General features: G+C 65.2%; 49 protein-coding genes. 24 read left to right on the top strand and 25 right to left on the bottom strand.

Features of this window, described 5'->3' with window-relative positions; translation table 11 throughout:
* The coding region (locus tag MHY23_RS09360; RefSeq protein WP_239307315.1) for a collagen binding domain-containing protein at window positions 1–1,912 on the bottom strand (1,912 nt) is incomplete at its 3' end.
* 181 nt (window positions 1,913–2,093) lie between these two features.
* On the opposite strand from MHY23_RS09360, the gene MHY23_RS09355 reads away from it, so the two are divergent.
* Together MHY23_RS09355 and MHY23_RS09350 are read left to right on the top strand one after the other, a co-directional pair.
* Window positions 2,094–3,290 carry an NAD-dependent epimerase/dehydratase family protein gene (locus MHY23_RS09355; protein WP_239307314.1) on the top strand — a complete coding sequence of 399 codons (1,197 nt, stop codon included), beginning with the start codon at window positions 2,094–2,096 and terminating at the stop codon, window positions 3,288–3,290.
* On the top strand, window positions 3,291–4,421 hold the full coding sequence (locus MHY23_RS09350) for a glycosyltransferase family 1 protein (RefSeq protein ID WP_239307313.1): 1,131 nt from the start codon (window positions 3,291–3,293) through the stop codon (window positions 4,419–4,421).
* Here the strand turns inward: MHY23_RS09350 and MHY23_RS09345 are convergent.
* From MHY23_RS09345 to MHY23_RS09335, 3 genes are all read right to left on the bottom strand, one after another.
* On the bottom strand, window positions 4,399–4,839 hold the full coding sequence (locus MHY23_RS09345) for a hypothetical protein (RefSeq protein ID WP_239307312.1): 441 nt from the start codon (window positions 4,837–4,839) through the stop codon (window positions 4,399–4,401). The genes MHY23_RS09350 and MHY23_RS09345 overlap by 23 nt on opposite strands.
* Before the next feature lie 8 nt (window positions 4,840–4,847).
* Window positions 4,848–6,239, bottom strand: a complete 1,392-nt coding sequence (locus MHY23_RS09340) for a glyceraldehyde-3-phosphate dehydrogenase (protein WP_239307321.1) — start codon at window positions 6,237–6,239, stop codon at window positions 4,848–4,850.
* A gap of 174 nt (window positions 6,240–6,413) precedes the next feature.
* Window positions 6,414–7,394: a 3-hydroxyisobutyryl-CoA hydrolase gene (locus MHY23_RS09335; RefSeq protein ID WP_239307311.1), complete on the bottom strand. Its 981-nt coding sequence runs from the start codon at window positions 7,392–7,394 to the stop codon at window positions 6,414–6,416.
* 41 nt (window positions 7,395–7,435) lie between these two features.
* On the opposite strand from MHY23_RS09335, the gene MHY23_RS09330 reads away from it, so the two are divergent.
* The 3 genes from MHY23_RS09330 to MHY23_RS09320 all read left to right on the top strand — a co-directional run bounded on the left by MHY23_RS09330 (window position 7,436) and on the right by MHY23_RS09320 (window position 9,527).
* Window positions 7,436–8,218: an HAD family hydrolase gene (locus MHY23_RS09330; protein WP_239307310.1), complete on the top strand. Its 783-nt coding sequence runs from the start codon at window positions 7,436–7,438 to the stop codon at window positions 8,216–8,218.
* Window positions 8,215–8,796, top strand: a complete 582-nt coding sequence (locus tag MHY23_RS09325) for a DNA-3-methyladenine glycosylase (protein WP_239307320.1) — start codon at window positions 8,215–8,217, stop codon at window positions 8,794–8,796. The genes MHY23_RS09330 and MHY23_RS09325 overlap by 4 nt, the downstream gene beginning before the upstream one ends.
* A gap of 83 nt (window positions 8,797–8,879) precedes the next feature.
* Window positions 8,880–9,527: a heme oxygenase (biliverdin-producing) gene (locus MHY23_RS09320; protein WP_239307309.1), complete on the top strand. Its 648-nt coding sequence runs from the start codon at window positions 8,880–8,882 to the stop codon at window positions 9,525–9,527.
* A 10-nt stretch (window positions 9,528–9,537) separates the two neighbouring features.
* On the opposite strand, the gene MHY23_RS09315 is transcribed toward MHY23_RS09320, so the two are convergent.
* Window positions 9,538–9,885, bottom strand: coding sequence for a hypothetical protein (locus MHY23_RS09315; protein ID WP_141741270.1), 348 nt, complete (start codon window positions 9,883–9,885; stop codon window positions 9,538–9,540).
* Between the two features lie 173 nt (window positions 9,886–10,058).
* Here MHY23_RS09315 and MHY23_RS09310 point away from each other — a divergent pair, with 173 nt between their 5' ends.
* From MHY23_RS09310 to MHY23_RS09280, 7 genes are all read left to right on the top strand, one after another.
* A complete protein-coding gene (locus MHY23_RS09310) occupies window positions 10,059–11,993 on the top strand; it encodes an HtaA domain-containing protein (protein WP_239307308.1) in 1,935 nt (644 codons plus the stop codon).
* 25 nt (window positions 11,994–12,018) lie between these two features.
* The gene (locus MHY23_RS09305; RefSeq protein WP_070472756.1) at window positions 12,019–13,086 is read left to right on the top strand and encodes a hemin ABC transporter substrate-binding protein; all 1,068 of its coding nucleotides are present in this window, start codon (window positions 12,019–12,021) and stop codon (window positions 13,084–13,086) included.
* Window positions 13,083–14,126, top strand: a complete 1,044-nt coding sequence (locus MHY23_RS09300) for an iron ABC transporter permease (RefSeq protein WP_070421265.1) — start codon at window positions 13,083–13,085, stop codon at window positions 14,124–14,126. Before MHY23_RS09305 ends, MHY23_RS09300 begins: the two co-directional genes overlap by 4 nt.
* Window positions 14,123–14,926, top strand: a complete 804-nt coding sequence (locus tag MHY23_RS09295; protein ID WP_070472758.1) for a heme ABC transporter ATP-binding protein — start codon at window positions 14,123–14,125, stop codon at window positions 14,924–14,926. The genes MHY23_RS09300 and MHY23_RS09295 overlap by 4 nt, the downstream gene beginning before the upstream one ends.
* A gap of 92 nt (window positions 14,927–15,018) precedes the next feature.
* The gene (locus MHY23_RS09290) at window positions 15,019–15,894 is read left to right on the top strand and encodes an HtaA domain-containing protein (protein WP_239307307.1); all 876 of its coding nucleotides are present in this window, start codon (window positions 15,019–15,021) and stop codon (window positions 15,892–15,894) included.
* 5 nt (window positions 15,895–15,899) lie between these two features.
* On the top strand, window positions 15,900–16,163 hold the full coding sequence (locus MHY23_RS09285) for a hypothetical protein (protein ID WP_239307306.1): 264 nt from the start codon (window positions 15,900–15,902) through the stop codon (window positions 16,161–16,163).
* 64 nt (window positions 16,164–16,227) lie between these two features.
* Complete coding sequence (locus tag MHY23_RS09280; RefSeq protein WP_070472765.1) at window positions 16,228–16,989, top strand: HtaA domain-containing protein; 762 nt, start codon at window positions 16,228–16,230, stop codon at window positions 16,987–16,989.
* Here MHY23_RS09280 and ppk2 read toward each other — a convergent pair whose 3' ends face one another.
* Window positions 16,990–17,841, bottom strand: coding sequence for a polyphosphate kinase 2 (gene ppk2, locus MHY23_RS09275; RefSeq protein WP_239307305.1), 852 nt, complete (start codon window positions 17,839–17,841; stop codon window positions 16,990–16,992).
* Window positions 17,842–18,027: 186 nt separating this feature from the next.
* On the opposite strand from ppk2, the gene MHY23_RS09270 reads away from it, so the two are divergent.
* The 5 genes from MHY23_RS09270 (at window position 18,028) to MHY23_RS09250 (ending at window position 23,908) form a co-directional block, all read left to right on the top strand.
* Complete coding sequence (locus MHY23_RS09270; RefSeq protein ID WP_239307304.1) at window positions 18,028–18,666, top strand: GntR family transcriptional regulator; 639 nt, start codon at window positions 18,028–18,030, stop codon at window positions 18,664–18,666.
* A gap of 59 nt (window positions 18,667–18,725) precedes the next feature.
* Window positions 18,726–19,481 carry a LamB/YcsF family protein gene (locus MHY23_RS09265; RefSeq protein WP_239307303.1) on the top strand — a complete coding sequence of 252 codons (756 nt, stop codon included), beginning with the start codon at window positions 18,726–18,728 and terminating at the stop codon, window positions 19,479–19,481.
* Complete coding sequence (locus MHY23_RS09260; RefSeq protein ID WP_370645839.1) at window positions 19,478–21,028, top strand: carboxyltransferase domain-containing protein; 1,551 nt, start codon at window positions 19,478–19,480, stop codon at window positions 21,026–21,028. The genes MHY23_RS09265 and MHY23_RS09260 overlap by 4 nt, the downstream gene beginning before the upstream one ends.
* A 3-nt stretch (window positions 21,029–21,031) precedes the next feature.
* A complete protein-coding gene (locus MHY23_RS09255) occupies window positions 21,032–22,756 on the top strand; it encodes a biotin carboxylase N-terminal domain-containing protein (RefSeq protein ID WP_239307302.1) in 1,725 nt (574 codons plus the stop codon).
* 66 nt (window positions 22,757–22,822) lie between these two features.
* Complete coding sequence (locus MHY23_RS09250) at window positions 22,823–23,908, top strand: zinc-dependent alcohol dehydrogenase family protein (RefSeq protein WP_070472783.1); 1,086 nt, start codon at window positions 22,823–22,825, stop codon at window positions 23,906–23,908.
* Here MHY23_RS09250 and MHY23_RS09245 read toward each other — a convergent pair.
* The 13 genes from MHY23_RS09245 to MHY23_RS09185 form a co-directional block, all read right to left on the bottom strand.
* The gene (locus MHY23_RS09245; protein WP_239307301.1) at window positions 23,905–24,966 is read right to left on the bottom strand and encodes an HNH endonuclease signature motif containing protein; all 1,062 of its coding nucleotides are present in this window, start codon (window positions 24,964–24,966) and stop codon (window positions 23,905–23,907) included. The genes MHY23_RS09250 and MHY23_RS09245 overlap by 4 nt on opposite strands.
* Window positions 24,967–25,067: 101 nt before the next feature.
* A complete protein-coding gene (locus MHY23_RS09240) occupies window positions 25,068–25,847 on the bottom strand; it encodes a putative hydro-lyase (RefSeq protein ID WP_070472785.1) in 780 nt (259 codons plus the stop codon).
* Between the two features lie 9 nt (window positions 25,848–25,856).
* Window positions 25,857–27,026, bottom strand: a complete 1,170-nt coding sequence (locus tag MHY23_RS09235; RefSeq protein ID WP_070473064.1) for an NRAMP family divalent metal transporter — start codon at window positions 27,024–27,026, stop codon at window positions 25,857–25,859.
* A 198-nt stretch (window positions 27,027–27,224) separates the two neighbouring features.
* Window positions 27,225–27,548: a putative quinol monooxygenase gene (locus MHY23_RS09230; protein ID WP_239307300.1), complete on the bottom strand. Its 324-nt coding sequence runs from the start codon at window positions 27,546–27,548 to the stop codon at window positions 27,225–27,227.
* A gap of 10 nt (window positions 27,549–27,558) precedes the next feature.
* Window positions 27,559–29,349 carry an ABC-F family ATP-binding cassette domain-containing protein gene (locus MHY23_RS09225; RefSeq protein WP_239307299.1) on the bottom strand — a complete coding sequence of 597 codons (1,791 nt, stop codon included), beginning with the start codon at window positions 29,347–29,349 and terminating at the stop codon, window positions 27,559–27,561.
* A 14-nt stretch (window positions 29,350–29,363) separates the two neighbouring features.
* A complete protein-coding gene (locus MHY23_RS09220) occupies window positions 29,364–29,900 on the bottom strand; it encodes an exonuclease domain-containing protein (protein ID WP_255714009.1) in 537 nt (178 codons plus the stop codon).
* Between the two features lie 387 nt (window positions 29,901–30,287).
* Window positions 30,288–30,821, bottom strand: a complete 534-nt coding sequence (locus MHY23_RS09215; protein WP_239307298.1) for a hypothetical protein — start codon at window positions 30,819–30,821, stop codon at window positions 30,288–30,290.
* 43 nt (window positions 30,822–30,864) lie between these two features.
* Window positions 30,865–31,095, bottom strand: a complete 231-nt coding sequence (locus MHY23_RS09210) for a hypothetical protein (protein WP_239307297.1) — start codon at window positions 31,093–31,095, stop codon at window positions 30,865–30,867.
* 128 nt (window positions 31,096–31,223) lie between these two features.
* On the bottom strand, window positions 31,224–31,385 hold the full coding sequence (locus MHY23_RS09205) for a hypothetical protein (protein ID WP_239307296.1): 162 nt from the start codon (window positions 31,383–31,385) through the stop codon (window positions 31,224–31,226).
* A gap of 41 nt (window positions 31,386–31,426) precedes the next feature.
* On the bottom strand, window positions 31,427–32,374 hold the full coding sequence (locus MHY23_RS09200; RefSeq protein ID WP_239307295.1) for a 4-(cytidine 5'-diphospho)-2-C-methyl-D-erythritol kinase: 948 nt from the start codon (window positions 32,372–32,374) through the stop codon (window positions 31,427–31,429).
* Window positions 32,364–33,218 carry a 16S rRNA (adenine(1518)-N(6)/adenine(1519)-N(6))-dimethyltransferase RsmA gene (gene rsmA, locus MHY23_RS09195; protein WP_239307294.1) on the bottom strand — a complete coding sequence of 285 codons (855 nt, stop codon included), beginning with the start codon at window positions 33,216–33,218 and terminating at the stop codon, window positions 32,364–32,366. The genes MHY23_RS09200 and rsmA overlap by 11 nt, the downstream gene beginning before the upstream one ends.
* A complete protein-coding gene (locus tag MHY23_RS09190) occupies window positions 33,219–34,367 on the bottom strand; it encodes a resuscitation-promoting factor (protein WP_239307293.1) in 1,149 nt (382 codons plus the stop codon). It abuts the gene before it with no gap.
* Between the two features lie 98 nt (window positions 34,368–34,465).
* Complete coding sequence (locus MHY23_RS09185; RefSeq protein ID WP_239307292.1) at window positions 34,466–35,302, bottom strand: TatD family hydrolase; 837 nt, start codon at window positions 35,300–35,302, stop codon at window positions 34,466–34,468.
* A 12-nt stretch (window positions 35,303–35,314) separates the two neighbouring features.
* On the opposite strand from MHY23_RS09185, the gene MHY23_RS09180 reads away from it, so the two are divergent.
* Both MHY23_RS09180 and MHY23_RS09175 read left to right on the top strand, forming a co-directional pair.
* The gene (locus MHY23_RS09180; protein WP_239307291.1) at window positions 35,315–35,707 is read left to right on the top strand and encodes a DUF3806 domain-containing protein; all 393 of its coding nucleotides are present in this window, start codon (window positions 35,315–35,317) and stop codon (window positions 35,705–35,707) included.
* Entirely contained in the window at window positions 35,704–36,615 is a 912-nt protein-coding gene (locus tag MHY23_RS09175) for an alpha/beta hydrolase fold domain-containing protein (protein ID WP_202032073.1), read from the top strand. Before MHY23_RS09180 ends, MHY23_RS09175 begins: the two co-directional genes overlap by 4 nt.
* 7 nt (window positions 36,616–36,622) lie before the next feature.
* On the opposite strand, the gene metG is transcribed toward MHY23_RS09175, so the two are convergent.
* The 3 genes from metG to rsmI form a co-directional block, all read right to left on the bottom strand.
* The gene (metG, locus tag MHY23_RS09170; protein WP_239307290.1) at window positions 36,623–38,467 is read right to left on the bottom strand and encodes a methionine--tRNA ligase; all 1,845 of its coding nucleotides are present in this window, start codon (window positions 38,465–38,467) and stop codon (window positions 36,623–36,625) included.
* An 85-nt stretch (window positions 38,468–38,552) separates the two neighbouring features.
* Window positions 38,553–40,358, bottom strand: a complete 1,806-nt coding sequence (locus tag MHY23_RS09165; protein WP_239307289.1) for a BCCT family transporter — start codon at window positions 40,356–40,358, stop codon at window positions 38,553–38,555.
* Between the two features lie 107 nt (window positions 40,359–40,465).
* Complete coding sequence (gene rsmI / locus MHY23_RS09160) at window positions 40,466–41,326, bottom strand: 16S rRNA (cytidine(1402)-2'-O)-methyltransferase (protein WP_239307288.1); 861 nt, start codon at window positions 41,324–41,326, stop codon at window positions 40,466–40,468.
* A 49-nt stretch (window positions 41,327–41,375) separates the two neighbouring features.
* Between rsmI and MHY23_RS09155 the strand changes: the two genes are divergently transcribed.
* A complete protein-coding gene (locus MHY23_RS09155) occupies window positions 41,376–43,013 on the top strand; it encodes a dolichyl-phosphate-mannose--protein mannosyltransferase (protein WP_370645840.1) in 1,638 nt (545 codons plus the stop codon).
* Between the two features lie 179 nt (window positions 43,014–43,192).
* Here MHY23_RS09155 and MHY23_RS09150 read toward each other — a convergent pair whose 3' ends face one another.
* Entirely contained in the window at window positions 43,193–43,840 is a 648-nt protein-coding gene (locus MHY23_RS09150; protein WP_239307287.1) for a zf-HC2 domain-containing protein, read from the bottom strand.
* Window positions 43,833–44,240 carry a DoxX family protein gene (locus MHY23_RS09145; RefSeq protein WP_239307286.1) on the bottom strand — a complete coding sequence of 136 codons (408 nt, stop codon included), beginning with the start codon at window positions 44,238–44,240 and terminating at the stop codon, window positions 43,833–43,835. The genes MHY23_RS09150 and MHY23_RS09145 overlap by 8 nt, the downstream gene beginning before the upstream one ends.
* A 52-nt stretch (window positions 44,241–44,292) precedes the next feature.
* Between MHY23_RS09145 and MHY23_RS09140 the strand changes: the two genes are divergently transcribed.
* Window positions 44,293–44,916 carry a DNA-3-methyladenine glycosylase I gene (locus tag MHY23_RS09140; protein ID WP_239307285.1) on the top strand — a complete coding sequence of 208 codons (624 nt, stop codon included), beginning with the start codon at window positions 44,293–44,295 and terminating at the stop codon, window positions 44,914–44,916.
* A 29-nt stretch (window positions 44,917–44,945) separates the two neighbouring features.
* Here MHY23_RS09140 and MHY23_RS09135 read toward each other — a convergent pair whose 3' ends face one another.
* Window positions 44,946–45,089: a hypothetical protein gene (locus tag MHY23_RS09135; protein WP_210384760.1), complete on the bottom strand. Its 144-nt coding sequence runs from the start codon at window positions 45,087–45,089 to the stop codon at window positions 44,946–44,948.
* 74 nt (window positions 45,090–45,163) lie between these two features.
* Here MHY23_RS09135 and MHY23_RS09130 point away from each other — a divergent pair.
* The 3 genes from MHY23_RS09130 to MHY23_RS09120 all read left to right on the top strand — a co-directional run.
* Window positions 45,164–46,386, top strand: a protein-coding gene (locus MHY23_RS09130) for an IS3 family transposase (protein WP_157034491.1) whose coding sequence is annotated in 2 segments (ribosomal slippage) — window positions 45,164–45,440 and window positions 45,440–46,386 — 1,224 coding nt in all. Because the reading frame shifts where the segments join, the coding sequence is not laid out codon by codon here.
* Window positions 46,387–46,464: 78 nt separating this feature from the next.
* Window positions 46,465–48,078, top strand: a complete 1,614-nt coding sequence (locus tag MHY23_RS09125) for a cation:proton antiporter family protein (protein WP_042407927.1) — start codon at window positions 46,465–46,467, stop codon at window positions 48,076–48,078.
* Window positions 48,079–48,717: 639 nt separating this feature from the next.
* On the top strand, window positions 48,718–49,072 hold a 355-nt coding region (locus MHY23_RS09120), incomplete at its 3' end, for a helix-turn-helix domain-containing protein (protein ID WP_239307316.1).

Genomic DNA, 49,072 nt, shown 5'->3' with positions numbered 1-49,072 from the left:
CGGTCACAGCAGTCTTACCACCGGCGGTCACCGTCACATTCGCAACACCCTTGCTGTCCGGACCAAGCACCCGGCCAGACACCGTGCCGGTCTCACGCGTGGTGGAGAAATCCACACCAGACACACCCGCCGTCGTCACATTGCGATCAAGCGGGCCATCAACCGAGTACCCATCCGGCACCGTCTGCGCATCAACAGCAACCGACACCGAACCAGTCGGCACACCAGCAATCGAATAGTTGCCGTCGGCGTTGGTAACAGCAGTCTTACCACCGGCGGTCACCGTCACATTCGCAACACCCTTGCTGTCCGGACCAAGCACCCGGCCAGACACCGTGCCGGTCTCACGCGTGGTGGAGAAATCCACACCAGACACACCCGCCGTCGTCACATTGCGCGTCAACGGGCCAGACACCGAATACCCCGCCGGCACACTGCTTCGCACCACCGAAATAGACGTCGAACCAGTCGGCACACCAGCAATCGAATAACGACCCTGCGCATCCGTCGTCGCAGGCTTACCCGCAGCCCGCACCACCACACCCGCAACACCGTTGCCCAACGGATCTGTCACCCGGCCCGACACCGTGCCGGTCTCACGCGTCGTGGAGAAATTCACACCAGACACACCCGCCGTGGTCACATTGCGCGCCAGCGGACCAGACACCGAATACCCCGCCGGCACACTGCTTTCATCGACCCGAATCTCGGTGTCGCCGACCGGCACCTGGGCTATGGCGTACCGGCCGTCCGCGTCCGTAGTCGCAGGCTTACCCGCAGCCCGCACCACTACACCGGCAACCCCGTTACCAGACGGATCCGTCACCCGGCCAGAGACCGTGCCGAACTGAGGCTTGGTCTCCACTGTGATGTCTTCGATCCGGTTGTCGCGCTGATCGCTCACCGAAACACCGGGCACGGTTCTGCCGCGAGTGCGTTCGGTGTCCCCGATGACCACATCGTGGGTTCCGGCAGGCACCTTGGTCACGGTGAAGTTTCCGTTAGCATCCGAGACGGCGGAGCGGCCCCCGACCCTCACGGTGGCGCCTTGGACGGGGGTCCTGTTGGTGTCGAGAAGCGAACCGCTCACGGTGATCGGGTAGACATCGAAGTTGGGGGCGGCGAGGCCTTCAGCAGCCTCCCACGTCTTTGGCTCCGGGGTGACAAAACCGGCCGGTGGAATCACGTTGATTTCCATCGTGCCGGAGGGCGACGGCATCGCAATCTCGTAGGAACCGTCGGGTTGCACTGGAGAGGTGAAGGTCTCCGTACCCTGGCGGATCTCCACCATCGTCTGCTTGTACTCAGCCTCGGTAGCCTCGTGCATGGTTACAGCACCGCGGATGTCGGCATTGACGGTGGGGCGAGTAAACCGCGCACCGCCGCCACGCAAAGGCGTGGGGTACTGACTGCCTTTACCCGGCGCGAAGAGGGCGAGTCGCTCGCCCTGGCCAACCTGCACTCCTGGGAGCTCATACGTGATGTGGATGGTCGGATGCCCCGACGTGGAGGTCCCTTGGCTGCGGCGCGCCGTAACGTCGTAGGAGGCGAGGACCTGTGTGCCCTTCATGTGGTCCACGCGGTATTCGGCGACCTCGGGGATGCGTGTGAAGACCGGGTCGTCGGCTGGTGCCTCTTCGCGGGAGTTGGTGCTGCTTGGCGGAACGAAGTCGATGCTCACCGTCCGCACCGTCATGCCCGTGAGGAAAAACACGGACGCTTCCCAATCGCGTCCGGCGGTCCGCACGGTGCCGTTGTCGATGCCCGGCTGCTGCGTCGGCGCGATCTGGGCGTGTGCGACCGACCCCGCGGGGCCAAGCGGGATTTCCGCCACACCACCCGCGAGCGCCAACACAGTGGCCACCGCGGTGATGCGCTTTGCGCGCACGCGACCATTACCGGGCAGAGACATGCGGGCTCCCAACTTTTTCAACGCTCAGACACTGCCAGAACACAGGGAAACGCTACCACTCAGTTGTATTGCCTATCGATAATTACATGCACCGGGGGTGCGTCCCAGGAGGCTTGCCCAGCAGAGGTTCGGGGTCACCGGTAGCGTATGCGGAAATGTGCGTAAAGAAAGGCGAGAATTAGTGAAAATTGCAGTTCTGGGCGGCGACGGTTTCTGTGGATGGCCCGCGTCCCTGCACCTTTCGGATCTCGGGCACGAGGTCACGATCGTGGACAACCTGTCGCGGCGCCGCATCGACGGCGAGCTCGGTGCGGAGTCGCTGACGCCGATCGCGACTATCGACGAGCGCCTGGCAGCCTGGCACGAGGTCTCCGGCAAAGAGATCGGCTTCGAAAACATCGACGTCGCCCAGGACTACGACGCACTGCTTGCATTCCTCAAGGACTTCCAGCCCGACACCGTGATCCACTTCGCCGAGCAGCGCGCCGCGCCGTACTCGATGAAGAGCCCGCGCAACAAGCGCTACACCGTTGACAACAACGTCAATGCCACCCACAACCTGCTCGCCGCGATCGTGGAGACCGGCCAGGACACCCACGTCGTGCACCTGGGCACCATGGGTGTCTACGGCTACGGCACCGCCGGCATGAAAATCCCGGAGGGCTACCTGGACGTGCAGGTGGACGCGGGCGAGAACGGCATCGTGGAGCAGCAGATCCTCTACCCCACCCACCCGGGCTCGATCTACCACATGACCAAGGTGCTGGACCAGCACCTGTTCGCCTACTACGCCAAGAACGACGAGCTGCGGATCACGGACCTGCACCAGGGCATCATCTGGGGCACCCACACACCGCAGACGCTTCGCGACGAGCGCCTGATCAACCGCTTCGACTACGACGGCGACTACGGCACCGTGCTCAACCGCTTCCTCATGCAGGCGGCAATCGGCTACCCGCTGACCGTGCACGGCACCGGCGGGCAGACCCGCGCGTTCATCCACATCCGCGACATGGCGCGTTGCATCCAGCTGGCGGTGGAGAACCCGCCGGCGCGCGGTGAGCGCGTGAAGATCTTCAACCAGATGACGGAGACGCACAGGGTGCGGGATTTGGCGGAGCTCGTCGCAAAGATTGCGGACGCGGAGGTGCAGATGGTGCCGAACCCGCGCAAGGAATCCGCAGAAAACGAACTCCACGTGGTCAACGACGCCTTTTTGGACCTGGGCCTGGAGCCGACGAAGCTGGAAGAAGGCCTGCTCGTGGAGGTCGAGGAGGTGGCGAAGAAGTACGCCGACCGCGCGGACCGTTCGAAGATCCCGGCGCGCTCGCTGTGGACCGCCGCGCAGTCCGCCGGTGTGCCGCAGGGCGAGAAGTAGATGCGCATCGCGCTGCTCACCGAGGTTTTCCTGCCCAAAATCGACGGCGTGGTCACCCGCACCATCCGCCACCTGGACCAGCTCGCGGCTATGGGCCACGAGGTGCTCATCTTCGCGCCCGGCAACCCGCCCGCCGAGTACGCCGGCTTCGAGGTGGTGCCGATCCGCTCGCACAGCTTGAAGGTGTATCCGGAGGTCAAGCACGGCATGCTGGGCCCGAAAACCTACCGGCGGCTTCGCGAGTTCAACCCGGACATCGTGCACGCGGTGAACCCGATTTGGACGGCGGGCTGGTCCACGCTGGTGGTGGCGCGCCGCTTCCCCGTCATCGCCTCCTTCCACACGGACGTGCCGGAGTACTGCCTCAAGCTGGGGATTCCGTGGGTGAAGCCGATCGCCGAGTGGGGGCTGCGCACCTTCCACGGCCGCGCGGGGCTCAACCTGGTCACCTCGGGCCCGATGATGGACAAGGCGGCGGACTACGGCATCGACAACGTGCGGCTGTGGCCGAAGGCGGTGGATACGGAAAGCTTCACCCCCGCCGCCCGCACCCGCGAGATGCGCAGTGTGCTTTCCGACGGCCATCCGGACGACCCCCTGGTCATCTTCGTCGGCCGCATCTCGGCGGAGAAATCCGTGGACCGCTGTATCCCCATCGTCGAAGAGGTGCGCCGACGTGTGCCCAACGCGCGGCTGGCGTTTGTGGGCGAGGGCCCGCTTTACGACGAGCTCCGCGTCTCCCCGCCCGACTGGGCCACCTTCACCGGGTACCTGTCCGGAGCGGACCTGCACGCGGCCTACGCCTCGGGCGATGTGCTGCTGTTTCCCTCCACCACGGAGACGTTGGGGTTTGCCGCGTTGGAGGCGTTCGCGTCCGGCGTGCCGGTGGTGGCGGCGAAGGCCGGCGGGCTGCCGTTTGTGGTGGCGGACGGCGACACCGGCGTGCTGGTCGACCCGGATGGGCCCGACACGGCGTGGGCCGACCCGATCGAGCGTCTGCTCACGCAGCCGGAGCTGCGCGAGCGCATGTCCGCCGCCGGCCGCGCCGAGGCCGAGCGCTGGACGTGGCGCGCCTCCACCGAGACGGTGCTGGGCTACTACGACGAGGTTATTCGAACCGCAGGACGGTGACCTCGGCGGTCTCGCCGTCCGCGAACTCGCGGGATTCCGTCGCCGTCTGGACTGGCGCCGCCGGGTCGATCTCCTGGTACGGCTCCACGCCCGGCCCGCAGGCGTCGACCGCGTGCGGGTCAAACCACTCGATCTCCGCTCGGTCGCCGGCGATCACGCCGATGCCGGACGCGGTCTCCCAGGCCTGGGAGTTGTCGCCGATGCCGGGCACGCTGTCCGGGTCGAAGCCGAGGCGCTGCGCTTCGGCCTTGTCCGTGTACGGGCAGAACACGTAGGCACGCTCCACGTCCGGCCCCGCCACGTCCGCGACGGTGAAGTCGCCGGCCAGCGCGGCGTCCTCTAGCCCCAGCTCTGTGCCATGCGCGCCGCAGCCGGCCAGCACGAACAAGCTGGCTAGGGCTGCGATTTTGCGGTACATGATGCTAGTTACTGGATCTCAGCCGGATCTTTGCGCTCCGGGAACACGCGCGGGCGCACACCTGCGATGTCCTCGACGACGCGGACCACCTGGTGGGAGTAGCCGTACTCGTTGTCGTACCAGACGTAGAGCACGAGGTGGTTGCCGGAGGCGATGGTGGCCAGGCCGTCCACCACGGAGGCGTGGGTGGTGCCGAGCAGGTCGGTGGAGACCACCTCCGGGGAGTTGATGTAGTCGATCTGCTGACGCAGGTTGGAGTGGGTGGACACGCGGCGCAGGAAGTTGTTCACTTCGTCCTTCTCCACGTCCTTTTCCAGGTCCAGGTTCAGCACGGCCATGGACACGTCCGGGGTGGGCACGCGGATGGCGTTGCCGGTGAGCTTGCCCTCGAACTCCGGAAGCGCCTTGGACACGGCCTTGGCAGCACCGGTCTCGGTGAGCACCATGTTCAAACCGGCGGCGCGGCCGCGGCGGTTGCCCTTGTGGAAGTTGTCCGCGAGGTTCTGGTCGTTGGTGTAGGAGTGGACGGTCTCGACGTGGCCGTGCTTGACGCCGTAGCGGTCGTTGATCACCTTCAGCACCGGGGTGATGCCGTTGGTGGTGCAGGACGCGGCGGACAGGACGCGCTCGTCGCCAATCATGTCCTCGTTGATGCCGTAGACGATGTTCGGGATGTCGCCCTTGCCCGGCGCGGTGAGCAGGACGCGGTCCACGCCCTTGGACTCGAGGTGCTTGGACAGGCCGTCGCGGTCGCGCCACGCGCCGGTGTTGTCCACCACGATGGCGTTGTCGATGCCGTAGGCGGTGTAGTCGATCTCTGCCGGGTCGTTAGCGTAGATCATCTGGATGGGGGTGCCGTTGGCCCAGATGATTTCCTTCTCCTCGTCGACGGTGATGGTGCCGTTGAACGGGCCGTGCACCGAGTCGCGGCGCAGAAGCGAGGCGCGCTTAATGATGTCGATGTCGCCCTTCTTGCGCACCACCACCGCGCGCAGGCGCACGCCGCCGTACATCGCCTCGCGGGCAATGAGGATGCGGGCGAGCAGGCGGCCGATGCGGCCGAAGCCGTAGAGCACGACGTCGCGGGCCTCGAGCTCGGAGGAGGTGCCGATGACGTCGGCGAGCTCACGGTCGAGGAAGGCACGCAGGTCCTTCTCGTCGGAGTGCTTGTACTCCTTGGCCAGGCGGCCCAGGTCGATGGAGGCGGTGCCCAGGTCCATCTCCACGAGTTCACGCAGGATCGGCAGGGTCTCGTCGAGCGCGAGCTCCTTCTCGTCGATGCGGCGGGCGTAGCGGTGCGCCTTAATGATGTCGATGTCGGTGACACCCACCAGCAGGCGGCCGTAGACCGAGGTCGCCGCGTTGTGCTCGCGGTGCAGGCGGCTGATCAGCGGCAGCATCTCCTGCGCGAGGGTGAGCTTGTGGTTCCAGTCGTCGCGGGGGTTGGTCGTTTCGGTCAACGTCGCTCCTTTTGCATGTGGGAATCGGGGGCAATTTCTTCGCCCGTAATCGCCCCCTTACTGTAGCGTCCGGGGGCGGTGCGCGGGTGCTGTACCCCCGCGATTGCGCAGCGCTTAGCGCAAAATGTCCCGGTACTTGCCCGGTTCCGGCTGCGGGGCGAAGTTCGGGGACTGGTCCTTGTCCACGAGCACCGCGCGTACCCCCTCTGCGAAGTCGGGTTCGCGGGTCATCATGGCACCCAAGCGACGCTCGTTGTCCAGCGCCCCGGCGAGGTCCTGCGAGGCGTTCGCGGCGAACAGCTCGGCGGCTGCGACCAGGGACGACGGCGAGGCTTTAGCAGTCAGCTTTGCGACGAGCTCCGCCAACTCCCCGTCCAACTTGCCCTGAATCTCAGCCCAGGAACCCTGGAACGTGGGCTCGATGGCGTCGTAAAGCGATGAAAGCTCCGACTCCCCCGGTGCGATGGCGACCGAGTCCAAGAAGCCGGGGCCTTCGGCGACGATGCCGTCGAGCACCCCGTCCAGCGAGGCGACCTTGTGCGTGGCCAGGCCGGTGGCCAGCATGTCGTCGGGGGTAAGCCGGTAGCCGGTCAACCCCAAAAAGGTGCCCAAGCTTTGCGACGGCACCTTCGGCAGATGCTGCAGCAGCCACGACATCCCGACGTCGGTGACGTAGCCGATGTTCATCTCCGGCATGGAGGCAAAGGCGTCTTCCGTGACCACCATGTGCGAGCCGTGGGCGGAGATGCCCATGCCGCCGCCCATGATCACGCCGCCACACAGCGCGATGTAGGGCTTGGGGTAGTTCGCGATGTCCAAGTTCATGGCGTACTCGTCGGCGAAAAACGCGTCGACCTCGTCGTCGCGGCCCTCGAGGATGCCGTCGCGGGCCGCGCGCACATCGCCGCCGGAGCAGAAGTGCTTGCCGGAGGATTGGACGACCACCTGCTCGATAGCGTCGTCGTCGCGCCACTGTTTCAACGCGGCGTCCATGGCGCGGGCCATCTCGGGGCTCAGCGAGTTCAACGCCTTCGGGCGGTCCAGGGTGATCACACCGGTGGTTTCGCGTACTTCAGTCTTGATCAGATCGGTCATGCTTCCCCAGTGTTCCACATCACACCGGTAGTGTGGGGGCAATGCGGACACCTCGGTTGATTGCGTTGGACATGGACGGCACACTCCTCGACGGCGACGGGCAGGTGCCGGACGCGTTTTGGCCACTTCTCGACGCCGCACGCTCGCACGGGGTGACCCTCGCGCCGGCGTCCGGGCGCCAGCTGGCCACCCTGCAGCAGATGTTCCCGGAGTGCGACACCTTCATCGCCGAAAACGGCGCGGTGGTTTGGCACAGCGGCGAAGTTGTCTCCACCACCGCCCTACCCCTGGATGCTGCCCGCAACCTCATCGCAGCGCTTCCCGACGCACCTTTTCCCGCCCACACCGTCATCTGTGCACCAGAAGTGGCCGCCACCCTCCCGCTGCCGCCGGCCATCGACGCCGAGGTAGACAAGTACTACGCCTCCCGCACAACACTGGCAGCACTCGGCGACCACCCCACCCCCGTGATCAAAATCGCCCTCTACGTCGAAACCGACGCCGAACGCGACGCCCTGCCCTGGGTCCGCGAACACGCCCCCGAGCTGCGCGCTGTAGTCAGCGGCAAACATTGGCTAGACATCATGCACCCAGACGCCGACAAAGGACACGCACTCGAAGCGCTCGCCGACACGCTGGGCATCCCCCTTGCACAGACCGCAGCATTCGGCGACTTCCTCAACGACTACGGCATGCTTCGCGCCGCCGGCTACGCCGTCGCCATGAAAAACGCACACCCCGACCTCAAAGCGATCGCGGACGAGGTGATTGGGTCAAACGGGGACGAGGCGGTCGTCGATAAGCTTGTGCAATGGCTGAAATGATCGACTTCACCCAACCCGCCGACGTCGTCGCACCGCAGTTGCTGGGGTGCCTCATCACCCACAACGGGGTAACCGTGCGCCTGACCGAAGTCGAGGCATACCTCGGCGACGACGACCCCGCCGCCCACACCCACAACGGCAAAACCGCCCGCAACGCCGCCATGTTCGGCCCACCCGGCAGGCTCTACGTCTACCTCTCCTACGGCATCCACCACAACAGCAACATCGTCTGCGCACCCGAAGGCATCGGCCAAGGCTGCCTCATGCGCGGCGGCGAAATCATCGCCGGCGAAGCACTCGCCCGCAAGCGACGACAACGCCCCGACCGCGCCATAATCCCGTTTGAAAACCTCGCACGCGGACCAGGCAACCTCGGCCAAGCGCTCGGACTGGGGTTAGACGACAACGGCACCCCCGTTCACCTCACCCCACGCGACACCGAACCCGAATGGGTCGCAGGACCCCGCATCGGGATCTCCAAAAACAAAGACGCCCCGTGGCGGTTCTGGATCCCCGGCGACAAGACGGTCTCTACCCCGCGCGGGTACCCGAAGCGGATCAACCTTTTGGGTGATTGATTGAAGGTTAGGCTTACCTATATTCTCAATCTGCAACTAAGGGTAACCTACCCTTCATTCCTAGATTGGAGAAGCAGATGACCATGGCCACCCCCACTGACCAGCGACTGTCGGCCGCACTCAAAGACCAGACCGCCACTGCGCACTCCAGCGCCGAGAATTCCCCCTTCATGTCGAGCCTTGGAAAAGGCGAGCTGGACCGGGCAGCCGTAGCAGAGCTGACAGTGCAGTGCTTCCACATCTATTCGGCACTCGAAGATGCGGTACGCCGCGCCGCTTCCCACCCCGCGGTGGCGCAGATCGCCGACGAGCGCCTCGAGCGCGTGCCCGCCCTCGAAGCCGATCTCACCGCCATGCTCGGTGCCGGCTGGAAGGAAACCACCGCCCCACTCGATGCCACGAGGCGCTACGTTGCCGAACTCGAGGCGCTCACCCCGGACTCCGGCCCGGAAGTCATCGCCCACCACTACGTGCGCTACCTCGGCGACATTGCCGGCGGACAGGTGCTCGCACGCGTGTTCCAGAACGCGTACGCACTGCCCGACGAGGCATTGCACTTCTACAACTTCTCCGCGGTAGGCAAGATCCCACACTACCGCGCGCACTACAAGGAAGCGCTCGACGCGATGCAGCTTAACGACGAAGAGCGCGCACGAATCATCTCCACCGCCCAGCACGTTTTCGCCCTGAACCAGGCAGTGTTCCAGGACCTTTCGACCCACGCCGGCTAGGCCGGGCTCACTAACGCCTGTCAACGTAAGCGATCGCACCCCAGATCGCCCCAGCCGCCACGAACGCGGTGAGCACTCCGCCGGTGAGCGTGAACTGCGCAGGCACCAGAAACAGCACTAGCACTGCCAAGCAAACAATCAACCCCCAAGCCACCGCGAGGACGATCCCCGCGCGTTTGCCCAGTCGAGCACTGGCATCGCGGCCCTTATGCGAGGGCAGTGACGAAAGCCCGAGAACCGCAGCCACCAACGCCACGCTCGCAGGGAACGCCACCCAGATGTTTCCGGTACCCGCCCCAAACGCGATCACACCTGTGATCAAGGCGATCAGGGCGCGCTCCCAGGTGACGAAGTGCACAGCGCCGCCTTCATATGTGCGCGGCAATCGCACACCGACAGGTCGAATGAGTTTGGTAGCAGGTCCCGTCTGTTGCGCCATCACGACAACCCCTTTCAACATTATGCAAACCTAACCTTACTTAGGTAAGGTTAGCCTACCTACTTTTCGCTATTTCGCACCTCGAGGCAACCATGAATGTTCGCACCCACCTCGGCGCAGTCGTTTGCGCGAGCCTGATCGGCTTTACCGCCACCATGTTCGGCGCCGCGCCTGCGCTTCTTCCTCTCGCGGCGGCCGAAGAGTCTGCCAGCACACACCGCAGTGTCTCAGCGGGAACCATGCAATGGGGGGTGCGCGAATCGTTCAGAAAATACATCGAAGGTCCCATAGCCCACGGCAGCATTTCGGTCGGTGGCGGCGCACAGCGCTCAGGCGACGGTTTCACGTTCGACGCCAAATCCTCGGCACTGACTTCAGCCTCGGACGGCGAAATCAGCTTCCAGGGTGAGGTCCATTTCACCGGACACAACGACGCGCTTGATATGACGCTGCGCAACCCCACAGTGGTGGTCAATGGCACTCAAGCCGAACTGCGGGTGGATTACGCTTCGCGGAAGTACGAGGGCATGAACTCGACCGGCCCGGTGCGCGAAGGCACCCAAGAGCTGCTCGCCACCATCGCGCTCAACGCCGCCCCGGATTTCTCCGCACAAACAACGACCATCGCAGGCCCCACCTCCCTCACCACAACCGGTGCGGAGATCTTCGGTGGCTTCTACGAGGTGGGCGCTCCACTCGACCCGGTCACAATTGAGCTATCGCTTAACGACGCCTCCGGCCCCGCCCCACAGCCCAAAGAGGGCGGCGGCACCTCCGGCGCAAAGAGATCGGGCGCCACCTCCGGCCCGGCCCGCCTCCTCGGCGAGATCAACGACACCCTGGAAGAACTCAACGCGATGTTCGCCAACACTGAGACACTGCTGCACAGCGGTGAGTCACTGCATCGCCGGGTACTTCCGACGCAGGAAGGCACGAGCCCTGCACCAGCGGCCAACAGCGGCGCCCCCACGTCCAATGCCTCCCGAACGGGAGGAACCTCCAACGCAACGAACAGTCCAGCGAACGTCAACCCTGGCTCCGTCCCCGCGACACCAGCCGGCGCGCCGAAGGTGAGTGGCGGCACGAACACCGGTAATGCAGCAAAACCCACTGGTGCGGCACCTGCGGGTGGCGCCAGCGACAGCGGGATCTGTGACTCGAGCGCGTCTCGTGGGATTGTCAGTTCCGAGGCCCAGTGGGGCATTCGCCAATCTTTCCGCACGTACATCCGCGGCAACATCGCGAAAGGACGCTGGGAACTCAAAGGCGTCGGCGATGACGGCAACGCGTTCACGTTCTCCGGCAATTCCGGCGCGGTGGACACTGCCGCACGCTCCGGTTCCATCCTCTACCCCGGCACCATCCACTTCACCGGCCACGAAGGGGTGTTAGACACCCGCTTTTCCAATATGGAGATCCAGTTCAGTGGCGATTCGGGCCAAATCGTCATCAATGTTTCGTCGAATAGCACTGATGGCAAGGGGAATGATTTCGGCCGCATCGCGATCGCCAACTTATCCTTCAGCGAGCTGAGCGTTTCCGATTCCGCGGTGTCCGGCTCCGCGCAGGCGACGCTCACCCAAGTCGGCGCGGAGGCGTTCGGCCAGTTCTACCCCGCTGGGGCCCCACTCGACCCAGTGAGTTTCAGCGCTCGCCTCGGCAACACGGCGAACTGCCGCGAGGGGCAGGGTGGAGCCTCCTCGGAGTCGTCGACAGGCAAAGGCGGAACCGCAGGTGACGCTGCGGCGCTGAAGCGCGGCGGCACGGCAGGAGCCCAAGCGAAGCTGAACTCAGGGACGACCCCCGAAAACGCAAAAGGCAGCGTGTTCGACGAGGTAGAAGGTACAGATGCCGTGGAATCCGCCAAACAGCCCGAAGGCGGAAAGTTCCAGATCAAAAACTCCGCGGCAGGCGACGGCGCCGGCAGCGGAGGCTGGGACGACTCAACGGTGGCCAAACTCCTGCTTCTGGTGGCCTCGCTGCTCGGCGCCGGTGGCGCGCTGACCAGGTTTATTGCGACCGGATAAAACCGGATAGAAAAGGAAACTCTCAATGAAGCTTTGGAAAACACCCCTCGTCTGCGCGGTCGCGGCGGCCGTGGGTCTGTCGCTTGGAGGTTGCGCCAGCTGGGACAACCCCGTGCAAACCGAACAAAAGGCGCTTTCGCAGTCGCTCGCAACCGGAGCCGACCCGCACCAGGCTGAGGGCGTCGCGATGGTATCGGAGATTTCCGAGGTAGAACCCGTCGAAGCGGAGCGCGAAACTGCGCTGCCCGTCGAACTCACTGACGCCGACGGCCACGACGTCACGGTCACCGACACCTCCCGCATCCTCGCGCTCGACCTCTACGGCACCTACACAAAGACGCTCCGCGGTATCGGGTTGGCGGACAACATTGTCGGTCGCACGGTCAGCTCCGCGGAACCCTCGCTTTCTGACCTTCCCGTGGTCACCGAAAACGGTCACTCACTAAACGTGGAGGCAATACTGAACTTGCGCCCGACGTTGGTCATCGTGGATCACTCCGTCGGCCCGAGCGAGGCCATCGACCAAATCCGCGCGGCGGGCGTGACCACCGTCGTCATGGAGCCGAAACGGACCATGGCATCAATGGGAGAGGACATCATGAACGTGGCCTCCGTCGTCGGGGAGCCAGAAGCGGGCAAACTCCTCGCGGAACGAAGTGAAAAAGAGGTGCAGCAAGCTCTCAAAGCGATCAAACAGGTCGTCCCGAAACAGCCGCTGCGCATGTCATTCCTGTACGCGCGCGGGACCGGCGGCGTGTTCTACCTGCTCGGCGGCGAAGACGGCACCAAGGACCTCATCGAGGCGCTCGGCGGCGTCGACGTGAACACTGAAAACGGCATCGGCAACGCTTCCCCCGCCAGCCCCGAAGCGCTCGCCCAGGTCAATCCGGAGGTGTTCGTCATGATGAACGGCGGGCTGCAATCCACCGGCGATATCGAGGGCCTGCTTCAACGACCCGGTGTCGCACAGACGACCGCCGGCCAGCACAAGCGCGTGCTTTCACTTCCCGACGGCGACTCGCTTGCGTTCGGCCCCCAAACCGGGGAACTTCTGCTGCGCGCAGCCCACGCCCTGTACGGGGAGGGGCAGTGACATCTTCCGCCGAGGTGTTTCACGCCCGCCGCCGCGGCCGTGTGGCGCTGTTCACGACCGTCAGTGTGTTGCTGGTGGCGACAGCCATCGGCTCGATCATGGTTGGACAGTTCGAGCTTTCGGTCCGTGAGCTGTGGCCGATTCTCCAGGCCGGTCCGCTGTCCGCAACCTCTCTGGAAGCGTCCGTGATCTGGCAGATCCGACTCCCCCGCCTGGTGCTCGGTCTGTTCGTCGGTGCCGCGCTGGGCGTCAGCGGGGCGCTCATGCAGGCAGTCTTCGCCAACCCGCTCGCGGAGCCGAGCGTGATCGGCGTGAGCACCGGCGCGGGCGTCGGGGCCGCCGTCGCGCTCGTCTTCGGGCTCACCACTTTCGGCACGATGACGGTGCCCGTCCTTGCCTTTATATCTGGGACCCTTGCAACCGCGGTGGTGTACTTCCTCTCGCGAGTCGGCGGCAAGGTTCGCGTGCTCAACCTGATCTTGGTGGGTATCGCGGCCAACGCTATCTGCGGTGCCATTATTTCAGTGCTCACTTTTATGGCCCCCACGACCGCGCGAGAGCAAATCATCTTTTGGCAGATGGGCACTCTCTCGGGCGCGAACTGGGCGCAAACGGGCGCAGTGACAGGCGTGGTCATCGTGTCGCTGACGCTGGCGATGCTGTTAGGCAGCAAGTTCGACCTTCTCGCACTCGGCGACCAGGCCGCCTACCACGTCGGGCTCAATGTCACACGCCTGCGAATGGCGGCGATCGTGCTGTCGACGCTGCTCACCGCTGCCGCTGTCTCGTTTGCGGGACTGATCGGGTTTGTGGGTCTTGTGGTGCCGCACATCGTGCGCACTGCGGTAGGCCCTTCCAATAAGGTGCTGCTCCCCGCTTCAGCTCTCGGTGGGGCACTTTTGATCGGTGCCGGCGACATTCTCGCCCGCACAATCATCCCCTTTGCAGACCTACCGATTGGCATATTTACCGCGCTGATCGGTGGGCCAACATTCTTCTTGCTGCTGCGGCAAATGATACGAAAGAACCACCAGATATGACTGTTACCGCACGTGGCGTCACTGTGCAGAAGCAAAACCGCACGATTCTTAACCAAGTCGACCTGCACGCAACCGCCGGCCAGGTCACCGGGCTTATCGGACCCAACGGAGCCGGAAAGTCGACCCTGCTGTCGGCCTTGGCGGGTGACATTCAGCTCGCGCACGGAGTGGTCGAGGTGGCGGGCAAGGATGCGTCGGAAAGCACAGCCTCCGAACTCGCGCGCACGCGCGCTGTCATGCTCCAAGACGTCAGCGTGGCGTTTTCCTTCCTCGTGCGCGATGTCGTCGAAATGGGCCGCCACCCCTGGGGCCGTGGGCCGGACGATGCGGCGATCGTGGATGCGGCGCTCGACGCGACGGGGATCACCCACCTACAGGACCGCGAGATTGTGACGCTGTCCGGCGGAGAGCGAGCCCGCGCAGCCTTCGCGCGGGTGCTCACGCAGCAAACGCAGGTCGTGCTTCTCGACGAACCAACGGCAGCCATGGACGTTCACTTCCAAGAACAAACGATGGGAGCCGTTCGCGCGCTTGCGCGCCGCGGTGTGACAGTCATCGTCGTGTTGCACGACCTACAGCTCGCGGCGCGATATTGCGACAGCGTCGTGTGCCTTAAGGCGGGCGAGATTACAGCGGCAGGCACCGTTGACGAAGTGTACAACGACGCGATTCTCAGCTCCGTCTACGACTGGCCCATCACCGTGTTGCGGAGCAGTGGGCGGATCCTAGTGGCCCCCGACGAGGCGGGTGAACCCGTCTCCGGACTCTGGTGTCCAGCCCCAGCTCCCCCCACCCCTTGAAAAAGTTAGGGACACCTTGCTAAGGTTAGCCTACCCTATCCAATCGGTGCGATGTTACATCCACCACACCAACTCACCGAAAGGCTTCATCAATGTCCCGCACCACCACCCTCGCGGCCATCACCGCCACGGCCATGATCTCGACTGCATTCGCCACCCCCGCTGCCTTCGCGGATGCGCCAACCATCGAGTCGGGAAATGCGCACTGGAACATCAAGGAATCGTTCCTGCGCTACGTGCAATCCCCGTTCGTCGCCAGCACCATCACAACCACGGAAGGCGCGGAGAAGGTGCTTCGCGACGGCAAGCTTGCTGACTTCGCACTTCCGGTCAATGCCGCCGACTCCGCCCTCGATGCCAACGGCAACGGCACCATTGACCTCGACGGCGCCATTTCGATCGTGGGTCACCACGGCGCTATGGACATCAAGATGTCCGACTTCAAGATTGTGGTCAACGGTACGAAGGGCGTCCTGCAGGCGGATTACGTGCGCAAGGGCGCAATGCCGGGCTCTGAGCCCACCACCGCCACCGGAGACGACAAGCCGATCGCAGAGTTCGAGGTCACAGATGCGCTGAAGCCCGGCAAGGACAACAAGTTGTCTGCGACGTTCACCCCGACCAAGCTGACCGAGTTCGGCGTCGACATCTTCGGCTCGAGCTACGAAGTCGGCAAGCCATTGGATGACTCGAAAGTCGCCGTCAACCTCGCATTCAAGGCCCCGAAGAAGGAGCCGAAGCCGACCGACCCGAAGCCGACCGACCCGAAGCCGACTGACCCGAAGCCGACCGACCCGAAGCCGACTGACCCGAAGCCGACTGACCCGAAGCCGACCGGTGAGGACGGCTCGAGCACCGGCGCAATCGTCGGCATTGTCATGGCGGTTATCGCAGTGCTGGGCGGCCTGGGCTTTGCGGCGACTCAGCCTTCGGTCCAGAAGCTGATTAACCAGTTCATGGGCAAGTAGCGTCCATGTGCAAGGCGCGATTGTCCACCGCGGTGGCGGTGGTGCTATTGCTTTGCTCCCCCGCCGTCACTGAAGGCCAAACTGCGGAGGAAGACACTTTCACGGAGATTTCCTCGACAGACGACGGCTCGCCGGCTACGCAAGCCACGCGGGCAATCGCACTGGCGATGGCTTTCACCGGTTTAGGGTTCGCGCTCGGCGCCCTCATACAGGGGGCCGCGTCAATCCTCGGCATCAAGCCTCCACAACTGCCCCAACTGGTGCGTTAAACACTGTCCCAAGAGCCCCGTCGTCCGGCGAGGCCCTCATTTGATTCGAACAGGATTCGCCTCAATGCTCATCTCCCGAAACGCCGCTGCGGCGGGGTTCTCCGCGCTTATATTCGCCACTGCGCTGGCAATTCCTGCCGCCGCCGAAAGCTCCTCCGCTGAGCCCGCCGAGGTTGGCGGCGAATTTGTGTGGCCCATTTCCACCGGTTTTCTGAATCAGGCCGTCATTAAAGGTCAAGGTCGCGTGCTCACAGGCGGGGGCGCGACGTGGAACCAGGAAGCGCTTGAATTCTCCTTCCCGGTCACCTCCGCGACGCGGACCGGAAAGACGTGGACATTCGCGCTCGACGGCTCAGCGCAGGTACAGGGATACAAGAATGCGGGTGGCTACGACGGCTGGGCCGTAGATGTAAAGTACTCGGACCTCAAGCTGAAGGTGGAGGGAAAAAACGCCACTTTGTACGGCGACTACCTCCTCGCCGGGGTCGCGAACAAGACGTACAAGCCAGTCGGTGCCAAGGGGGACGACGAGCCGCTGGTCACCTTCACACTCGGCAGCGAGATCACCCCGCCGAAACGAGTGACAGAGCACAACCGGACAACGGTGTCGGATACCGGCATGGAGAAGTCCCTCAGGCACTACCCGAAGGGCACGTTGCTAAAAGACTCTGAAGTGGATCTCAACGTGACATTCGGGGCGACTGCTCTCAGCCCTGGGGCGATCGCGGGCATCGCCGTGGGCGTGCTCGCCGTACTTGGCAGTCTCGCCTACGCATCAACCCTTACCCCGGTCCGGGCGCTCCTTGCGCAGTGGCTGCCCCGGTAACTACTTTCTCTTTTTCTTCTTGCTGCCCTTGCCCACTTTGCGCTTCTCCAACTCGGCGGCGACGTCGGGGACGTAGCGGAACTCGTCGCGAGGCGGACGCTCATAGTCCGTGGTCTCCGGGCGCTCCGGGATCTCCGGCAGGTCCGGCTTAGTGTGCTCGTACGGGATAGTGGACAAAAGGTGCGAAATGACGTTGATGCGCGAGCGCTTCTTGTCCTCGCTTTCCACCGTGTACCACGGCGCCGACGGAATGTCGGTGTGAACGAACATCTCGTCCTTCGCGCGGGAGTAGTCCTCCCACTTTGTGATGGACTCCAGGTCCATCGGCGAGAGTTTCCACTGACGCAGAGGATCGTTGCGGCGGGACTGGAAACGCTTGTACTGCTCCTCGTCGGAAACCGAGAACCAGTACTTGCGCAACATGATGCCGTCCTCAACCAGCAGACGCTCGAAGATCGGCGCCTGGTGCAGGAAGCGGCGGTACTCCTGCGACGACGCGAACCCCATCACGCGCTCCACGCCGGCGCGGTTGTACCAGGAACGGTCGAAGATGACGATCTCGCCGGCCGTCGGCAGCTTCTCCACGTAGCGCTGGAAGTACCACTGGCCCTGCTCGCGCTCCGTCGGCTTCGGCAGCGCCTCAATGCGGCAGGTGCGCGGGTTCATGTACTGGGTGATGCGCTTGATTGCGGAACCCTTGCCCGCCGCGTCGCGGCCCTCCATGACAATGACCACACGCTCGCCGTTTTCCACCACCCACTGCTGCATCGCTACGAGCTCTGCCTGCAGGCGCAGCAGTTCCTTCTCGTAGGCCTTCTTGGACAGTTTCGGCGGTTTCTTGTCGTGGCTCATGGGTGTAACCGTACCCGCAGGTGCCGTGAGCACTAAAAACGCACAAGAACCTGAGAAGAAAGTGCAATATGGGATTACGGGTGCATTGTTGAACAATAAATGCGATATACTCTCTCTAGTTCTAACCAATACGGTCACCCACCTGCGCAAACGCAGTAGGCGACAACTGATTTCAATACGGATGCCATGCTTGCACACAACGTTTCCGCCGAGGTCCGCCGCGCGATCTCACGCGGCGAATTCGCTCCCGGGCAAAAGCTCAACGAGGTCGCCCTCGCCGAGCGTTTCGGCGTTTCCCGCAACACGTTGCGTGAAGCATTCGCCATGCTGACCGCTGAAGGTCTCTGCGAACGCATCCCCAACCGCGGCGTGTTCTTGGCCACCCCGACGCCGGAGTTCGTCACCGACACCTTCCGCGCCCGCGCCGCCATTGAGCCGGCCGCGCTGTTGTGGGGCCCGGACCTGGACGTCGACCGCCTCGACGAGCTGAACAAGGAAGCCCGCGTCGCCATCGAGGAAGAAGACGACGACCTGCTCATCGCCGTCAACCAAGCCTTCCACCACGTCGTGCTCGCCGCGATGGGCTCGAAAACCCTCGGCGACACCATGGACCAGCTCGACGCCTTCCTCCGCCTGGCCACCCTGCCCATCCTGGAGCGCGACCCGGCGTTCAACCGCGGCTTCATCGAGGTCAACGAGCACGTCGTCGAACTGGTCCAGTCCGGCGACCGCCAAGCCGCCTCCGACTACCTCCAGGTGCAGCTGATGGAACAGGCCGAGGCGATCATCGAGATGATCGAGAAGATCAACAACGGAGCCGTCTAAACCACCCCCGGCCCAACCTGAGTGCAAGATCACATGCGCCAGGTTGTATAACTAGGGCCATGCATATCGACCTCAATGCCGACCTCGGGGAGACCACCGCGGGCAACCCGGTCGCTGACGACGCAGCCATGCTGGAGATGGTCTCCAGCGCCAACGTCGCCACCGGCTTCCACGCAGGAGACCCCCACTCCATCGCCGGCACCTTGAAAAACGCAGCCGCCCACGACGTGACCCTCGGCGCCCACGTTGCCTACAACGACCCGGCAGGCTTCGGCCGCCGCTTCATCGACTACGCCCCGGCAGAACTCGCCGACGAGACGCTCTACCAAATCGGCGCCCTCGACGCGCTCGCCCGCGTCCACGGCATGCAGGTGCGCTACGTCAAACCGCACGGCGCGCTCTACAACACGATCGTCCACCACGAAGCGCACGCCAAAGCGGTCATCGACGGCATCAAAGCGTTCAGCCCCGACCTTGCCGTGATGCTGCTACCCGGCGGCGTCGCCGTCGACATCGCCGAGAAGGCCGGCCTGCGCGTCATCCGCGAGGCGTTCGCGGACCGCGGCTACAACCCGGACGGCACGCTCGTGTCGCGGCGTGAGCCGGGTGCGGTCATGCACGACCCGCAGGACGTCGCTAAGCGAGTGCTCCAAGTCGCCTCCACCGGATCCGTCACCGCCATCGACGGCACCGAAGTCAAAGTCCAAGCCGAATCGGTCTGCGTCCACGGCGACTCCCCCGGCTCCGTCGAACTGACCCGCAGCGTCGTGCGCAAGCTTGCCGACGAAGGCATCCGCATCGAGGCCGTCCTGTGAGAAACATCAAACGCGTCGGCACCCGCGCCCTCATCGTGGATCTGCCAGACCTACAAACCGTCATGGACTTCTACGCGGCACTTACTGCCTCCCCACTGGAGCACCAAACCGATGTCGTCGCCGCCGCCCGCACTGTGCTGGTGACCTTCGACTCGCCAACCGCCACCACCAAGGCCGTGGACGTGCTGGCCTCCTACTCCCCCGACGCCGCCGACATGGGCACCCCGCGCGACATCAACATTGACGTGCGATACGACGGCGAAGACGTCGAAGCGCTGGCGTCGTCGCTAGGCATGAGCGCGGACGAGCTGATCGAATGGCACACCTCCACCACCTGGGTCGCCGCCTTCGGCGGATTCGCCCCCGGATTCACCTACTGCGTGCCAGAAGACGCCTCGCGCGCGCTGGAAATCCCGCGCCGCGACTCGCCCCGCACCGCCGTACCCGCAGGCGCCGTCGCCCTGGCCGGCGAATTCTCCGCCGTCTACCCGCGCACCTCCCCCGGCGGCTGGCAGCTCATAGGCACCACCGCCACCCCGATGTGGGACTCCACCGCCACCCCGCCCGCGCTCGTCGCCCCCGGCGACCGCGTGCACTACCGCGCCGTAGACACCCTGCCGGCGGACACGCAAACCGCGCGCAAGCACCTGGCCACACCGCCGCGCAGGCCCGTGTTCACGCTGGACGACGCCGGGCTGCAGACCCTGTACCAAGACCTCGGCCGCCAAGGCAACGGCAACCTCGGGGTGACCACATCCGGCTCCTCCGACCGCGCCTCCGCCCGCACCGCCAACGCCGCAGTAGGCAACAAACGCAACGCCACGCTTTTAGAAAACGTCGGCGGGCTGACCATGACCGCTCTAGCCGAGACCGTCATCTGCGTCACCGGCGCCGACGCCGACGTCACCGTCGGCGGCAGGCCCGCCCCCCTGGCCACCCCAACGATCGTGCCGGCCGGCGCGGAGGTCGTCGTCAAGCCGGCACGCCTGGGTTTCCGCACCTACGTCGCCGTGCGCGGCGGGCTCATCGCCGACACCGAACTGGACTCGGCGGCCACCGACATGCTCTCCGGCCTCGGCCCGAAGCCGCTTGCCGCCGGCGACACCATCGCCATGTCGCTGACCCCGCCGCAGTCCGCGAACTCGCTTCTGTCCAACCCGCTGCGCGTCGAACGCGACGGCGCCGACGTCGTCGGCGTAGTGCGCTGCGTCCTCGGCCCCCGCGACGACTGGTTCGACGCGGACGCCGTGGACCGGTTCTTCGCCACCACCTTCACCGTCACCGGCGACTCCAACCGCGTGGGCCTGCGCCTCGAATCCGACGCGCCCCTGACCCGCTCGCGCGACGGCGAGCTGCCCAGCGAAGGCATGGTCGCAGGCTCCGTGCAGATCCCCCCGTCCGGCCAGCCCGTGCTCTTCCTGCGCGACCACGCCGTGACCGGCGGATACCCTGTCATCGCGACCGTGATCAACGAAGACGTCGACATCGCCGCACAACTCCCGCCCGGCGGAAAACTCCGCTTCGAGCGCTACACCCTGGAAGGTTAAGGAATGACTCTTTCTGCCGTACTGATCGCCAACCGCGGAGAGATCGCCGTGCGTATCGCACGCACCGCCCGCGACTTGGGCATCCGCTCCATCGCCGTCTACTCCGAGCCCGACACCGGCGCACTCCACACCCAGGTCGCCGACGAGGCGTACCTACTGCCGGGCAACACCTCCGCCGAGACGTACATGAACATCCCGGCGCTCATCGAGATCGCGCACCGTGCCGGCGCCGACTGCCTCCACCCCGGCTACGGCTTTTTGTCCGAAAACGCCGACTTCGCCCGCACCGTCGAGGAGGCCGGGCTGAAATGGATCGGCCCGTCGCCCGAGGCCATCGAGCTGCTCGGCGACAAACTCTCCGCCCGCGCCCTTGCCGTCGAGGTCGACGCCCCGCTCGCCCCCGGCACCGGCGAGCCGCTGTCCACCTGGGAGGAAGCCCGCGACTTTGCCGACGCACACGGCATGCCGATCGCGATTAAGGCGGCGTTCGGCGGCGGCGGCCGCGGCCTGAAGGTCGTCTTCGACGAAGCCGACATCGAGGAAGGCTTCGCGTCCGCCGGCCGCGAGGCGAAGGAAGCGTTCGGCCGCGGCGAGTGCTACGTGGAGAAGTTCCTCACCCACCCGCGCCACGTCGAGGCGCAAGTGCTTGCCGACGCGCACGGCAACGTCGCAGTCCTCGGCACCCGCGACTGCTCCACCCAGCGCCGCTTCCAAAAACTCATCGAGGAAGCTCCCGCGCCGTTTTTGACCGACGAGCAGCGCACCGCCATCGAAGAGGGCGCCCGCGAGATCATCCGCAAGGCGAACTACCAGTCCGCCGGCACCGTCGAGTACATCGTCTCCGAAGACGGCACCGTGTCGTTTTTGGAGGTCAACACCCGCGTCCAGGTCGAGCACCCCATCACCGAGGCCGTCACCGGCGTGGACATCATCGCCGAGCAGTTCCGCATCGCGGATGGGCTCCCGCTGTCCTTCGGCGAGGCCGACCCAGACATCCACGGGCATGCTTTCGAGTTCCGCATAAACGCCGAGGACGTCACCAACGGCTTCGCCCCCTCGCCCGGCACCGTGACGCGTTTCGACGTGCCCACCGGCCCCGGCGTGCGCATCGACACCGGCGTGCGCACCGGCGGCCAAATCCCGCCGTACTACGACTCGCTCATGGGCAAGCTCGTCGTCTGGGGGCCGGACCGCGACACCGCGTTGAAGCGGGCGCAGCAGGCGCTCAGCGAGTTCGTCATCGAAGGCGTGCGCACCGTGCTGCCGTTCCACCGCGACATGGTCGACGCGCCCGAGATCACCGGCGACAGCCTCGACGTCTACACCGACTGGGTGGACCACAACTACTCGCCGTCGCAAAAACACAGTGACGTGGACATCGAGCACATCTACGACGAGCGCCGCGACGTCGTTATCGAGATCGACGGGCGCCTGCACACCATCGGCTTCCCCGTCGCGCTGCTCGGCGGCGGCGCTGCCCCAGCTGCGGCTGACGCTGCCGCCCCCTCCGGCGACGAGGCTGGCGCGGTGACGTCGAAGTACGAGGCCACCATCGTGGAATGGCTGGTCGCCGACGGCGACGTCGTTGCCAAGGGCGATGCCATTGCGACCGTCGAGGCGATGAAGATGGAATCGCAGCTCAAAGCGCCTCGCGACGGGCAGATCTCGCTTGCCGCACAGCAGGGCGAGCGCGTGAAGGCGAACGCCACCATCGCGACGATTTCCTAGATATGAGCGCGGTCACTGACATACGATGAGGGTGTCTGAAGCCACACCAGCGAAAGGACCCCTATCATGGCTGAGACAATGCAGGCACTCACCTACTTCGGCGAGGGCGACGTGCGCGTCGACACGCGCCCTGTGCCGACCATCTTGGAGCCCACCGATGCGATCATCCGCATCGACACCACCACCATCTGCGGCACCGACCTCGGCATCTTCCATGGCAAAAACCCCGAAATTGAGGAACGCGAACGCGAGCGCACAGGCGAATGGAACGGACGCATCCTCGGCCACGAAGGCATCGGCACCGTCGAAGCCGTCGGCGAGGCAGTGCAAAACTTCCAACCCGGCGACAAAGTACTTGTCTCGTGCGTTTCCCGATGCGGCGCGTGCGAGAACTGCCAAAAGCAGCTTTACAGCCACTGCCAGAACGGTGGATCCTGGATTCTCGGCTACATGATCGACGGCACTCTCGCCGAGTACGTGCGCACCCCGTTTGCCGACACCTCCCTCTACCACCTGCCGGACACACTGGACAAAGAAGTCGCAGTGTTCCTTTCCGACGCCTTGCCCACCGGACACGAAATCGGAGTCCAATACGGCAGCGTCACCCCGGGCAGCGACGTCATGATCGTCGGCGCAGGCCCAGTCGGCATGGGCGTGCTGCTCACATCCCAGTTCTACTCCCCCGCCACCATCACAGTCGTGGACATGGACGATAACCGCCTCGCCAAAGCCCGCGAAATGGGCGCAACCCACACCCTCAACCCCGCAAGCGATGATGTCAACGCCCGTGTCGGCGACATCACCGAAGGGCGGGGCGTGGACACCGCCATCGAGGCAGTCGGTCTGCCTGCAACATGGAAAACATGCGCCGACAACGTCAAGGAAGGCGGAAACATTGCTGTCGTCGGCGTGCACGGGAAACCGGTGGAGTTTCCGCTCCAGGAGATGTGGATCAAAAATCTCACCGTGACCACCGGTCTCGTCAACGCAAACACCACAGGCATGCTGCTTAAGGCAGTCCAGAACTCGGACCTGCCCATCAAGTCTCTGGCTACCCACCACTTCACGTGGGACCAGCTCGGCGAGGCATGGGAGACGTTCTCGCATGCCGACGAGCACCAGGCGATGAAGGTCATCATCGACAACGTCTAGCCGAAGAGTTGGTCGAGTGCTCCGCGGTCGGTGTTTTTCAGGTGATACCCCCGCGGTGAGACCCACCACGGTGCGCCCCTGATCATCGCGATGTGGCCGCGGCTCTTGCGCCAGGGGTCGTCGTCGTTGACCCGGTTGTGGTAGCGGCATAGCGGCACGAGGTTGTCAATGTTGGTGTAGCCGCCGTGTTTCCACGCGTCCACGTGGTGGATCTCCGCACCGTACGCCCCGTGCCTACAGCCTGGGAACGCGCACACGGGTGAGACCATGCAGGCCATATCGCGCTGTTTCTGGTTGGCGAAGCGCTCGGTGTCGTACAGATTCACCGCGCCTTGCTCCGGGTGGAACGCTGCGACCTCCAACGTCTCGCCGAACTCTTGCTGGAGGTATTCGGCGCCAGTCATGGTGGTGCCGTCGGTCAGCGTGAGGATGACGTCGTCGCCATCGCCCGCCAGGATGCGTGCGTGTTCAGAAATCGGCACCATCACAATCGGGCGTGGTGCCGCAGCAACCACTCCGCCGGTTTCGCCTTCGACGATGCGCCAGAACGCCTCCTCCATCTGGGGCGCCGCCGGAAGTGTGGCGTCGATGCCTTGCCGCAGGCGATGCTCTAAGTCTGCGGCTTTGCGGTCGGTGGTGTAGATGGTGATGCGCGCCCGGCCGTTGTTCGGCGCGGAGAAGGCGACCTGTTTCTTTTTCGGCGCCGTGTCCTCGCGGGGCACCAACTCTCGTGCGGCGCGCTCGATCGCGCGGTACCCGCCGGTCACATCCAGCAACTCCAAGCGCAGCCGCCACCGCTCGCTGGTGTCCTTGACACCACCGACGCGGCGTTCAATCAACGCCAGCTCGTCCAGGGAGAACCCGCGGGCCTTCTGTACTGCCAAAGCCTGTTTGCGGGTGAATTTGGTCGGCCCGTAGTACACCTTCTGCATCCCGTCCCACGCGCGTGCCCGATCCGGCGCCATGCCGGCACCCAGGGCAATAGACAGGTCGAAGTGCCGCAGGGTCTCCATGGATGCTGCGGCCATCGCCTCGATAAACGCGTCGAACGGGTTCATGCCACGAACACTAAAACAAGCGCAACCCCACACAACCCCCCGAACCGAAATCTGTGGATAACTCGCCACAGAAGCCCCAAAGTTATTCACAGTGGCACCCTTTAGGGAACCTGGTAGGCCACATCCCGCACGTCGGTGATGAGCATCTTGCCTGGCGAATGGCAGATCGCCAGCTCCGGCTTCGAGTGCATCACGATCGACTGCGGCGTCACTCCGCACGCCCAGAACACCGGCACCCAGCCCGCGGGAATGTCCACCGCGTCACCGAAATCGGGCGCGCCCAGATCGTCGATGCCGATCAAGCCCGGCTCCCCCACATGCACCGGGGCACCATGCACTGCCGGGTAACGCGACGTGATCCTCACTGCGTCCGCCACCAGCCCCGCTGGGATGGGCCGCATGGAGACAACCATCTTCCCGCTGAACACCCCGGCCGGTTCGCAGTCGATGTTGGTCAGGTACATCGGCACGTTCACGCCCTGCTCGATGTGGGCCACCGGCACGCCGTTGTCCACCAAAGCCTGCTCGAACGTAAACGAGCAGCCAATTACAAACGCGACAGTGTCCTCGGTCCAGTAGGCGGTGGCATCCGTTGGTTCGTCGATAAGCGAGCCGTGCGAAAACACCCGGTAGGACGGAATGTCGGTGCGGATGTCGCCGCCCGCGAGCAACGGCGACGACACCTCGCCCGGCTCCAGCACCCCGAGCAGCGGGCACGGCTTCGGGTTGCGCTGCGCGAACAACAAGAAATCAAACGCGTACTTTTTATCCAGCGCGATCAGATTGGCCTGGACATAACCAGCGGAAAAGCCCGCCGTTGTCGCCACATCAGTAGTGCGAAACAACGCGCGGGCTTGCGCTGGGGTGTAGGAGGCGTACATGCCCCAAGACTACGCCCACAGCTTCGGCAGCGTGCTGATGGAGCTCCACCCCATCCACGCACACCCGATAAGCGTGATGGCGCCGAGCACGAGCATCCACATCGGCGGCTTGTACCCGCGAAGCAGATCGCGGCGGAAGAAGCCAGCATAGAGCACGACCGCGAAACCAACCGGCAGGATCAGGCCGTTGAACGCGCCGGCAAAGATCAAAAGCTTCTGCGGGGCAGAACCGACGAAGAGGAAGATCACCGTCGAGATCACGATGAAGCCGACGGTGAGCCAGCCGCGCTTCTTCGGGTCGAACCCCTGCTTGGTCAAAAACGAGATGGAAGTGAACGACGCGCCGATCACCGACGATAGGCCCGCCGCCCACAGCACCAGCCCGAACATGCGCCGGCCAGTTTCACCTGCGGCCTGGTAGAACACGTCGGCCGCGGTGTTGTCCTTGGACAGTGCCACACCGGTGGCCACGACACCGAGCACCGCGAGGAACAGCAGCACGCGCATGATGCCGGTGACGATAATGCCGGTCACGGCGGAGCGGGAGATGTAGTCCATGTTGTCGGGGCCGGTGTGGCCGGCGTCGATGAGCCTGTGCACGCCGGCGAAGACGATGTAGCCGCCGATGGAGCCGCCGATGAGTGTGGTGATGACCTTGAAGTCGACCTCGTCCGGCGCAACCGACTGTTTCACAGCCTCAGCCACCGGCGGGTTGGACGAGATGGCGACGTAGAGCATGAGCAGGATCATCAGCGCGCCAAGGATGCCGACGATGACGTCCAGTGCGGCCCCCGCACGCTTCCACAGGAACACGACAATCGCGATCACAGCGGAGATGGCACCGCCGATCTTCGGGTCAATCGCCCCGCCGCTGAGCGCCTGCACGCCGAGCCCGGTGCCGGCGATGTTGCCGATGTTGAACACGAGGCCGCCGATGCCCACGAGGATGGCCAAGAACCAGCCGAGGCCGGGCAACACAGAGTTGGCCAGTTCGCTGGCGCGCAGCCCGGACACGCCGAGGATGCGCCAGACGTTGAGCTGGATCACGATGTCTACCAGGATGGACAGCAAGATCGCGAACGCGAACGCCGCGCCCATCTGCACGGTGAAGACGGAGGTTTGCGTGAGAAAGCCGGGGCCGATGGCGGAGGTCGCCATGAGGAAGATGGCGCCGACCATGGGGCCGATGCCACGTGCCGCGGCGGGAGTCTTTTCGGGCACGTCGGCCGCGGTGGATCCGCCGTTGGCGGGTTGAGGTGCGGTCACGGGGACACCCCTTTCGATTGCGGGAAACTTATGTGACGCGCAACATCGTAAGCTATGGGTGCCCCGCGGGTCACACCTCGGGGGTAGCTTGCGCTACGTGCGCACTACCCCTTAGGAGACCCTGAACTCCGCCATTTCGTCCCACTCGGTCTTGCCCTCGATGAGGGTGTTGATGATGGTGGGGGTCTCTTTCAGGATCGTGGGGAAGAATTCCTGGGCGGCCTTGAAGTGGTCGGAGTTGACGTGGGCTTCGGCGGCGTCGTCCTGGAATGCTTCGATGAGCAGGTATTCGTCGGGGTTGTCTTCGTTGCGGTACCAGTCGAAGAAGATGTTGCCTTCCTCGGCGCGGGAGGCGTCGGTGAAGTCCTTGACCAGCTCGCGGAAGTTCTCGACGTTCTCGGGCAGGGGCTTGAATCGCACGTTTATCAAAATCATGCGCCCCACCCTAGCCTTCGAGCTTCTCGCCGAGTTCGAGCCATTCGATCTCGAGCTCCTCGCGCGCATCTTTCACCGCGGTGAGCTCTTTGGTTTCGGCGCCGATGGCGTCGAAGTCGCCGGCCTCGGACAGCGCGGCAATCTCCGCCTCGAGGGCTTCGGCCCGCTCGTTTTCCTTGGCGATCTTGCGCTCGAGCGCCTTCATCTTCTTCTGCAGCTCGCGCTCTTCTTGGGAGCTCATCTGCTTATCGACGGCCTCCGGTTGCCCCTCCCCCAGATCCAGCACGCCGGCAGTGCGGGCCTGATCGGCGCGCTGGTCCAGGTACTGCTGGATGCCGCCGGGCAGGTTGGTGAGCTTCCCGTCGCCGAACAACGCGTAGGTGGAATCGGCGATGCGCTCGATCAGGTAGCGGTCGTGGGAGATGACCACCAGGGTGCCGGGCCAGGAGTCGAGGAGGTTCTCCAGCTCCTGGAGGGTGTCGATGTCGAGATCGTTGGTGGGCTCGTCGAGAAGCAGCACGTTCGGCTCGGCCATGAGCACGCGGGTGAGTTGGAGGCGGCGGCGCTCGCCGCCGGAGAGGTCGCGCACGGGGGTGCGCTGGCGCTTCGGGGAGAAGCCGAGGCGCTCGGCGAGCTGGGAGGCGGACAGCTCCTTTTTGCCGAAGCTGATGTAGGTGGCGACGTCTTCGACGGCATCGATGACGCGGCGCTCCGGGTCGAGGTCGTCGAGTTCTTGGCGCAGCCAGCCGATGCGGGTGGTCTGGCCTTCGATGCGCTTGCCGGCGGCCAGCGGGTATTCGCCGGCGAGCGTGCGCAGCAGCGTCGTTTTGCCGGAGCCGTTCACGCCGACGAGGCCGATGCGCTCGCCGGGGGCGAGGCGCCAGGTGAGGTGGTCGACGAGCGTGCGGCCGTCCGGGGCGTCGATGCGCGCGTCCTCGAGTTCGATGACCACGCGGCCTTGGCGCTGCTTCGAAAACGCCATGAGCTCGACGGTGTCGCGCGGCGGCGGGACGTCCTTGATCAGGGCTTCGGCGGCCTCGATGCGGTAGCGCGGCTTCGAGGTGCGGGCAGGTGCGCCGCGGCGCAGCCACGCCAGCTCCTTGCGGGCGAGGTTCTGGCGGCGCTGCTCGATGGCGTCGGCCTGGCGGGCGCGCTCGGCGCGGGCGAAGGTCCAGTCGTTGTAGCCGCCCTCGTAGACGTCGACGGCGCCGTCGTGGACCTCCCAGGTCAGGGTGGCCACGGTATCGAGGAACCAGCGGTCGTGGGTGACCACCACGACGGCGACCTTGCGGGCCAGCAGGTGGTCGGCGAGCCACTGCACACCTTCGACGTCGAGGTGGTTGGTCGGCTCGTCCAGCACCACCAGGTCCAAATCCTGCACGAGCGCGGCGGCGAGGTTGACGCGTCTGCGCTCGCCGCCGGAGAGCTGCCCCACCGGGGTGTCCAGGCCGAGCTCCGCCACGCCGGTGCCCTGCAGCACCTCGCGCACGCGCGCGTTGGAGGCCCACTCGAAGGTCTGCAGGCCCAGCGGCTCGACGACGGCTTGGCCGACCGTCAGCGCGCTATCCAGCGTGAAGCGCTGCGTGACCACCGCCATGCGCAGGTCCGAGGTGTGCGACACGCGCCCCGCGTCCGGCGGCTCGATGCCGGTGAGCACCTCCAGCAGGGTGGTTTTGCCGCCGCCATTGACGCCGACGATGCCGATGCGCTCGCCGGTCTGCACGCCGAGCGAGACGCCGTCGAGAAGCGTTTTCAGCCCCCACGTTTTGGAGACGTTTTCCAGGTTGATCAGGTTAGCCATATCGGCTAGCCATCTTACGCAGGCAGCAACGCGTGCAGCCCTCGGCTGCGCTGCAGCTGGGCGACGATGTGGGCGCACGCCAGCGCGTCCGAATCCGCCCGGTGGTGGTTGAGCGTGAACCCGGGCGCGCAGTACTCGGCGACGGTGGGCAGTGTGTGGTCCGCAAGGTGCGGCAGCAGGCGCCGGCTCAGGCGGCAGGTGCAGTAGAAGCGCTTAGGGTACGTGCCGGTGAAGTAGTAGCGGTCGAGCGCGCGCCACACCGCGGCGTCGAAGGTGGCGTTGTGCGCCCACACCGGCGCTTCGCCGACGAACTCCACGAGCCGGTCAGCGATGTCGAACCAGCTCGGCGCGTCTTCGATGTCGCCGCGCTCGATGCCGTGGATGTGGCTGAACTCGAACAGGATGTATTCCTCCGGCGGGCGCAGGTAGGTGCACAGCTGGTCCACCACTTCCCCGCCGGCGACCTTGACCAGCGCGACCTGGCACGCGGAGGCGCCGGAGATCCGGTTCGCGGTTTCGAAGTCGACGGCGACGAACTCGTCTTGGAGCAGTTCGCCTATTCGCGGTATCCACTTCGCCGCCGCAACCTTCCTCGGCGCCCGTGCTTTGCCGGTGAGCTCGGCGCGCGGGGTGGCGGGCAGGCGCTTTTCCTCGGCAACCTTGGCCTGCCAGGCCGCCTTGAACGGCGCCGGATCCCGCCCCTCGCGGCGGGCGAGGTGCTCCTCCGCCTTGGCCAGGCGTTTCTCCTGTGGGTTACTTCCTCCGGGTCTACGGGGGCATTATGAAACTTGTGGCCCATTCTCTTCTGTAGGGGTGCCCGGTTGCGCTGGTAGATATCCGTTAGATAGCGCTGTTGTCCTGTTTCGCGGTAGCGAAGTATGGATTGCAGATCAGGGTCACCACTGTTGGATGCGTCTGTACTTTTCGAAGCGGCATCATTATCCATTCTTTACCTTTGGCGATTTGAGGCGCGGCCACTGGGCCACATTTGGGTACGGGGGAAGATGAATAGGGTCCACCGTATCGCCATAGAGAGCAGCCCGAGCGCGCTCGGCATCGTTCCACTGATGTACGGCGATAGCGTATTCGACTGCTTCGCCGACAGTGACGCTGATCGTCTCGTCTGCCAGGGCTGCTGCAAGTGCCGCACGTTCTGTATCGCTGGGAACGGCCTCAGCGTCTAAATTCTGGGGTAGGCCAAGCTGGTTGGAGAGAACGCTCGATGCAAGCGCCCTCACGTTTGCATAACAGTAGTTGACACTTTCAGGCATGCCAGAGCCATTTACGGCGACTTGCGCGTCGGCCAAAGACAGTTCGTAGAGTATCCGTATGGGCGACGTGGTGCCTTGAGTCGCGTCGCTGAGAGTGAGATAGTCTACTAGGAGTTCATTGCGCACAAGGCGTTTCAAGGCGAGCCAGTGCTTTGCCTCCATGCCGTTGCGGAGGTAGGCGAGCTGGGCAAGTGCTGTCATGGTGGGCCTTTCTTGCGGTGCAGTTGGGATAAGTACCGCAAACTTATTGCGCCGCGGTGTTGCGGCCAGCGAGGTACTCGTCAATCTTTTCCTTGACCACGTCGGTCATGGTTCGATTGTCGAGCAGGGCTGCAAGTCGGAACTGCTGGTACTGGTCAGGGTCGAGTTTTACGGTGAGTTTGCGGTGGGGCGTTTCCCGCTTCTCGAACGCTTCGTCAGCCGTGGACAGGGGCGACAAGGCGTTGTCGGTGGGGCGGGCAAAATCGTTAGTCATTGATCATCTCCATTACTTGTCGGGCGACACCCTCGTAGCCGTGCAGTGTGCCTTTAGGGTTGTGCCCTTGCATAGCGCCAAGTGCTTCACGCTGTGGGATTGCACCTTTAAACCGCGGCATATCCGCATTATCGAGCGCCGTCGCGTTTGAGTTTTCTTACCCGCGGCAGGTGCTCCCAAATCGGCCGACCTTTCACCGCGGGCGGGGCGGCGGTGAACCCGCTCAGGTGCGCCTCCACCGTGGAGGTGTTGCCGTCGAGGTAGTTGCGTGTGGCGTCGATTAAGGGCATGCGCCGCACACTACGGCCCTCCCCGACACCACCGGCCCGAGTTAGATCACGTGTTCGACTTGGGCGCCGCGGTCCGGACCTTCGGCGACGAAGACCTCGTAGCCGTCGAAGCGTTCCGCCAGGTGCTCGGCGGCAAAGCGCGCGTCGTCGGCGTCGTCGCAGAGCACGGCCACGGTGGGCCCGGAGCCGGAGACGATCGCGCATCGGCCCGCCTCCCCGGCAACGCCAAGCACGCGCTTGAGCACCGGGCGCATCGACAGCGCCGGCGCCTCCAAATCGTTGTGCAACGCCGCCGCCACGCGTGCCACGTCGCCGGAGGTCAGCGCCTGGGACAGCTCGGTGGCGTCCAGGTGAGGCAGAAGGGCGGGGTTGCCGTGGCGCAGGTCGTCGAGAAGCGCAAACGCTCCCCCGGTGTTGATGCCGATTTTGGGGTTGATGAACACCCAGTGCAGCCGGCCGCGCGAGAGCATCTCCACCAGCTTGTCGCCGCGGCCGGTGCCGAGCGCGGTGCCGCCCATGAGCGAAAAGGGCACGTCCGCGCCGAGCGACGCCGCGATCTCGCGCAATTTCTCATCCGGCAGCGGCTCGCCGAACTGCGCCACCAGCGCATTGGCCGCCACCAGCGCGGCGGCCGCGTCGGCAGAGCCGCCCGCCATGCCGCCGGCGACGAAGACGTGCTTGTCCACCTCGATGCGCACGCGCGGCACCGCCACGCCCGCGCGCGCCACCACGGCCTCGACGGCGCGCCAGGCCAGGTTGTTTGGCCCGTCGATGTCCTCGTCGGGCTCGTCCACGAAGAACGTGGTGCGCATGGATGCGACGGGCGGGCCGGCCACGGGGGCGCCGTCGAGAAGCAAGCGCACCACCTCGCGCCTGTCCACCGCGTGGAAGACGCTGACCAGGTCGTGGTAGCCGTCCGTGCGCGCCTCGCCAACGCCGAGGTGCAGGTTCACCTTGCCCGGCGCGGAGGCGACGATCTCACGCACCATGGCGTGCCTCCCCCAGCCGGATGAAGTCTGCGACGGTGAGCTTCTCGCCGCGCAGGCCCGGGTCGATGCCGGCGGCGCGCAGCGCCTCCTCGGCGGCCGCGGCCGAGCCGTAGATGCCCGACAGCGTGGAGCGCAGCGTCTTGCGGCGCTGGGCGAAGGCGGCGTCCACTAGCGGGAAGATGGTGTCGCGAAGCTCGCGCGGGGCGTCGGCTGCGACGTCGATGCGCACGAGCCCCGACTCGATGTTTGGCGCCGGCCAGAACACGTGCTTGCCGATCGTGCCGGCGCGCGAGACGTCGCCGTAGAAGGCGGCCTTGACGCTGGGCACGCCGTAGATCTTCGAGCCGGGCTGGGCGGCAAGCCTGTCGGCGACTTCCTTTTGCACCATCACGAGCACCCTGCGTATCGACGGCAGCTCCGCCAACAAATGCAGCAGCACCGGTACCGAGACGTTGTAGGGCAAGTTCGCCACCAGCGCGGTCGGCGCGGTGTCGAAGTCGGCGCGGGCGACCTTCAGCGCGTCGGTGTTGAAGACGGTGAGGCGATCGGCGTGGTCCGGGGCGAACTCCCCGATGGTTGTGGGCAGGCGCCTGGCCAGGCGCGGGTCGATCTCGAGCGCGGTGACGGTCTGGGCGGTGTCGATGAGCCCCAGGGTGAGCGAGCCGAGGCCGGGCCCGACCTCGACGACGTGGTCGTCGGGGGAAAGCTCCGCGGCCGCGACGATGCGGCGCACGGTGTTGGGGTCGTGCAGGAAGTTCTGCCCCAGCTTCTTCGTCGGGGTGACGTCCAGCTCGGCGGCGAGCTCGCGGATCTCGGCGGGCCCTAAGAGTTGCGCTTCTGCCATCTAGCGGATACCCAGGCTGGCGGTGCAGGCCGGCCAGGCGCCCCAGCCCTGGGAGGCCTGGACGCGCTCGGCGATGGCGATCTGCTGCTCGCGGGTGGCCAGGTGTGCGCTCGGCGCGTACGCGGTGCCGCCGTGGCCCGCCCAGGTGGACGGGGTGAACTGCAGGCCGCCGGAGAAGCCGTTGCCGGTGTTGATTGCCCAGTTGCCGCCGGATTCGCACTGCGCCAGCGAATCCCACACGCTGCCGGAGGCCACCGCGGGCGCGGCCGCGCCGGTGTTGCCGGCGTTGTCGGCCTGCTTCGTGCCGCGCGCGATGAGCGCCGGCTTGGCCTTCTTCACTTCCTTTTCCTCGGCCACGCCTTCGGACTCGACCTTGCCGTTGACGGTGACGGTGCGGTGGATGACCTTGGTTTCGCCCTGCTCGCCCTTCTCGCGGACTTCGTCTTCGCCCTCGTCGAGCGAATCGTCGTCGACGTACTCCGCCGGGGCCTCAACCACGACGGTTTCCGGGCGGTCCACGGTGCTGACGCGGTCGAGAACGATCTCCATGCCGGGCACGATGGCATCGGTGAGCGCGACGTTGAGGCGGTCGTCGGTGTCGAAGGTGACGCCGCGCGCGGCAAAAAGGTCGCCGACGGTCTTCGCGGCGGCTGAGACGTAGGTCAGCTCGCCGCCGTCGCGCAGCGCGACGATCTTCGGGGTGGTCACGTTCAGGTTCATGCCGTCGGTGACCGGCTGGTCACGGTCCACGTCCACTGCGGAGTAGCCGTCAACACCGGCCTGGTCGATCAGCTCGCCGACGGTGCCGGCGGTCGAGGTGATCTCCTGCGCAACGCCGTCGATGACCACGGCGACCGGCTTCGCGGTGCGCACGGTGACGGTGTCGCCGCTGGACAGCTTCTCCCCCGGCGCCGGGTAGACCAGGTCCTCCGGTGCGACCTCGACGCCGGCGGAGTTGAGCGCGCCCGCGACGTCCGCGGCGTAGGTGCGCACGTTGGTCTCCTCGCCGTTGACGTCGACGGTGACCTGCTTTTGGGTGGCAAGTGCCGTGCCCGCGCCGCCGACCAGGACGGCGCCGGCGACGGTGCCGGCGACGGCGCGCTTGGTGGCGGTGCTCTTCGGGTTGATCCGCTTGATCTGACGGGACATGTGTTTCCTCACGGGTCGGCTCGGCTAAAGGTGTTCAGCCAATAACCCGGGTAACGATACGGTAACGCCCGCGGGGTTTCAAGGCCCGACGTGCCAGCTCACACCCCGTAGACCCGCGAGAACGTCTCTGCAATCTCACGCGCCACATCGGCCACTTCCATGCCGCGCGCTTCGGCCACGACCTTCGCCGTGTGCCCGATCAACGACGGCTCGTTTTTCGCCCCGCGGAACGGCTCCGGCGTCATGTACGGCGCGTCCGTTTCCACCAGCAGCTGCCCCACCGGCGCCAGCGCCGCCGCCTCGCGCAACTCCTCGTTGCGCTTGAAGGTCACGTTGCCGGCGAAGCTGAGCACGTAGCCGCGCTCGATCGCCTCGCGCGCAACGTCCAGCGGCGAGGAGAAGCAGTGCAGGATCACGTGCTCGGGCCGCGGGGCGTCGTCAAGAATGCGCATCATCTCCGCGTCGCCTTCGCGGTTGTGGATCATCAACGCCTTGCCCGACTCGCACGCTAGGTCGATGTGCCAGCGAAACGCCTCCTCCTGCACCTCAAGCGGCGCGGTGCCCTCCGCGTCGTGCTTCAGCCAGTACGTGTCGATGCCGGTCTCTCCCACCGCGACGCAACGCTCATCTGCGGCCATCTCGGTCAGGCGGGCGCGAGCATCGTCGTCAAGCTCGTGTGCCCTCGTCGGGTGGATGGCGCACGCCGCGAACACGCGCTCGTTGAAGTGCGCGGCCTGAAGCGCGAGCTCGGCCTCCTCAAGCCCGTCGCCGACGGTGCAGATGCGCTCCACCCCGGCGGCCAGGGCGCGCTCGACGAACGCCCCCACTTCCTCGGCACTGCGCGCGCCGCAGGACGCGAGGTGCGTGTGCGCATCGATCAGCCCGGCGATCGGCTCGGCGGGCACGGGTGTGGGACGCGGTTTCTTTTTGCTCATACGATGCACTCTATGGCATTTGCAGACATCGACTCAGCCACCCAAACCCAAATCGAGGCCGACCTGGCCGAAGCAGCCGGCCGCGGCATCAACGGCTCGCCCGCCGACATCGCGGAGTCTTTCGAGGCCGAACTCGCGGACTACCTCGCCCTTCCCGCGGACGTGCGCCGCAGCTTCCCCCGCGGCGACACCGCGCGCCTTTTCGGCACCGCGCTCGGCCAGGCGCTCGTGCGCGAGGGGTACAAGTGGCAATTGCTTATCGACGACTACGGCACCGACCTCGTCGTCGCCAAAGACGTCGGCAGCGCCAGCGAAAAATACACCGCCCCGCTAGTTGTGGTGGACCAGCGCTTCGAGGACGAGGAACCCGGCACGCTGACCAAGTTTCTCGGGCAGTTCCTATGACTGCTCGTATGCCGGAATCGATCATGCCGCTCGTGCGGCCGGAGTTGCGCAGACGCGCGCGGCTGATCCCCCACCCGCCGGTGCAGCTGAGAGCGACGCGCTGGCTCACCAGCCACGGCCAGACGCTCTTTCCCATTCCCCGGCGCGAGGGTGTGGAGCTGATCCGGCACGGGCGCACCCTCGTCTTCCGGCCGCGCAACCCGAAGGGCGCGCTGTTGTGGCTGCACGGCGGCGGCCACATCATCGGCCACCCCGCCCAGGACGGGCCGCTGTGCGCGAACACCGCCGCCGAGGTGGGCGTGACCGTGGTGGCCCCGCGCTACCCGCTCTCGCCTGCGCACCCCTTCCCCGCCGGCCTGGATGCCGCGCTGGAGACGTGGGCGTGGATGCACACCCGCGCGGACGAGTTCGGCGAACCGTTCGCCATCGGCGGCGAAAGCGCCGGCGGCGGGTTGGCCGCCGCGGCGTGCCAGCGGCTTTACGACGAGCACGGACCGCTGCCGCGCGCCCAGTGGCTGTTCTGCCCCATGCTGGACGACCGCCCCACCGCCGACCGGAGGCGCGACCTGCCTCGGGACCGGCCCGTGGCCAACAACGCGCAGACCCGCTACGCCTGGGCGTCCTACCTGGGCCAGGCGCCCGGGTTGGAGACGGTGCCCGAGTACGCCGTCCCCGCCCGGCGCGCCGACCTGTCGGGCCTTCCCCCTGCGTGGCTGTCCACCGGCGACATCGAGCTGTTCTACGAGGAGATCTGCGCCTACACCCGGAGGCTTCGCGACGCCGGCGTGCCCGCCCAGCTCGAGATCGTCGAGGGCGCGCCGCACGCGATCGAGCTGTGGGCGTTCGACGTGCCGGTGGTCAAGGCCATGCTCGCTTCGGCCAGGGCGTGGCTCGGCGAGCAGCTGTAGCCGCGGCCTACTGCACCGGCGCCCACTCCGGGCCGGTCTCGCCGAGCTCCGGGTCCAGCTTGGCAATCAGCGGCTGCGGCTTGGACAGCTCCGTGCCCGGGGTGACGTCCACGCGCTGCCACACGGCCTGCTGCTGGGAGTAGTCGCCGGTGATGGTCAGGTAGGTCTGGCCCTTTTCCGGCAGGCCCACGCCGACGAGGTTGAACTCCTCGTCGTCCACGACCTCCTCGACGCGCGGCTCCGCGGCCCAGATGCCGGTGCGGCCCAGCGTCTCGTGGACCTTCTGCGCGGTGTGCGGCAAAAACGGGGTGAGCATGGCGTTGCAGTCGGAGACGACCTGCAGCGCGGTCCACAGCACGGTGGCCAGGCGCTCGCGCTGGGTGTCATCCTTGGCCAGCTTCCACGGCTCCTGCTCCGCGATGTAGGCGTTGGCCTCGCCGACGACGTGCATGATCTTCGTGATCGCGGACTTGAAGTGGGCCTTGTGCAGCTCCTCGCCGGCGGTGGTGAAGGTTTCGGCCGCGAGGTTCAGGATGCGCTCGTCGGACGCTTCGAGCGGGCCGGGTGCCGGGACCTGGCCGAAGTTCTTGTGCGCCATGGACACGGTGCGGTTGACCAGGTTGCCCCAGCCGTTGGCCAGCTCGTTGTTCACGCGGCGGACAAACTCGTCCCAGGTGAAGTCCGTGTCGTTGTTCTCCGGGCCGGCGACGGCGATGAAGTAGCGCAGCGGGTCCGGGCCGAACTCCGAAAGGAAGTCCTTGACGTAGATGACCACGCCCTTGGACGAGGAGAACTTGGAGCCGGACATGGTGAGGAACTCGGACGAGACGACCTCGGTGGGCAAGTTCAGCTCGCCGAGCTCGCCGGCGGTGCCGCCCTTCGCGCCCTTGCCCGCGTAGCCGAGCAGCTCCGCCGGCCAGATCTGGGAGTGGAAGGTGATGTTGTCCTTGCCCATGAAGTAGTAGCCCTCGGTGGCCGGGTCTTGCCAGAAGTCCTTCCAGGCCTCCGGGTTGCCGGAGCGGTGCGCCCACTCAATGGACGCGGACAGGTAGCCCACCACCGCGTCGAACCAGACGTAGAGCTTCTTCGACGGGTTGTCCTGCCAGTCCTCCACCGGGATCGGGATGCCCCAGTCGATGTCGCGGGTCATCGCGCGCGGGCGCATGTCTTCCAGCAGGTTCAGGGAGAACTTCAGCACGTTCGGGCGCCACTCCTGGCGGGTGGACAGCCACTGCTCCAGCGCGTCGTGCAGCGCGGGCAGGTCGAGCATGAAGTGCTCGGTCTCGATGAACTTCGGCGTCTCGCCGTTGATCTTGGATACCGGGTTGATCAGGTCCGCCGGGTCGAGCTGGTTGCCGCAGGTGTCGCACTGGTCGCCGCGGGCGTCGGTGGCGCCGCAAATCGGGCAGGTGCCCTCGATGTAGCGGTCCGGCAGCGTGCGGCCCGTCGACGGGGAGATCGCGCCCTGGGTGGTCTCGCGGATCATGTACCCGTTCTCGTTCAGCCCGCGGAACAGCTCCTGCACCACTGCGTAGTGGTTGCGGGTGGTGGTGCGGGTGAACAGGTCGTAGGACAGGCCCAGGCCCGCCAGGTCCTCGACGATCTGCTTGTTGTAGCGGTCCGCCAGCTCCTTGACGGTCACGCCTTCCTTGTCGGCCTGCACGAGCAGCGGGGTGCCGTGCTCGTCGGTGCCGGAGACCATGAGGACGTTCTTGCCGGACATTCGCTGGTAACGGGCGAAGACGTCGGAGGGCACGCCGAAGCCTGCGACGTGGCCGATATGGCGCGGGCCGTTGGCGTACGGCCACGCAACGCACACAAGAACGTTGTTGTTGGTCTCGGAAGAAGTCATGGCTCTCAGCATAAGTTATGCCCCGCTTAAGCACTGCACTGCTCGAGCGGGGCACAACCGAAGGTGCGTCGTTAAGCAAACGCCCCTAGCGGGAACGCGGTTTGAGCATCTCCTTCACCTGCGCCTTGCGCGCTTCCAGCTCCTGCTGGTCGCGGTGCATGCGACGCTCGATGGCCAGCTGGCGGGCGAAACGCTCCTGCTCCTTCTTGTCCAGGTAGATCGTGTCGTTGGACATGTCCTTGACAATCGCGAACATCAGCGCGATCAGGATGAACAGGAACGGCGTGGCGGCCACGATGGTCACCGACTGCAGCGAGTTCAGCGCGTCCGAGCCGCCGGAGATCAGCAGCGTCAGGCCAACGAATGCTGTGGCCAGGCCCCACATTGCGGCGAGCCACGGCTTCGCCTCGGTCTTGCCGGACTGGGTCATGGACGCCATCACGGTCGACGCGGAGTCCGCGGAGGTGATGAAGAAGGTGCCCAGCAGGATCAGGGCGAACACACCCATGACGTAGCCGCCCGGTAGGGAGTGCAGCAGGTTGAACAACTGCTCCTCGTTGGAGCCGTCGCCGACGATGGACTCGCCAGCCTGCTCCATCTTGATGGCCGTGGCGCCGAAGATAGCGAACCACACGGTGGACAGGCCGGCCGGGACCAGCATCACGCCGAGGCAGAACTCGCGCACGGTGCGGCCGCGGGAGATGCGCGCCAGGAAGGTGCCCACGAACGGGGACCAGGAGATCCACCATGCCCAGTAGAAGATGGTCCAGCTGGAGAGGAACTCGCCGGCCTGGCCGTCGGAGCTCTCGGCGGTGCGGGCCGCCATTTCGAAGAAGTTCTGCAGGTAGGTGCCCACGGCGGTCGGCAGCATGTTCAGCTGCGCGACGGTCGGGCCGAAGACGAACACGAAGATCGCCAGCACGGCGGCGACGACCATGTTCGTGTTGGACAGCCACTGGATGCCCTTGGACACGCCCGACATCGCGGACAGCAGGAACGCCAGGGTGAGCACGGAGACGATGCCGATGGTCAGCTTGGTGGACGGGTTGTCCACGAAACCGGAGGCCTCCAGGCCGGAGCTGATCTGCAGCGCGCCCAGGCCCAGGGAGCAGGCGGTGCCGAAGATGGTGGCGAACACGGCGAAGGCGTCGATGAGCTTGCCCGGCCAGCCGTTGGCAGCTTTCTCACCAATTAGCGGGATGAACGCGCTGGACAGCAGCTGCTTGCGGCCGAGGCGGAACGTCGAGTACGCGATAGCCAGGCCGATGATGGCGTAGACGGCCCACGGGTGCAGCGTCCAGTGGAACATGGTCTGCGCCATCGCGGTGCCGACCTCGTGCTCGTCGTGGCCCGGCACGCCGTCGAGGTACATCGCCAGCGGCTCAGCCGCGCCGTAGAACATCAGGCCGATGCCCATGCCGGCGGCGAACATCATGGCGATCCAGGATGTTGTCTTGAACTCCGGCCGTTCGTCGGCGGTGCCGAGGCGGATGGTGCCGAAGTTCGACAAGGCGATCACGATGACGAAGGCAACGAAGATGGTGCCGCCGAGGACGAAGGCCCAGCCGAGGTTGTCAATGACCCAGCCGAATGCGGCGTCCGCAAAGTTGGAGAAGCTGTCGGGGGCAGCCAGGCCCCAGCCGACAACCGCCGCGACAATCACCGCGAGAGGAATAACGATGCCCCAGTTGATCGGGGCGTCTTCTGCGTCGGCTTGGCTCTCGACGCGTTCCTCAGGGTCGGTGTAGTTGGGTTGCACGCCGTCGCGGTCGGCGCGCAGCAGCGCGGCGATCTCGCCGACTGCGGAAGTGTCTTCAGTCTTAATGGGATCCGTACTCCGCGGCTCCACGTCGGGATCGTGTGGATCCCTTTGGAGATCACGCTGAGACATATAGTTCTCCTCGCAAATTTTCAGGGTTTTTCTAGAACCCAAGCAGGCTAGCCCAGATCACACCATTGCGCTAACCCGCGCGCGAGGAAAACATGTGCTTATCGACGTCAGCTCCGCGCATCCAACGCGGCATCGTAAAGGTCTCCGACCTTCACGCCGTGCTGCTTGGCCACCTGTTTCGCGGCGTCTTTCATGCGCTGGCCGCCGTCAACGAGCTCGAGCACCAGGCCGACCAGGTCCTCGGGTTCTGCCTGCTGCCCGGTGCCGCCTTCGATCACCAGCGTGATTTCCCCGCGCACGCCACCGGCCGCCCACGCCGCTAGCTCCCCTAGCGTGCCGCGCTTGACCTCCTCGTAGGTTTTGGTCAGCTCGCGGCACACCGCGGCGCGGCGTTCGGCGCCGAGGACGTCCGCGGCGTCGGCAAGCAACTGCTCGATGCGGTGCGGCGACTCGAAGCAGCACACCGCGCGGCGCTCATGCACGAGCGTTTCCAGCCACGCCCGGCGCGCGCCGGCCTTGCGGGGCGCGAAACCGTCGAAGATGAAATGGCCGACGTTGAGCCCAGACAGCGCCAGCGCGGTGGTCACCGCGGACGGGCCCGGGATGCAGGTGACCGGGATGCCGGCGTCGTGGGCGGCGGCGACGATGGAGTGGCCGGGGTCGGACACCAGCGGCATGCCGGCGTCGGTGACGACGAGTACGGTGCCGGCGCGTGCGGCGTCGAGAAGCTCCCGCGCCCGGGATTCCTCGTTGTGGTCGAAGTTGGACACCACGCGCCCGGCGATCTCCACGCCGAGCGCTGCGGCGAGGGCGCGCGTGCGGCGCGTGTCCTCCGCGGCGATCACGTCCGCGGTGGCGAGCGCCTGCGCAAGCCGCGGGGAGGCGTCCTCTACATTGCCGAGCGGGGTGGCCGCGAGCACAACTCCGGCCGGGAGGTTCTGAGTCAGGTTGTCTTGCTCGGCGGACATACCTCGGGAGCATACGCGTAAGGCGCTAATATCTTCCGTCGTGACCACTATCGCGAGCACCCCGAACCCCGCCGGACCGCCACCTAGCGCCGACGCAACGGCGCCAGAGACGACGCGTTCCCTGCGGCCCGCCCAGCCTGCGCCTGAGGCACCCGTGACCGTGCCGTGGACGCGCCGCGACACCATCGCCGCCTCCGTCATCGGTGTGCTGGCGCTGCTCACCAGGTTCATCGGCCTGGTGCAGCCGACCAGCTCTGGCACCCCCGTCTTCGACGAGAAGCACTACGTCCCGCAAGCCTGGGACATGGTGGAAAGCTGGTTCAACCCGGTCTTAGGCGGCATCGAGTCCAACCCCGGCTACGGCCTGGTCGTGCACCCGCCGCTGGGCAAGCAGCTGCTCGCGCTCGGCGAGATCATCTTTGGCTACTCCCCGCTGGGCTGGCGTCTGATGACCGGCCTGTTCGGCACCGCCGTGATCGTGTTCGTGTTCCTGCTCGCGCGGCGGGTGAGCCAGTCCACCAACATCGCGATCCTCGCGGGCATCATCGCGCTTTTCGACGGCGTCCTGCTAGTCTCCGCCAAATTCGGCATGCTCGACGTCTTCCAGGTGCTGTTCGTGGTGATGGCGGCGTGGACGCTGGCCGGCGACATGCGCGAGGTGCACCACCGCTGGCACGACGCGTGGCTGGCCGGCAAGCTCGAGGGCACCGGCCCCTTCGGCCCGCGCATGGGGTTCCGTTGGTGGCGCTTCGCCACCGGCGTGCTGCTGGGCCTGACGCTGTCGGTGAAGTGGTCCGGCCTGTACTACATCATGTTCTTCGGCCTGCTGTCGTCGTTCTGGGACCTGTTCCTGCGCCGCCGCTACGGCGTGGAGAAGCCGATTTCGGGCACCCTGCTCCGCGACGTGCCGTCGGCGCTCGCCTCGATTGTGCTCATCCCCGCCGTGCTGTACCTGTGGTCCTGGCGCGCCTGGTTCGCGTCCGAGACCTCCGTGTACCGCCACTCGCTTACCGACGGCACGATCGCCGGCTCCGACTGGCCCTGGCTGGCCAACCTGCCCGAGCCGATTGCCGGCTGGTTCTACTACCACTTCTCGGTGCTGAACTTCCACGCCTCGCTGACGTCGTCGTCCGGCCACTCCCACCCGTGGGACTCCAAGCCGTGGGCTTGGCTGGTCTCGGCACGCCCGATCCTCTACTACTCCGCCACCGACCTGGATTGCTCCATTGCGCCCGGCGACGGCAAGTGCCGCGAGATGATCTACATGTTCGGCACCCCCGCCATCTGGTGGTTGACCGTGCCGGTGCTGCTGTGGGCCTGCTGGGTGTGGCTGACCCGCAAGGACTTCCGCGTCATCGTGCCGGTGATCGCGTTCGCCGCCGGGTTCCTGCCGTGGCTGGCCGCCTTCGACCGCCAGATGTACTTCTTCTACGCCACCGCCCTGGTGCCGTTCACCGCGGTGCTGCTCGCGCTCGCGTTGGGCAACCTGGCCAAGAAGGGCGGGCCCGTGACGTGGCCCTGGGTGCACAAGGTCGCAGGCTTTGAGATGCGCTGGGGCCAACTCGCCGCCGTGGTCTACATCGCACTGGTGGTGGCCAGCTTCATCTACTGGTCGCCCATCTTCTACGGGTTCGAAATCCCGGACGCCTGGTACGAGTCCATCATGTGGCTGCCCAGCTGGAAGTAGCCCGGCTGGTTGGAAACCTGGCCCAATTTTCGGCACCGGCGTCGTTCCCCCGGGGCCCGCGCCTGACACTTTCTGGCGGAATCTGTCAGGCGACGCGCTCCGCCCCAGGTCAGCTCGAAGCGCCTGCGGAATATGTCAGAGCCATCGCTTTTGACTGCTACCCCAGCTCCACACCTGCCCTAGTACGGCCGGGCGTCGAGCAGCTGCCACGCCCGGCGCAGCGCCCCGCCCCGGTCCGCGACCCAGGTCCACACCAGGGCCACCAGGCTCATAAGCGGGATGAGCACCCCGGCGAGCTCGAACGCGCCCGTGCCCAGCACGAAGTCGCGCACGGCGAAGCCGACGGTGAAGGTGAACATCGTGCCCACGATGAGCAGCACCCCCGGGATCTGCTGCGGCCGCCAGGCGGTAAAGCCCAACGCGAGCGCCACGCCGAAGCGCACGGACGCCGAAGACGCCACTACCGGCTCCTCGCCGCCGGAGAGGATCAGGCGCACGGCCCACAGCACCCACACCACGGCCATCGCGCCGAGCATCAGGCGCCCTACGGCCATGCCGATCTCCCGGCGGCGCGCGAAGCGGCGCCACTCGTTGTCCACGCCGGCGAGGATCGCGGAAGACAGGTCCTGCGGCGGCGCCATCGCGTCGTCGGTGTCGCCGCTGAGCGGCTGGGACAACGACTCCGACAGTGCCAAGGAGCGGTCCAAAAACGCCCGGCACTCCGCGCATCCGGACACGTGGGCGTCGACGATCGCGTCGTCGAGTTCAGCCTTCTCGCCGTCGATGCGCGCCGACAGCGCCGCCTGGACCTCCTCGTGGCTAACCACGCGTGAGCACCCCGTCCAGGCTTACGCGGCCGGTACCGAAGACGGTGATGATGAACAGCGCGGCGGCAAGCACGAGCGTGTACTCCACTCCCCCAGCCTCGATGAAAAAGCCGTTATCCAGATGCACGAAATACCCGGCGGCTAAAGCGAGGAGGGCGAGGAGCGACGCGGTGATCGTCGTCAAGAGCCCCACTGCCAAAAACGCGCCGCCGATGAGCTCTACGGTGCCGGTGAGGTAGGCGGAAAGCTGCGGCTGCGGCACCCCGAGGGCGGCGAACTGGCGGCCGGTTTCGGCCATGCCCATCTCGAACCAGTGGTTGTAGCCGTGCGCCACAAACACCGCGCCCAGCACAAGCCGGAGCACAAGCAGCGCGAAGTCGCGGACGGCGGGCCTATTCATGCCGATTAGCGTACCCGTGGAACCGAACAGGGTAGAACTGAGTCCAATACATATGACTGATCTTCACACCACACCAGAAACCAACCCCGAATCCGGCTGGCCTGTCATTGGCGACGACGGGCTGGCGCGCCCGCCGTGGGCCGCCACCGACCCACTGCTGCGCGAGTACTACGACACCGAATGGGGCATGCCCGTCACCGACGAGCAGGGCATGTTTGAACGCGTCTGCCTCGAGGGCTTCCAGGTGGGGCTGTCGTGGCGGCTGATCCTGCAGAAGCGCGAGGCCCTGCGCGCAGCCTTCCACGGCTTCGACCCAGAAGAGGTCGCGGGTATGAGCATCGAGCATTTGCTTGGCGACGCTGCCTTGATCCGCAACCGGCGCAAACTCGAAGCTGCAGTGAAAAACGCCGAGGCGACGCTGGCGCTGCGGGAACAGGGCACGCACCTGGGCGAGTTCGTGTGGTCCTACCAGCCGGCGAACACGCCGGTGCCGCGCACGATGGCGGAGGTGCCGACACGCTCGGCGGAGTCCGAGCAGCTGGCGAAGGATTTGAAGAAGCGCGGCTTCACCTTTGTGGGGCCGGTGACCATGTACGCGCTGATGGAATCCACCGGCATCATCGACACCAACCTGGTGGGCACGTGGCGCCGCGGCGCATCCGGGGTGTGGGTCTAAGCGGCGTCTAGGCGGCGTTTAGGCGGCGTTTAATCGTCGTCCATGTCCGCGAAGGCGTCCTCGACGGAGTCGTGCTCCTCGCGGGAGGCCTCCCAAACTTCCTTGGCAGCCGAGAGGTTGATGGCGGCGATGATCGCGCCGACAACGATGTCGAACCAGGCGGTCTCCCACACGAACGTGAGCAGGCCGGCGGCGATTGAAGCGTCCTGGGTTTAGTTCCTACCTCTGCTAAGGAAGGATTGGCACTATGCCCAGAAAGTATTCCGCCGAATTCAAGGAGAAGGCGATCCATCAAGTCCTAGAGATGGTCCGTCTGGAGTCCTGCTCACGGCAACGCGCGTACGAGGAAGTCGGAGAGCTCCTTGGCGTGTCCCACCACACGTTACGCGCCTGGTACCGTGACAGCGTCGCCCATGAGCAGACGGCACCAACAGGTGGCGAAACCATGGAAGAAGAGCTCAAACGGCTACGCCGGGAAAACCGCGAGCTGAAACGAGCCAACGGAATCCTCAAGACTGCCTCGGCTTTTTTCGCGGCGGAACTCGACCGACCCACGACCAGATGATCTCCTACATCGACGAGTACAAGGAGCAATTTGGGGTCGAGGCCATCTGCCGTGTTCTGAAACAAGCAGACCGTGGATTCATCACCTCCCGCGGCTACCGTAAAGCCACCACCCGCGCCCCGAGTGCGAGGGCCTTAAGCGATAGCCTGCTTATCCCAGAGATTCAGCGCGTCCATGCGGAAAACTTCTCGGTCTACGGCATCCGCAAGATGTGGCACGCCATGAACCGTGAGGGCTTTCATATCGGCCGCGACAAGACCGCACGCCTGATGAAACTTGCAGGTGTGTCTGGTCGACGACGTGGACGCACCCCGGTGACCACGATCAGCCCTAAGGTGCCGGATCATCGTCCGGATCTTGTGCAGCGAAACTTCCGGGCCACAGCACCTGGGCGACTTTGGGTCGCCGACATTACCTATGTTCGCACCCTGTCAGGATTCGCCTACACCGCGTTTGTCATTGACGTCTACAGCCGCAAAATAGTCGGTGTTGCCACCCGATCTACGATGCGCACTGATGCGCTGCCGATGGAGGCACTGGAACATGCGTTAACGACTGCAGGGCGAATCCACGGCGACCAGCTGATACACCACAGTGACCGGGGAAGTCAGTACGTGTCACTGAAATACTCCACCGCACTGGCCGAAGCCGAGATCCGGCCGAGTGTCGGCACAGTCGGAGATTCCTATGACAACGCGCCGGCCGAGACAGTTAACGGTCGCTACAAGGCTGAACTTATCCATCCTCAAGGCCCGTGGACATCAGTAGGAGAAGTCGAGCTAGCCACCCTGCGGTGGGTGCACTGGTGGAACACCAAACGTCTTCACGAGGCGTTGGACTACGCCACCCCACAAGAAGTAGAAACCGAGTACTATCTCACCGAGCCCATCAACACAGGGCCGTAAAAGAAGCGGAACCAAACCCAGGACGTTTCAAAAGCACACATTTTGTCGCTTAACCCTACATAAGGCAGACTGCTCTGTATGGAACTGCTGTTGACCTACCTTGCTGTCGTGTTTGGCTGCGGGCTGATCGCATGGGCTGTCCGCCTCCCACCACTTATCGGGTTTCTGGCGGCCGGGTTCATCCTCAACGCCAGCGGCGTCGCGCACGTCGAGGCTCTCGATCTCTTCGCCGACATCGGCGTCACCCTCATGCTCTTCGCCATTGGCCTGCGCCTGGATTTGCGCGCATTGACGGATAAGGCCGTGTGGCTCACCGCCGGAGCCCACGCCTTGGTCATGACGATTGTTGGCGCGGGATTCATCACCGCACTCGGCGCGCTCGGCGCTTTCGGTCCCGCGTCCTTCTCGATTGCCGTCAACGTCGCCCTGGTCTTGAGCTTTTCTAGCACCATCGTCGTGATCAAAATCTTGCAGGACCGCGGCGATGAGCAGGCGCTCTACGGCAATATCTGCGTGGGCGTGCTGATTATGCAGGACATTCTCGCCGTCGCCTTCATGAGCATCCTGCGCGGCGAACCACCGCGCTTGGCGGCCCTGGGGCTCGTCGTTATCGTGCCGCTGCTCGCTTTGATCACGCGTCGCTGGTACAAGCTTGGCCACGGCGAATTGGGGGCGCTTTTCGGGATCGTCATGGCTCTGCTGCCCGGCTACGCCCTTTTTGAGTGGGTCGGTCTTTCCGGCAGCCTCGGCGCCCTCATCATGGGCGTCGTGCTCTCCCGTTCTTCGGGGGCTGAGCAACTCAGCCACTCACTGTTCACACTGAAAGAGCTGCTGCTTGTCGGATTCTTCGTCAACATTGGCTTCCTCGGGCTGCCGAACTGGCAAAACATGCTCGACGCTGGATTACTTCTCCTACTCCTGCCCTTGCAAGCCGTCGCCTACTGGGCAATCCTCTGGGGCCTGGGCCTACGCAACCGCACCTCGGTGCTTGCGGCGCTCTTGCTTTCCAATTACTCAGAGTTTGCCCTGATCATCGCCGCACTTGGTGTCAAAGATGGCTGGTTGAATCAACGGTGGATGCTTTCCCTGGTGCTTGCCGTCTCGCTCAGCTTCGTCATCTCGGCAATTCTTAACCCACAGAGCGTTTCGCGCACCACCCGCTTGGCCAAGCGTTTACCCACACGCCCGCCGCACAAAATCCATCCGGGGGATCGCCCCATCGAGCTTGGCGACGCCCACGCACTCGTCCTGGGCGTTGGCCGCCTCGGCATCGCCTGCTACACCGAGCTAACTGAGGTCTACGGTGTGCGGGTCCTTGGCGTGGAGCACGACACAGCTCGCGTCCGCCACCTGCAGGAACGTGGCTACAACGTGGTAGAAGGAGACGCTACGGACGTCGACTTCTGGGAACGCGTCAAAGACAGCCACCAGATCGACATGATCATGCTCGCCATGCCGGCCCAACACGCCAACCTGGAATCAGTAAAGCAAATTTACGCTTCCCGCATCAACGCTGATGAGTGCACGATCAGTACTGTCGCCATGTACCGCGAGGACGTCGAAGAACTCGAAGAGCTCGGTCTCGACGTCGTCGTCCACCTGCAAGGGGGCGCCGGTGAGTCACTTGCTGAGCGGACCTTCACCGCAAATGAGCAGCGCCGCCTGCGCGTCGCAGGAGGTGCTGCGGAATAGGGCGCACATCACCGCACATACCTCTGGACTTTGCCGACCGAGACAGTTTCTGCACCCAAAGGCATGGGCTGTCGAGACTTCCATGCCCCTCGTCGGTCTCGACGTCAGCTGCCAGGGTCAGCGTCTCGTACCAAGGCTAAACCTGCGCGGGGGCCTTACCTGGCGACACGGAATGCGGCGCAGCCGTCGATATCACAGCCGCGGATAGCCACGTGCGCGCACGCAGCATACGCAAGCGGCAAAAAGACTGTGCCAAATGTCCGCGCGTCGCGGTAAGCTGGTGAGCAGACAACCCCACCTCACGCGCGGGCCACAGCGCTCTGACCCGTAATCATCTCGGCCAATGCGCCCGTACAGCGTCGAACGAGACTTCATGCCACGGCAACACATGGCAACGTGTGGCAACAAAGGAATAGTGCACCTACCAGGGCAGATACAGCAAAACCCCTGGCCAATCACGACCAGGGGTTTTATCGAATTGTGGAGCTAAGGGTGCCTGAGGTCACGACATATTTGACGGGGTGTGCCTGCGGACTGCGTCGTGATCCTTGACAGATCAGTCGCGTCATAGTTGACACTTAGGGTTACCTCAGCCGTGTCGGTGACGCTTGACTGATGAGTCGGGACATGTTTGACGCTATGAACAGTCCCAACCGCAACCTCGCCATCGTCAGAGCCGTCAGAGACCAAGGCGGCACACCCACCAACGTCGCCAAGCGCTTTGGCATCTCACGGCAACGTGTCCACCAGATCCTCAACGCCTACGACGCAGGCGGCGCCGAGGCAATCGCACCGAAATCGCGCGCCCCTCACACCCACCCACACGCCGTCCCGGAAGCACTACGCAACGACATCATCAGCATCCGCAAACAGCTCACCCGGCACGGACTTGACGCCGGGGCCGAAACCATTGCCTACCACCTCGAACAGGCCGGCAAACGTGCCCCGTCAACGTCAACGATCCGCCGCATCCTCACCAAAGAAGGCTTGATCA

It is taken from the genome of Corynebacterium sp. ACRQP (genome assembly GCF_022345915.1).
Taxonomy (GTDB): Bacteria; Actinomycetota; Actinomycetes; order Mycobacteriales; family Mycobacteriaceae; genus Corynebacterium; species Corynebacterium lehmanniae.
The sequence above is the reverse complement of the archived record's forward strand: the minus strand, read 5'-3'. Positions and strand labels throughout refer to the sequence as shown.

What these genes read in the sequence shown, in the direction of transcription:
- MHY23_RS09350 (WP_239307313.1), top strand. Translation starts at nt 3,291, where the DNA reads ATGCGCATCGCGCTGCTCACCGAGGTTTTCCTGCCCAAAATCGACGGC.
- MHY23_RS09345 (WP_239307312.1), bottom strand. Translation starts at nt 4,839, where the DNA reads ATGTACCGCAAAATCGCAGCCCTAGCCAGCTTGTTCGTGCTGGCCGGC.
- MHY23_RS09340 (WP_239307321.1), bottom strand. Translation starts at nt 6,239, where the DNA reads ATGCTGCCGCTGATCAGCCGCCTGCACCGCGAGCACAACGCGGCGACC.
- MHY23_RS09335 (WP_239307311.1), bottom strand. Translation starts at nt 7,394, where the DNA reads ATGACCGATCTGATCAAGACTGAAGTACGCGAAACCACCGGTGTGATC.
- MHY23_RS09330 (WP_239307310.1), top strand. Translation starts at nt 7,436, where the DNA reads ATGCGGACACCTCGGTTGATTGCGTTGGACATGGACGGCACACTCCTC.
- MHY23_RS09325 (WP_239307320.1), top strand. Translation starts at nt 8,215, where the DNA reads ATGATCGACTTCACCCAACCCGCCGACGTCGTCGCACCGCAGTTGCTG.
- MHY23_RS09320 (WP_239307309.1), top strand. Translation starts at nt 8,880, where the DNA reads ATGGCCACCCCCACTGACCAGCGACTGTCGGCCGCACTCAAAGACCAG.
- MHY23_RS09310 (WP_239307308.1), top strand. Translation starts at nt 10,059, where the DNA reads ATGAATGTTCGCACCCACCTCGGCGCAGTCGTTTGCGCGAGCCTGATC.
- MHY23_RS09305 (WP_070472756.1), top strand. Translation starts at nt 12,019, where the DNA reads ATGAAGCTTTGGAAAACACCCCTCGTCTGCGCGGTCGCGGCGGCCGTG.
- MHY23_RS09295 (WP_070472758.1), top strand. Translation starts at nt 14,123, where the DNA reads ATGACTGTTACCGCACGTGGCGTCACTGTGCAGAAGCAAAACCGCACG.
- MHY23_RS09290 (WP_239307307.1), top strand. Translation starts at nt 15,019, where the DNA reads ATGTCCCGCACCACCACCCTCGCGGCCATCACCGCCACGGCCATGATC.
- MHY23_RS09285 (WP_239307306.1), top strand. Translation starts at nt 15,900, where the DNA reads ATGTGCAAGGCGCGATTGTCCACCGCGGTGGCGGTGGTGCTATTGCTT.
- MHY23_RS09280 (WP_070472765.1), top strand. Translation starts at nt 16,228, where the DNA reads ATGCTCATCTCCCGAAACGCCGCTGCGGCGGGGTTCTCCGCGCTTATA.
- ppk2 (WP_239307305.1), bottom strand. Translation starts at nt 17,841, where the DNA reads ATGAGCCACGACAAGAAACCGCCGAAACTGTCCAAGAAGGCCTACGAG.
- MHY23_RS09270 (WP_239307304.1), top strand. Translation starts at nt 18,028, where the DNA reads ATGCTTGCACACAACGTTTCCGCCGAGGTCCGCCGCGCGATCTCACGC.
- MHY23_RS09265 (WP_239307303.1), top strand. Translation starts at nt 18,726, where the DNA reads ATGCATATCGACCTCAATGCCGACCTCGGGGAGACCACCGCGGGCAAC.
- MHY23_RS09255 (WP_239307302.1), top strand. Translation starts at nt 21,032, where the DNA reads ATGACTCTTTCTGCCGTACTGATCGCCAACCGCGGAGAGATCGCCGTG.
- MHY23_RS09250 (WP_070472783.1), top strand. Translation starts at nt 22,823, where the DNA reads ATGGCTGAGACAATGCAGGCACTCACCTACTTCGGCGAGGGCGACGTG.
- MHY23_RS09245 (WP_239307301.1), bottom strand. Translation starts at nt 24,966, where the DNA reads ATGAACCCGTTCGACGCGTTTATCGAGGCGATGGCCGCAGCATCCATG.
- MHY23_RS09240 (WP_070472785.1), bottom strand. Translation starts at nt 25,847, where the DNA reads ATGTACGCCTCCTACACCCCAGCGCAAGCCCGCGCGTTGTTTCGCACT.
- MHY23_RS09235 (WP_070473064.1), bottom strand. Translation starts at nt 27,026, where the DNA reads ATGGTCGGCGCCATCTTCCTCATGGCGACCTCCGCCATCGGCCCCGGC.
- MHY23_RS09230 (WP_239307300.1), bottom strand. Translation starts at nt 27,548, where the DNA reads ATGATTTTGATAAACGTGCGATTCAAGCCCCTGCCCGAGAACGTCGAG.
- MHY23_RS09225 (WP_239307299.1), bottom strand. Translation starts at nt 29,349, where the DNA reads ATGGCTAACCTGATCAACCTGGAAAACGTCTCCAAAACGTGGGGGCTG.
- MHY23_RS09215 (WP_239307298.1), bottom strand. Translation starts at nt 30,821, where the DNA reads ATGACAGCACTTGCCCAGCTCGCCTACCTCCGCAACGGCATGGAGGCA.
- MHY23_RS09210 (WP_239307297.1), bottom strand. Translation starts at nt 31,095, where the DNA reads ATGACTAACGATTTTGCCCGCCCCACCGACAACGCCTTGTCGCCCCTG.
- MHY23_RS09205 (WP_239307296.1), bottom strand. Translation starts at nt 31,385, where the DNA reads ATGCCCTTAATCGACGCCACACGCAACTACCTCGACGGCAACACCTCC.
- MHY23_RS09200 (WP_239307295.1), bottom strand. Translation starts at nt 32,374, where the DNA reads ATGGTGCGTGAGATCGTCGCCTCCGCGCCGGGCAAGGTGAACCTGCAC.
- rsmA (WP_239307294.1), bottom strand. Translation starts at nt 33,218, where the DNA reads ATGGCAGAAGCGCAACTCTTAGGGCCCGCCGAGATCCGCGAGCTCGCC.
- MHY23_RS09190 (WP_239307293.1), bottom strand. Translation starts at nt 34,367, where the DNA reads ATGTCCCGTCAGATCAAGCGGATCAACCCGAAGAGCACCGCCACCAAG.
- MHY23_RS09185 (WP_239307292.1), bottom strand. Translation starts at nt 35,302, where the DNA reads ATGAGCAAAAAGAAACCGCGTCCCACACCCGTGCCCGCCGAGCCGATC.
- MHY23_RS09180 (WP_239307291.1), top strand. Translation starts at nt 35,315, where the DNA reads ATGGCATTTGCAGACATCGACTCAGCCACCCAAACCCAAATCGAGGCC.
- MHY23_RS09175 (WP_202032073.1), top strand. Translation starts at nt 35,704, where the DNA reads ATGACTGCTCGTATGCCGGAATCGATCATGCCGCTCGTGCGGCCGGAG.
- metG (WP_239307290.1), bottom strand. Translation starts at nt 38,467, where the DNA reads ATGACTTCTTCCGAGACCAACAACAACGTTCTTGTGTGCGTTGCGTGG.
- MHY23_RS09165 (WP_239307289.1), bottom strand. Translation starts at nt 40,358, where the DNA reads ATGTCTCAGCGTGATCTCCAAAGGGATCCACACGATCCCGACGTGGAG.
- rsmI (WP_239307288.1), bottom strand. Translation starts at nt 41,326, where the DNA reads ATGTCCGCCGAGCAAGACAACCTGACTCAGAACCTCCCGGCCGGAGTT.
- MHY23_RS09145 (WP_239307286.1), bottom strand. Translation starts at nt 44,240, where the DNA reads ATGAATAGGCCCGCCGTCCGCGACTTCGCGCTGCTTGTGCTCCGGCTT.
- MHY23_RS09140 (WP_239307285.1), top strand. Translation starts at nt 44,293, where the DNA reads ATGACTGATCTTCACACCACACCAGAAACCAACCCCGAATCCGGCTGG.
- MHY23_RS09125 (WP_042407927.1), top strand. Translation starts at nt 46,465, where the DNA reads ATGGAACTGCTGTTGACCTACCTTGCTGTCGTGTTTGGCTGCGGGCTG.